The following is a 57,671-nucleotide window of genomic DNA, read 5'->3' on the forward strand; positions in this document are numbered from 1 at the left end:
ACTTTTTGATTTGAGCAAGCTTGAAAAATTGACTATAAACAAAAACTCTCTCTTCAGATGGCTCGACACCTAAATCTTTAATAATGTTTGGATAATATCTTGAAACTAAACAATATCCAGCATAAGAAATTAAATCAACAGGAAAAATGGAATTTTTAATTGAATCAATAACACTTAATTTTATTGCTACTTCAAGATCATCGATCTTAGGCATTAAAATTCCTGGTGTATCCATAAAATAATAATTATCAACTGCAACTCATTTGACAACAGTAGTTACTCCAGGATAATCAGCAACTTTTAAATTATTTTGATTAGACATTAAGTTAATTAATGTGCTTTTACCAGCATTAGGTACACCAACAACCATAACCTTAACCTTAGGATTTAAGAAACCTTTCTCTTTTTTCTTGTCAACCATAGGTTTCATGATTTTATTAATTTTATTTAAGATAACTTTCTTTGAAGAGTGTTTTCTTAAATCGACTCATAATACATTTTCACTTCCAAAACGTTTATTAATTAATTCTTTTTTAGAAGGGTCCATCATATCTTCTTTAGTTATTATAAAAAGTCTAGGTTTTTGTGGTGAAATCGAATCAAAATCTTCATTATAAGTACTTATTGGTGAGCGTGCATCAAGTACAACTATAAATAGATCACAAATATTCGCATTTTCTCTTATATTTCTCATTGCCTTGGCCATATGACCAGGATATCACTGAATTAAGTTCTCTAGGTCTTTAGTTTCCATATTTTGTAGCCTCTTTTAACAATTCACTTAATCTTTTATTTTCAAATCTAAGTTCATCAACTTGTTTTTTTAGTTTTTTGTTTTCATCTAAAATTTTTTGCTTATTATCTTGTTTAGATTCCTCATTAATTGTGAAGTTGTATAAAGTGTTAGAAATAAGATTCAGAAAAACGTCCACCTCAGCAGGTGAATATCCATTTAATTCTAGATTAAAGTTTTTATTTTCAATATTTTTAAGTAACTCAGTTAATTTCATAATTATCCATTTCTTACTTTATTTAGTACTATTGCAGCTGCTGTAGCAACATTTAAGCTTTCAAAAGAGATTGGAATATAAATAAATTTTTCAACGTATTTTTCAATATCTTCACTTATTCCATTACCCTCATTCCCAAAGATAATTAAGTTTCTGTTACCAAAGTTGATATCATTAAGTTGGATTGAATCACTCTTTAATGTTGTAGCCAAAATATTAAATTGTTTAGATTTAACCACTTTTTCAAGAAAGTTATAGTCTTTAACATTAATCATTCTTTGTTTGAAAAATGAACCTTGAGAAGCACGAATTACTTTAGGGTTATAAATATCAAAATTTTGAACCACAAGTAAATCGATATCAAAAGAACGACATAATCTAATAATAGTACCAATATTACCAGGATCTTGGACTTTTTCTAAGTATGCTATGTTTTTGAGTTCATCTAAATTAATGTTTACTTCTCAATCTCTAGGATTGTATTTTACTACACCAAAGATATTTTGTGGTGTTACTACCTCTGTAACTGCTTTTATAATTTCTTTAGAAACTTCAGTACTGCTTTTATAAAGAAATTTCTGATTTGGGCTATATTCGTAAATATCGATTTTCATCTTGGCAGCAACAGCTTCCTTAACTAAATGTTCACCTTCAACAATAAACATATTAAATTTTTCACGATATTTTTTATCTTTTAATTTAATAATGTGTTTAATTTTTGGATTATTAATACTATCTATTTTTTGTCTCATTCTAAAATAAAATTTTTACCTTTCTGTACTTCAAACAAACTTAAATCTTTTCATTTAAGTTGTCTCATAATTTCAAATCCGACAATTGCTACACAATTAGCTAAGTTAATTGAACGCATTTCAGATATCATCGGAATTCTTAAACATTTATCAACATTACTTTTTAGAATTGACATATCAATTCCTGTTGATTCTCTCCCAAACATAACTCAAATTTCTTTATCTTTGTCCAAATTAGCTTGATAATCCACTTCATCATAAGTTTTTAACCCATATCTAGTAATATAAAAAATATTTTTATTTCCATATTTTTTATTAAATTCTTCATATGAGTCGTGAACTTCATGTTGAATATCACTAAGCATTCTTCCCGCTCCATAACGGCGCAAATATTTTGGATGCAAATCAAAGGCAATAGGTTTGATAATATGTAATCTTGCTCCTAAAGAGTAACATGTTCGAATAATATTTCCTGTATTAGGACATATTTCTGGTTGATATAATACTACATTTAACATTCTTTAATTATATTATTAAAAACTTATTTTAAAAATAAAAGTAGTTATAAACTACTTAAATTTAAATATAAATTTATCTAATGACTTAGTTATGCTTTCAAGTTTCTTTTTAGCCTCACTTTCATCATCAGCATATGTGTAAATATAAAACTTAATTTTAGGTTCAGTTCCCGAAGGTCGATATGAAATTGTAGATTTATCAATAAGAGTAATTTTGATCATATCTGAAGGAATGCTTTCATGTTTATAATCTTTAATATCTTGAATTTGTTCACAAAAAGTTAATTTACTAAATTCTTCTCTAATTGAATCGATTTTTTTAACATCACCAAACTCATATGAGATAGTTTGACTTTGAATATAACCGTATTTTTTATAAATTTTATCCAAATAATCAACTAAAGATAAATTTTGATTTTTTAATTCACTAGCAATAAAACTTATTGCAACAACTGATTGAATTGCATCTTTATCCCTTGCTAAAGACGGTTCAATCAATGAACCATAACTCTCTTCGAAAGCAAAAACAGAATTCAATTTTTCTTTATTAATTACATCTCCCATTCATTTAAATCCGGTTGGAACTTCAATAACATTTAGTTTCTTGGAAGATGCTATCTTTGCTAATAAAGGACTAGAAACAAATGAATATACTAATGAAGAATTTTGATTATAAAAATTATTTTCCAAAAGATAATTGAATATTATTAATGCTGTTTCATTACCATTTAATAGTCTAAATTCACCTTTATGACTAACAGCAACACCTATCCTATCTGAATCAGGATCAGTTACTAATAATAAATCAATATCTTTATTTTTAGCAACACTTATTAACTCATAAAAAACTTCTTCGAGTTCAGGATTTGGCTTTTTAGCATATGTAAAATACGGATCTTTAACCATCTGCTTATCAGCAAAAAGGTAATTATTTTCAATAAAAATCTTCTCTAGGATTGTTGGTACAAAGTAAATTCCGGTTCCGTGAAGTGGACTGTAAACAACTTTTAAATTAGATATTTTTTTATTATTTTTATTTAAATTTGCAACGTTAATTACCTTATTAATATAATCATTCTTATCATTTATACTAACTAAATGTAAAAATTTATTTTTGTTTAATTGGATTTTATCAACATTTTTTATTTCAACATATTCATCAAAGTATTTTTTAATTTCAAAAACTTCCTCAGGTAGTAATTGATTTGCTTTGCTATTATAAAGTTTTATTCCATTATATTCTGCCGGATTATGGCTAGCAGTGATATTAATACCTAAGCTAGCTTTGTGTTTAAGAATTAAAAAACTTACAAAAGGTGTAGGCGAAATTTCTTCATTAAAAATAACATTTATTCCGTTTTTTGTTAAAAAATTTGCAAAATAGATACTAAATTCTTCAGACATGAGTCTATTATCTCTTCCAATGACAACTAGTTTTGAATTTTTTTTGTCATTATTTAAGTATTGTACAATACCATTAGCAATTTGTTTAACATAACCATAATTAAGTTTACTAGGACCTTCACCAATTATTCCTCTGATACCTGCTGTACCAAAATCTAAAAATTTTTCCATATTAAAATTATATTAAATAAAGTATTTTTAATCAAAAATTAATTTATTAACCATATTATGTAATGCTATATATCAAAAATGGTAAAATATAAATAATTTTGATTAAAGGAGGAAAAATGAACATAAAATCTACTTCAAAATGAAGGAATCTTCTATCTTCCTTATTTAAATTTAGAATTATAGATTTGAATATTTCAGCCTTTCTAGTAGCTCTTTTAATAATATTAACTTTTTTAACTAAATACACGGCATTCAAGATTATAAACTTGAATTTTGAATATCTTTTTTATATATTACTTGGATTTTTTGTCAGTTTATTTCCGGCCTTAATTGTCGCATTGATCGGAGATACTGTCTCATTATTTATTTCAGGTAATATTGGATTTTGACATCCAGTTTATGCCGTTGTACCACTATTAATTACCACTATATCCTTTTTCTACTTTAATGTACTAAGAAAGCTAGATCGGTACAAATTACTTGTTCCTAATATTTTTATAACTATTACTAATTTTAGTTTAATATTAATTTGTTACTGGCAGATTAATAATGCAATAGACAGTGATTATCTAAGAATTGGTAGAGTATTTGGTTTTACTAAAATTAGCATCAGTTTAATCTATGGATTAATTTGACTAATGATTGCCTTTCAAATAATTTGCATGATCACAAGTATTATTTCTATAGTTAAGAAAAATCATAAACTGAGTCAATTTTCAATTGCTTTTGGAATTGTATCGATAATAATTGTTATTTTCAGATGGTTTTATGGACCATATGCTTATTTTATCTTCTTACAATACGTGAATTATTCACCTTCAAGAGAAATTGCTAGTTTCTATCCAATTTGAATGGCTGCGTTTGCATTAAAATCACTAATTAGTATTCCAATTTATACCGCGATTCTATTTCCAACATTATTGCCATTTGAATTTTTAAGAAATCGCTATATTTTGCAGAATAAACAAAATCAATATTAAAAGAGGAATTATGTCAGAAACAACAAAAAATAAAAATCAACAAAAGTCAATGAGACAATCTAGAATTGAAATTATTCAAATTTTATATAAGTTTATAGTTTTAGAACATGAAATTGATCCAGCCATTGCATTTGAAGAATTTGATTTTTTGAATAGATCTCAACTTGAAAAACTAGATAAAATCGCCAATAACTATGAATTTATCAAAAAACTAATTAAAATCAATCTTAGTGCTGATTGATCATTTGAAAGACTCAATCCAATAATTAAAGCAATTTTAATAAATGCAACATATGAACTTTTTGTTTTAGATAAAGCAATTGTTATTAATGAAGCTTTAGAAATTGGAAAAATGTTCTTTGATATTGAAGATTTTCAAACTAAGAAAAACCTTAAATTTATTAACGCTTGTTTACAAAGTGTTTTTAATGCATTAGTTATTTTAGAAAAAAGAAACAGAAAATTAGAAAATCCAAATGAAGATAAATAAATTGAATAAATCAATTATTTTATTAAATGATTATTGCAAAAAACAAAATATACAAATTAAAAATGTATTTGAGTTTGCAGAATTTATTGAAAAAAATATTTATAAAATTTCCTATTCTGAAATTATTAAGCAAATAAAAACACATTTAGATGTAACAAATGTTTGAGAAGATAAATTAATTTTAGACTTTCTTGAGTTTTTGCTTTTGCAAAAATTTTACAATAAAATAAAGTTAAAAAGAAACTTAAACCCTTATGTGGGTCTATCTACCAATGAGATTATTGAATTAAACGAATATAAAAGAAACAAATATATTGATTTTTTACTTTCTTTAGAAAAATTTGATGAGCATAATGTTTTTATCCAAAATTTATTAAAAATAATTAAGTAGGTTTATATGAATGATATTGAAAAATTAAAAAAAGAAATACGTGAAGAATTCCCCATCCTTAACAATATAGTTTATTTTGACAATGCAGCTCAAAGCTTAAAGCCTGTTTCTGCTATCGAAGCTATTAAAACTTATTACACTTATGAATCTGTTTCTGTACGTACAGGTGATACTCCATTAGGTAATAAAATTAATCAAATTTATAAACAAACTAAGAAAAAAATCGCGCAACTAATTAATTCTGATCCTGAACAAATTATTTATACAAGTGGAACTACAGACTCACTAAATACATTTGCATTAATGTTTAGTCAAATTATTAAACCTAACAAAAAAATACTAATTTCAGCTTACAATCACTCTAGTAATATGTTACCTTGAATTGAACTAGCAAAATCAAGAAATATTCAATTTGAAATTACTGAAGAGATTTTAGATAAAATTGATGATAATGTTCAACTTATTTGTCTATCACAAAGTACAAATAATTTTGATGTTAAATACAACATTGAAGAAATTTACACAAAAGCTCAAAAATTTGGAGCGATTGTATTAAATGATGCCGCTCAATCAATAACTCATGAAAAAGTGGATCAAAATTATGCTGATGTAATAGCTTTTAGTACGAATAAACTTCTTGGACCTTCTGGTTTGGGTATTTTAGCTATTAAAAAAGATTTATTAAAAAAGATTAGACCAACTCGTTTTGGGGGTGGTTCGGTTCACGAAATTGCTCCAGACGGTACATGAATTCCAAAGGAAACTATTCAAGCTTTTGAACCAGGTACACCAAATATTGCAGCTATATACATGTTTAATAAATCTTTAGATTTATTTTTAAGAATAGGTTATGACAATATTCAAAAAATCCTTTTGGAATTATCAAACTACTTATATGAAAAGTTAAGTAAGTTAGAAAATGTTGAAATTTATAGTAAAAAAGGTTCGATCATCACTTTATTTAATATTAAAAATATCAATGCTCAAGATGTTGCTACTTATTTAGGTACAAAAAATATTTATGTCAACGCAGGAATATTTTGTGCACCTTTTGTAAGAAATATTAAGAGTGAACGTTCTTATGTTAGAGTTTCACTTGCGATCTATAATAATTTTAGTGATATAGACAAGCTAGTAAATGAAATTGAAAATGGAGGTGATTTTTATGGATTTTAACCAAAATCAAGCTAGAGAAATTATTATGAATAACTACGTAAATAATCCAAAAGATAATTTAAGTACAAATCATAAGAGGGTTTATTCAACTTCATGTGCAGATCTTTTGGAAATTGATCTAGATTTTACTGATAAAATCAATAAAATCAGCACTGCTTCTAATGGATGTGCAATATTTGTAGCCTCAACAAATATACTAAAGAAAAAACTAATAAACAAAGAAATTCAACAAGCAAAAAAACTTATCGAAAGATTTATTAAGTTTGTTCATCAAGAAATAGAACTCAATGATGAAGAAATTCAAGAATTGGGTGACTTATGAGCTTTTTATAATGTTAAAACACATTTAAATAGAATTGATTGCGCGACATTAACTGCTAAATATATTTTAGATGAACTCAAGTAAATTTATTTTTCATATTGATTTTGACTCATACTTTGTAAGTGCTCTTAGAAGTATTTTTCCAGAATTAAAGGATAAACCTGTTGTTATAGCAACAAAATCAAGTAAAGCGATAATCAGCTCAGCTTCATATGAATTAAGAACATTAGGTATTAAAGCAGGTGACTCTGTTGCGACAGCATTAAAGAAAGAACCAAGGACTATAATTGTTGAACCGCGATATGAACTTTTTAGTGCTTTAAGCAATGAAATCTTTAGACACTTATACAATAATTACACTAAAAAAATTGATGTAGGTTCAATAGATGAAGTATATCTAGATATGAGCAAAATAGTAAATAATAAAATTAATGCAATTAATCTTGCAAAAAGCATCCAAAAGGAGATTTTAAATAAATTTAAAATTCCAATTTCAGTTGGCATTAGTCATACAAGATTTTATGCAAAAATGACAACAAATCTTGTTAAGCCTTTTGGTGTTGGTTTTACTGGGAAAAATGATATTGTTAAAAATTTTTATTCATTAGATATATCAAAAATTTTTGGTATTGGTAAAAAATCCGAAACAAAACTTAAACTTTTAAATATAAATAAACTTGAAGATTTAGCTAATTTAGATGAACAAGATCCAATAGTAAAATCGGTAATTGGACAAAATGGTTTTAAGCTTATTTCTTCAATCAAAGGTCATGAACTATCTGAAATCGAAGACTTCAAGAGCGAAATTAAAGGAATAGGACTTGAAAGATACATAGCAGAAACTACTGATGATAAAGCATTTCTTGAAGATAAATTAAATTACTTTGCATGGAAAATTTCTTCGAAAATGCAAAATAGAAACCTTGTTACAAATAACATCGTTGTTGGACTACGCTTTGAAAATAAAACTTGATTTAACAAATCAATTAAATTACCAAACTACACAAACGAATACAAAGAAATACTAAAGCATGGAAAAATTCTTTTAAATGTGGTTTTTGATGAAGATAAAATTGTTTATGGTATAAGACTTAGAGCTAATGATTTATTGCCTAGTTTTAACGTATCGGTGAAGAGAAATTTATTTGAAACAGACGAAGAATCAATGGAAAAATCCGAAGTAGAAAAACTTGTAGAAGATATTAATTTTCAACTTAAAGGAAAGTTTTTACTAACAGGATCAGAACTAATGGAAAACAAAAAGAAGAAAAGACATCAACTAGAATTTATTGGTGAAGATATTGAAGAATAAAATATTACATTTTAGTAATATAATGTAAAATATAAAAGGAGAAATTATGAGAATAGGTATTTATGGGGGAAGTTTTGACCCAATTCATAAAGGACATATAAAAATAGCTGAAATAGCCATAAAAGAACTAAACTTAGATAAGTTATTTTTTGTTCCAGCTTATATCTCACCTTTTAAAACTAATAAAAATATTGTTTCTGCTGAACACAGAATAAATATGATTAATTTAGTTAAACCGGAAAAAACTGAAATTTGTGACTTTGAAATTAAAAGAAATAATCCAAGCTACACAATTGATACAGTTAAATATTTAAAAAATAAATATAAAGAAGATAATTTATTTTTAATAATTGGAAGCGATAATATTAATTTACTACACAAATGAAAAGATATTGATGAAATTGCATCTCTTGTAAAAATTGCTGTTTTTAGAAGAACAAAAAATATTAACAAAACAAATATTAAAAAATACGATTGCTTACTATTACAAAATTCTATATATGAGTATTCATCTACAGAATTTAAAAAAGGATATTTAGATACTGTAGATAATAAAGTTATCAATTACATTGGTGAAAATAAATTGTATTCGAAAGAATTAGTTCACAATATGTTAAGTGCTAAAAGAGCCAAACATTGCGTTGCTACTGCAGAATTTGCAACATCATTAGCTAAAAGCGTTGGATATGATGCTAAAAAAGCTTACTTTGCTGGTTTATTTCATGATATTGCTAAAGAGTGAGAGCCTAATAAGTCATTAGAATTTATAAGAAGCATTTTAGGAGAAGAAGTTAATGTTCCAAAGCATGAACTTCATCAAATCTCTGGTTCACTTTGAGTTAAATATATTTATAAAATAAATGATGAGGATATAACTCATGCAATAAGAGTGCACACAACAATGAACGAAAATGGTGTATCTAAATTAAATACACTAGACAAGATTATATATATTGCTGACAAAATTTGTATGGGCAGAAAGTTTCCTGGAATCCAAAAATTAAGGGAAATCGTTCATGAAGACTTAAATAAAGGTTTTGCATTAGTTGTTAAAAAAACATATATGTTTGAGAAAGAAAAAGGTACAAAATTCTCTGATTGACAAGAAAAAATTTACCTAGACTACATTAAAGAGGTTGAAAATTATGAAGCATAGATTACAAAAAATCCTTTCTGAATCTGGTATAGCATCAAGAAGAAATTCAGAACAATTAATCAAAGATGGCAGAGTAAAATTAAACGGTAAAATAGCAACTTTAGGAGACAAAGCTTCATTTGGTGATGAAATTTTAGTAGATGATAAACCAATTAAGCGAGAAGAAAAAGTCTACTTTGTAATGAATAAACCTCCCAAAACTGTTTGTACATTAAAAGATAATTTTAATAGAACAACTGTTACAAGTTTAGTTGATACAAAAGCTAAAATTTTTCCTGTAGGTAGATTAGATTACGACACAACAGGTGTTCTACTTTTAACAAATGATGGCGATTTGTGTAATAAATTAATTCACCCAAGATATCAAATTTTAAGAAAATATAGAGCTAGATTGGATGAACCACTTACTAGTGAAGAACTTAAAACATTAAATAAACCTGTTTTAATTAAAAACAAACCTTCATTCCAAAAGGTTGAACAATTAGATACTAAAACATATTTAGTTTCTCTTTCAGTAGGAACTTATCACCATGTCAAAGAATTGTTTGAAACCGTATCAAGAAAGGTAATAAACCTTAAAAGGGTTGAATTTGCGGGAATAACATGTGAAAAAATACCTGTGGGAGAATATAGAAAACTTAATTTTAAAGAAGTTAGAATGTTAAAAGTTTTAATAGAGGAGAAAAATGAAAAAATAAAAAAATTTAGTTTATTTTTTGCTTCAATTTCTCCATTTATTTTAATGACTCAAAGTTGCTTCAATTCGAGTTTTGATAGAAAAGCTGAATCAGAAAATAAAGAATTTGAAAGCAAGATTAAAAACTACCTTTCAAGAATTGAACTTAAAAACAATGAATTTAAGAATTTCTTAAACAATAAAAACAATCCAAATATCCCATTAAATAATATTAAAGATTTTTATGAAGAGCCTAACAACATAGCGATTGAATTATCTACTCATCTAAATAATTTTATTAGTGAATTATCTAAATCTAGAAGTGATTTAGTTGAATTTAACAAATTAAATATATTAATTGAACCTTCGTTGGAAGAAAATGAAAATAAATTAGTTGATTTAATTAATAAATTGAATTTTATTAGTAATGATGTAAAGAAACTTGTTGAAGAAAAACAAAATCTAACAAAGAATGATGACGATGCATATTCAACTTTAATACAAGATATTAAAAATCACCTTTCTGGAGGGCTTTTTGTTGGTCAAACACAAAACAATACAATAAAATTCTTCAAGGATTCTATTAATTTATTATTACACTTACCTTTAGGTGAAGATTGTGATTGCAGAAACATTTTTTATAAGTCCAATTATTATGATTCAAGTGTGATTGATGTAAATTATAATCTTATCAAAGCATACTTAGGATTTAACTCCGAAAATGGCAACACTTCAGAAGAAGAATATCAAAAATTACTAAAAATACACACACACGCTCTAGCAAACATCATTAGAGAATGATTATTTATTACAGTTGAAAATGATGATAATCAAAAAAATGCTAGATTTAGACTAAATCAATGAGTTGATTCAATTAAAAATGATAGCAAAACATTAAATTACATAAATTCAAATGAAAAACTAAAAAGCTTATTTGAAATTATATCTTTAAGTTTGGATGCATTAAATAAATCTATTCAAGAAATTAACAGTAATAATTCAGGCAAATATCCTTTTGATAAATTTCTAAGTTTTATTGTAGATGTTGACAAAGACTCAAAAACACTTAATGATGGTATTATGGGTCAATTAAACAATACAATTAATGAATTTTATCAATTTTTGGATAGTAAAGGACAATAGTAATTCTGTCGCAAAAATAAAAGTTGACTAATAATATAACGTCAACTTTTATATTACAATTTTATTCAATTTGAACTATTATTTTTTTATCAATTCATTATTGTATGATAAAAAAGCGCTATTTACTATCCATTCTTTAATTTTTTCTGTTGAAGTATTAGACATAGTCATAGCTATTCTTATTAATGCCTTAATATTAGCAGCTTCATATTTTTTAGTTGTTGGAGTAAGTTTTCCTGCTGTGAATTCATTAATCTTTATTAATACCATTTCATCAAAAATTTTACTTTCTTCATAAATTAATCTCTTTTTAATCATTTGTCAATGAATTTCAGGATTCTCGTTTTCACCAATCAAGGTTTTAATAAAATCAACAATCACATAATATCTCATGTGATTTTTAGGATTTACTCTTGATCTGATTTTTTCATTATCAACTATTCTTTTCAATTCATTCATAGATCCTCAATTTAATTATACTTTTAATTTACTAAAATACAGACAAATATAAAAAAATAGGAATTTTTCCACAAAAATTCCACTTTTAACTATGTTGAACTGAAACTGTTATTTATCATAAAAAATTGTAGTGTTTTTGCATCATTATCTTTTTTACCGTTATATAAGATATGAATGATTCTTTTATTTTCATCAATTAAATTAATAAATTTATTATTATCAGTTATTTTAAGTAATTGTTGATTAAACACTTCAATAAATAATAAAGCTTTTCTACCAAAAAACATGAATAGCAAGCCTTTGAAAAATTTTGATTTTTTAATGATTATTTTGTAATTTAAGCAAATTATAACTATTTTCTTGTTTGTGAAAAAGAATAATAGAAAGAAAAAAACTCAACTAATTAAACATATCAATGAAATAAACAATGATAAATAATTATGCGTTGAAAACGCCATATATGTTCCCCATCAAACAAAAAGAACTATTAATATTAGAATTACTATATTTATATATAATCAAAAATTAAATTTTTGATAGTAATTTTTATTCTTCATCTTTTGTTTCTTCTAAAACTTTAAGTTCTTCGTTTGATATACTACGTGTATATTTACAATTTGGGAAGTTTTTACATCCTACAAATTTTTGCTTTTTCTTGTTTCTTCTAATAACAAGAATTCCTGAATCTTCTGGACATGACTCTTCTAAAGCAATTTGAGTTAGAATTGTTTTTTCCATTGTATCTTTTGCTTTATCAAAAGTATCATTAAATTTTTCTCAAAAACTAGTCATAACAATATTTTTTGAAACTTTTTCTTCAGCAATTAAGTCAAGTTCATCTTCAACTTTAGCAGTATACTCTTCATTAATTATATTGCTAAATGAAGTAGTTAACTTATCAATAACATTTTTCCCAAAAACTGTTGGAATTAAAGATGAAGATTTTGAAACAACATATTCTCTATCTTTGATAATCTTAACAGTTGTTGCAAATGTTGATGGACGTCCTACTTTTATCTTATCCAACATTTCAATTAATGAACCATCAGTGTATCTTGGTGCTGGTTTGGTTTCATGGTCAGTAAATTTAAACTCTTTTACCTTAACTTCTTGATTTAACTCATAGTTAGGATCATTTAATTCAACTTCTTTTTCATCATCTATAATGTAATATCCATCAAATTTAATTGATGAAAAATTATTTTTAAATTTATACTCACCATTCTCATATGTGTATGTCTTAATTGTTCTAATAGGTTGAGAAATCAATGATTGCATTGTAATTTTATAAATTAGTTTATAAATTGCATACTCTTGTTTTGTCATTTCTGGATATAAAGCAACAGCTTTTTCAGGAGTTAGTTCAATATCAGTAGGTCTTATAGCTTCATGGGCATCTTGATCACCAGAAAATCCTTTTACTTCAGAAGCGATATATTCTTTTCCAAATTGTTTCTCAATATAAATCTTAGCAACATCAATAAAGCTTTGACTAAGTCTTGATGAATCAGTACGTGGGTATGATATAAGTCCACCATCTCCAAACCCTTCATAAAGTTTTTGAGCAGCTGATTGTGTAACTTGCGCAGAATAAGGACTCTTTTTATATAAAGCAGCTTGCTTTAATGGTGTTACTGAAGCCATTTTTTTATCAACAACATTAATATCAATAACCTTTATTATTTTCTTTGCTGTTTCAAAATGTTTTTTAATTGCATCAATTTCACTAGGTAAAATTCAATCTCTTTTATCGCTTGGATTGTTTGAATTAATATAGTTGGCCACTACTTTAGATTGACATAAAGCTTCCAATTTAAAATATTGTTCCGGAATAAAAGATTCAATCTCTCTTTCTCTATCAACAACTAATTTTAGTGCAATAGATTGAACACGTCCAGCACTAGCTTTAGTTGGTGAATTAGATATTTTTTGATTTATTAGATAACTAAGCCTAAATCCAATAATTCTATCAAGCATTCTTCTTGCTTTTTGTGCTTCAACAAGATTATAATCTATCAATCCAGGTTTTTCAATGGCCTTCAAAATAGCATTTTTGGTGATTTCATTATATTTGATTCTATTGTATTTATCTTTAACGTCAAGATATTCAACGAGATGCTCACCGATTGCTTCTCCTTCACGGTCAGGGTCAGTTGCAATAAAAATTCGGTCACACTTTTTGGCTAAAGTTTTTAATTTCTTTATTAACTCTTTTTTACCTTTTTCTAAGGTATATGATGGTTCTCAAGTATCAATATTTATTCCTAAACCATATTGACCACTAGTTTTTAGCTTAGCGATATGACCAACGCTAGCTTCAACTATATAATCCTCACCTAATATTTTTTTAATTGTATTTACTTTATTAGGTGACTCCACAATAACTAATGTTTTCATATATTTAATATTTATACCACAATTTACAAAATTCAATAATATATTGATTTTTTCTATTGAACATAAATTAAAAATAGACTTATTTAAGTCTATTCATTTAGCGATAATATTGCAACAGTTTCAAAGTGCATGGTATGAGCAAAAATATCATAAGCTTTATAAAAATCAATTTTATATTCTTTTAGTAGAAATTCTAAGTCCCTTAATTGAGTTTTAAAATCGCAAGAAATATAAATTAATTGACTCGGTTTTCATTCCAAAATTTTTTCTATTAATTCTTTATCAATTCCAGATCTTGGAGGATCTAAAACTAATGTTGTCTTTGAAAAATTAAAGTTTCTCTTTTCGATTTTTTTAGCGTCTCCAACAATATATTTGTTATTTATTAGTGGAATATTATTAATCAATAAATTTTTTGATGAGATTTTTATTGCATTTTGATTAATTTCTATTCCATAAAGACTGATATTGTCTCGATATAATGAAATGCCTAGAGTTCCAACACCACAATATAAGTCAATCAGTTGATTGTTATTCCTATTAAAATACTTACTAATATCATCAATAATTTGAGAAAAACTTAGCGTATCGATTTGAAAAAAAGAGTCAATGTCTACATGAAACTCTTTAGAGTTTAATGTAATTTTAATTTCATTATTTGAAAACTTCTTAGCAAACAATACTCTGTTTCTATTATTTACTATTTGTATCTCGTGAACGTTAATGTTATTAAAAAGTGTTTTTATTTCATTTGCATCAATTTTATTATTATTAACCAAAAGTTTTACAACACACTCGTCATTATCGTAAATTCTTCCGATTATTTCATAAATATCTAGGTATTTTAGTCTATCTAAAGCTTTTAAGATCTGCTTTATATTACTAAACAATTTTTCATTGTCGACAATTGGGCATTCGCTAATTTCTACCAATTCATTAGTATTAAAAACATAACTAAACAAAGTGTTTATATTTTTAACTTTTCTTACAACAAATTTTGATTTATTACGATAATTATTAATATTTTTAGATTTACTAATTTTTATTTCTTCACTTAATAAATTGGGAAATTTTCAATTAAAAAACTTATTAATTAATTCAGACTTCAATCTTACTTGTTCGTCATATTCTAATCCATATAAAGGAGCAGAACCTGAAATTGTATAAAACATATCTGTTTTTTCTCTTTTATTGGATGTTTGCAAATATTTAATAATTGACCCAAAAGAGTAATTTGAAAGAACTTTATTTATCTTAACTATGGCTCTTTCTCCAGTAAATAAACCAAGTACAAAAATTGGTTTTCCATCAAAAAAGCATTTTCCTAAGCCTTCATAAGTTATTTCAGTACATTCTAATTCAATAATAGAATTCACTTCCAATTTATTTTTCATTTAATGTCTTTTCTATTTTTGCTAATAATTCTTCAATATTGGAATCTAACATATCAATCTTTTTATTAACATCTTCAATTATTTCAATGTCACTTTGATTATCTGACTGAAAGCTGATCTCTTCTTTAATTGTCTTTTGAGTTTTTTTAATAACACCATTAGCAAAGTTATCAATCTTTATCTTAGAGAATTTATCATCAGTTTTGGAAAATGAATATTGCTTAATAGAATCAAGATGTGTGAAACCTTCTTTATCTCTTACTAAAATTACATCGCTGTCTCTTGTTGAATAAATTTCATTAATAATATATGGATCGAATTTTCTATTTTTGAATAATAATTTACCTCTATTATTTTTAGAAACGTAGAGAATATCTTTAGCACGTATTTTTTTAATCATTCCATCATCTGTTAAAAGAGTTAAAACATCATTATTTTGAGCCACAGTAAAGGCGACGATATAATCATTATTTGCTAAATTAGATCCTTTAATACCTTTGGCTTTAGTTCCGTAAATATTTATATCATTTTCAGTGTATTTATTACATAAACCAAAGCTGGAAACTAGAATAACATCCTTTGAACCATTACTTAAACAAGCATTAACAACTCGATCATCAGCAGATATATTTATTGCAGTATAAGTTTTTACAGTTCTGGTTACTTCAAATTCCTTTATTGGTGTTCTTTTTACTATACCATTTCTTGTGGCGATAGTCACAAATAAATTGCTATTTCAATCGCTAACTTCTATAACACTAACTACTACTTCACCACTTTGTAAATCTACAAAGTCTGAAAGATGAACTCCATTTTCCTTTCACTTACACTCTTCAATTTTATAAATAGGGATAATAGCATAATTACCAAAGTTAGTAAATATTAAGAGTGTATCCATTGTATTTACTTGATTGTAAAATGTTAAATAATCTTCATCCTTAAGAACATATGTAGAAAAATCATTCGACTCAATAACTTTTTGGCTCAGACGTTTAATATATCCAAATTTAGAAATTGCTACATTGATAATTTCTTCTTTGATTAAGTCTTTTTCATCATAATCAAAACTGTATTCTCTATCTGCAATTTGAGTTCTTCTAGGTGTAGGAAATTCATTTTTTAATTCTTTTAGTAGATTAATTAAATAAAAAATAAATTTATCATTATTTTCTAATAAAGAATTAATATAACTGATTTCATTTTCTAAATAATCTTTTTCATTATTAAACTCATTATAATCGGTCTTTGATAATTTATAGAGTCTTAATTCTGCAATTGCTGTTGCTTGGTTTTTGGTGAAGCCAAAAACATTCATCAAATCATTTATAACACCAATCTTTGAACCTTCACTTTTTCTAATAACTTCAATAATTTGATCAGTTATTTCTGTTACTTTAAGAAAACCCAAAACAATTTCTAATCTTAGTTTATGCTTTTCCAAATCATAAGTAAGAGTTTTAGTCTTAATATCAGTTATATGCTCAATGTATGAATCAATCAAATTATTTAAATTAAGTAATTGAGGTGAATTATTTTTAATAACCATATTGTTATAACTATAATTAATTTGTAATTTAGTCTTTGAGAATAAATATCTCATAATGCTTTTTTCATTAGCATCTTTATCAAGGGTTATTACAATTTTGATCCCTTCACGATCTGATTGGTCCTTAATTTCTAAAACACCATCAATTTCATTTTGTGAAATTAGTACATCAATTGAATAAACCAAATCAGATTTAACTACTCCAAATGGTATTTCAGTGATTTCAATATACTTATTTTTATTATCGTTAGTAATTGTGAATTTTGAAAAAAGTTGAATTTTATTTTTTATAGTTCGACCGGTATCGAATGATTCTTCAATCCCTTTTGTCCCATAAATTACTCCACCAGTTGGAAAATCAGGACCTTTTACAATTGAGAGTAATTGAGAAAATGATAAATTAGGATTTTGTAATTTAGCAATAGTAGCATCAATAATCTCTTCAAAATTATGTGGAGGCATTTCGGTAGCCATACCAATTGCAATCCCTGTTGTTCCATTGATTAATAAATTCGGAAAAATTGAAGGAAGTACAGCAGGTTCAAACTCAGAATCGTCAAAGTTGGGAACAAAATTAACAGGATTTTTCTTTAATTCACCCAAAATTAATTCGGCCACCTTACTCATTCTTGCTTCAGTATAACGCATAGCAGCGGCTCCATCGTTGTCAATTGAGCCAACATTACCGTGCATATCAACAAGAGGCATGGCATTTTTTCATCATTGTGCCATATTAACCATAGCTTCGTAAACTGAACTATCACCATGAGGATGAAATCTACCAATTACATCGCCAACAACACGAGCTGATTTTTTGAATGGTTTATTATGAAAAAGTCCCAATTCATACATTGAGTACAAAATTCTTCTTTGCACAGGTTTTAGACCATCTCTTACATCAGGAAGAGCTCTTTGTTGAATGATATACTTAGAATATCTCCCGAATCTATCGGCCATAATTTTGTCTAATGATTCATTAATTATCTTTTCAATTACATTATTTTTATCCATGTTTTACCTTTTTTATTAACTAATTATATATTATTTTATAGTATCAATTTGAGTTAAATTTTTCACATTTTTTATAATTTGACTCATTTTTTGTCAAATAAGCGTTAAATTTTGTGTATTTTAGCTAAATTTACCTATTTTTTAGTATAAAAAGGAAAAAAATTTTGTAAAATAATATTGAAAAGAGGACTTATGACAAAAAAAGAATTTATTAGTAAAATCGCTGAAAGATGCGACGTTCCAGTAAAAGAAGTAGATAAATTTTTCGATGCGTTCGTTTTTGTTCTTAAAGAAGAATTAATTGCTGAAGAAAGAGTTCAACTTTCTGATTTAGGAACATTTACAACACAAATCAAACGTGGACGTACAACAACAAATCCTTTTAGTCCTACTAAAGAAGTGATTACTGTTCCTGAAAAACGTGTTGTTAAGTATAAACCATCAAAATATTTACGTGAATTAGTTGACTTTTAATAACTAATTAACGGTATAAAATCTAATATTCCTGGGAATGTTAATTCCACTTCCTTGGAATATTTTTTTATATTCAAATAGGTTATTGAAATGTCTTCAATCATAAAATTTTCAACTACCTCAGGTTCAACTATTAAAAACTTATTTTCCACAAAAAAATATAAAACATAAAATGCAATTCCTCCAGATTTTTTAATCTTTAACAAAAATCAAGTTGGTGTATTTTAAAGTTGGATTTTTCTATCCGACTTCCATGCGTGCTTTTAGCTTCAAAAGCAATGAACATTCCTTTTAAACATCCTCAGTAATCAACTGTAGACTTACCTTTCGCAAGCTTTTTATTCTCATTGTTTTTTAATTCAACACTTTTCTTTTCTATATAAGCGATGTTATTTTTTATATAAAAGTTGCAAGTTAAATTCAATATTGTTTCTAAAAACATACCTCTATTTTTATGTAATATCATTTCATTATTAATATGACAAAAAACTTATAGATGAACAAAAAGCGAACATATTTTTATAAAAAAATTTCCTTTTATTTCTATAATTAATTATAAAAAGTAAATAAATAATATATTATTTATATATTGGAGGATTTATGAAAAAAACAATTATTATTGGTAACTGAAAAATGAATAAAACATATACTGAATCAGTAAAATATGTTAAAGATTTTGAAAAATTATATAAACAAAATTTAAATAAAATTATTCCTAATTTAACCTTTGGTGTTGCTGTACCTTTTGCTAATTTAGCAGTATCAAAATTAAATGAAGTTAAAGAATTAAACTTTGCAGCTCAAGATATGTCATTACATGAAAAAGGTGCTTACACAGGTGAAGTATCTTCAGATATGATTGTAGATCTTGGAGCAAAATATGTTATTTTAGGACACTCAGAAGTTAGAAGTTATCACTGCGAAACAGATGAAATCGTTAACAAAAAAGCTAAATTAGCTCTTGCAAAAGGTCTAACTCCTATTATTTGTGTTGGTGAAACTCTTGAAGAATATGAATCAGGTAGAACAAAAGAAGTTGTTGCTCAACAACTAGCAGCATCACTTAAAGATTTAGATTTAAGCAAAATTATTTTAGCTTATGAGCCAGTTTGAGCTATAGGAACTGGTAAAGTTGCAACACCAGAAATTGCTGAAGATGTATGTAAATTTATAAAAGAAAAAACTTCTAAAGATTTAGTTGTACAATACGGTGGAAGTGTATCACCTAAAAATATTAAAGAATTACATGACCAAGCAAGTATTGATGGATTCTTAGTGGGTGGAGCTTCATTAGAACCTGAAAGTTTCTTAGCATTATTAACACTAGGAAAATAATAAATAAATAACTACAAATTGTTAAAGAAAAAGTTGACAAATAAATAATGTCAACTTTTTGTTTAAAATTTAAGTTTGGGCTTATAATCAAGGCATAAATATAATTAAAACAATTAGTATATTAGCAATAATTAATCAAAATAATGACACTTTTTTTCTATATAAAATAAATGAAATTATAACTGAAATAGGAACATAAATATATAGAACTATTAGTCTTCATCCACTAAAGAATATTACTTTTTGACTACTAAAGTTTAATTTAAAATAATCGTTGATTGAATCGTTAAAGATTAAATATGGAAAGATTACGCTAATTATTAATTGCAGCGCTAATGAAATTACAATACCCGCAACTACAGGTTTTAAGATAATAATTAAACGCTTTAGAATTGGAGAGTCATTAAATTTATTTAAATACTTCATTGAGTAAAACATCATTAAAATCGCTGGTGCAACAAAGAAAATATAAGTAACAATTGTTAATAAATGCCCATACCAACTTCCATTACTTATAAAATATCCAGTAAAGAATGCAAACTTTGTTGAGATAATTCCTGGTGTTGAATTGGAAACTGTAAAAACATTATTAATCATCGTCTCATTAATATTGATATCAAAATTCTTTGCGATAAATAGTCACATTCACTTAAAAATTGGCATGAATACTTGACCACCACCAAAAACACTTAGCGATGCAAAAACCAAAAATAAACAGGTGGATAATAAAACAACTATGAACATTATTTATCTCCATTTTGCTTTTTCTTAGCTTTTTTATAAGATAAAAATTGAAATAACCCAAAACAAATAAATACAATTATCATAACAACAATAGGGATATTAAATGGACTTGGAATAAATAAACAAAAAGCGAAAGTAAATAAAAATAATATCAATCATAAAGGCATAGAAATTTCTTTTTTACTTGACTTCATATATTCATAACCAAACGCTAGTAATACACCACTAATAGCAGTTAAAACACCAACTGAAATAACACTAATGAAATTTTGCGGTAATAAGTAAATTAGAAAATAAAATAAATATGCAAGTAAAATATGTGGAAGCATTGCAAAAAAGGTAATTATTGCACCTTTTCAAAATCCAAAAACTTTAATTGCTAAATATGAAATTGCTTCAATTACTGAAGGTCCTGGTAGCATATTTGAAACTATAACAATTTTGTCGAACTCTTCAACTGTAATTCACTTTTTCTTATCTACTGCTTCATTTTTTAAAACTGGCATTAGAGCATTACCTCCACCAAAACCGATGAAGGTCATTTTTATAATCAGAAGGATCATTTCTCAGGCTCTTGGCTTCTTTGACATTGTTTCTCCTTAAATTTCAACTAAAAAAACAACCTTTAGGGTTGCTTTAATGATATGGGGCGAACGACGGGATTCGAACCCGCGAATGACGGGACCACAACCCGCTGTGTTAGCCGCTTCACCACGTTCGCCATGCCTATTAATTATATATTAAAATATAAATTTATAAAATATTTATTTCACTATTTAAAACATATAAATTTTAGCGTTTATAAAAGGAAAATACTCTCTCAATTATTTTGAGAAAACTTTTTTGTTTATTTGGGTGTATTGCATTTTGCACACTAAAATAATTCAATATTCATGGTGAATTTCATTTAAATATTAATTTGATATAATTAATGAAATTTGGAGGGTATATGAAAAATTTCTTCAACGATTTAATAAAAGAACTAAAAGTAAAGAGACCAGCTAATGGATTAATTTTCGGATTATTGACATTATTTTTAGGGTGAACAGGAATAAATTGATGATACATTAAGAAAAATAATTTATTTTATGCTTCAATAGCAATTACAATTATAGCTATTATTATTCCAACAATATTTATTTTTGTACCAATTTTGTCAATGATTCTATCTATTATTCCTACAGTTTGATCTTTAGCAAACTTTATTTATGGAATTATAGTTATTATTAAATCTTTTGAAAATAAAAACAACAATTACGAGGTGCACGTATAATAAAAAAGCTCATTTGAGCTTTTTTATTATACGTATTTTTCTGGGTGTTTAGATTTCATCTCTTTTAGGAAATCTTCTTTACTTAACTTACCGTATTTGTTCATTAAATGAACACATTCTTCATATTCATTTAATGCTCATTCAGTGTCTTCAAAACCTCCAACACTTGTAATTCCAGGACGCTTTCAGTTTTTGTATGTGCTAAAGAATGTTTCAACAGATTTTATGAATTCTTTTGGCAAATCATTGATAGAATTAATTTTATCTAAACGATAATCATCATGGTGAACAGCTACTAATTTTGTATCAGTTTCTCCATCATCAATCATTTTCATAGCTCCAATAATTCTTGCGTTTAATTTAACACCAGGTGCAAACACTTCTGGAGAATAAACTAAAACATCAAGTTCATCACCGTCTCAATCAAGTGCTTCTGGAACAAAACCGTAGTTACATGGATAAACAAAATCTCCTCTTAAAATTCTATCTACTTCAATTTCGTTTGTTTTACGGTTATATTCATATTTAATATTTGAATTTTTTTGTATTTCAATTTTAACTTGTATTACATTTTTCATAATTTAAATATTACCACTTTTTTATTTTTACTGAATATTGCAAATTTAATTAATGGTTAAATTCAGAAAATTTGCTTAAAATTGATTCATACAATTCAATTCTTGGGTTTCTGCTCTTTGTTGTTCTTTCGATAAAGCTACCATAACTTGCGTTACCTGGAATTAGAATATATGACGCTGATCAATCTCTAGTTTCTCATTGCTTAGTTGTTGGATTATAGAATTGTTCTTTATTGTTTAAGTCTAAATTACCATAAAGTTTACCAACTGCTGATGTGTTTATCAAATTATTAACTAATTCATAATCACTAACTGCTTTAGCATCTTTAGTAAAGTTATCATTAAAGTCATTGATATCATCACCCACTTTCATAACTACTCTAAAGGCTACATTTTTACCTTCTTCAATTTCTAATTTATTTGTGCTAACAAAATTCATTCTTTCTTCTTTAGAACTGGTACCTGTTGTAGTAGTTCAAGGTTTGTCACTAGTTCCAGATGCATTAGTACCCTTCATTCATCAAATTCAATTTGGCATATATGCATTATCTAGACCAAGTTTATTTAAATTTAATTTTGATGGATCAATTTGGCTTCTTTGTTGTCTGTTTGAATTAAACATTACAACACCACCATGGTCATAAACATATTTAATGAATTCAATTGCACCTTTTACTTCAGTTGAAACTGCTGAATTAACAAATTTAGCTCATTCTGCACCATTGTAAGTTTGATTATTTAACAATAGTCAATTTTGGTAAGCTATATTATTTAATACTGTCTCATCTAAATCCATGAATACTACCGGAATGTATTCGTTTTCATTTGTTGCTTGAATTTCAACTGTTGTATTTTGTTCACTTTTATGTACTATGACTTTATTTGTCACAATATTTTCTTGCTTACTCATTACATCAAAAGCATGTTTAGCTAAATTATATATTGTAAGGCCCATAGCACTTTTTTCAGGTGCTAAAGTGTTCCATAAATTCGATGATGCGTTTAGTTTTGAATTTAGCGCAACTTTAGCAAGAGCTTTTTGATCTTCAAGTTCTTTAGCATGATCCTTTTCCATTTTTTCAATTTTTGCTTTAAGTTCGTTAACTTCCTTACTATCTGTGCATGAAATTGCTGTTGATAATAATGGAAGAGCAACAACTGTTGAAACTAATCCCAAAGTTAATATTTTTCTTTTATTCATTTTTCTCCTTTACATAAATAATTATGATTATAAATTATCTTTTTGATTTATCATATGGTACCCCAAGAGCTTCAGGAGCTACGGTTTTTCTACTAAATGCAATTAAAGTTATAATCGTTACAACGTATGGTACGGCTTGGAATAAGAACCCATATCTCTTAATTGATGCGATTTCAATAACACCATAGAAAGATCAAGAATATAAGAATGCAAATGCAAGTGAAACAAAGACTGAATAGTGAATTTTTCACTGAGAAGTAATCATAATTGACAGAGCCATAAATCCTAATCCTTGCACATCAATTGATTTAACGAATAATGTTCATTGCATTTGAACAAAAATTGAACCAGCAACTCCAGCAACCAATCCAGAAATGAATATTCCTTGTCATTTCATTCTTGAAACGTTAATACCTGCTACATCTGCAGCTTGAGGGTTTTCACCTATTGCTTTAAATCTTAAACCTCATCTAGTTTTTTGTATCACAAAAATACTAATTACAACTATCACTATAGTAATAAATATTTTTCATGAAACTAAATTTTCTCATGAATTTGGTGATGGATTTAATGTTAGCTCAGTTGTTCCATAGTTTTGTAAAATTCCAGCCCCTTGTTTGGTTTGTAAAATATATATACCAAATGCTGAAATACCTGTAATCAACAGAGAAATTGCAAAACCTGCAACAGTTTGATTTCCTTTAAGTTTTATAGTCATAAATCCAAAAATTAATGCAAACAATCCGGTGATTAAAGATGCTAAAAATGTAATTGGAATTTGGAATCACATATTAATACTTGATTGTTCAAATATAAGATCCGTTAGTATAAAACTTATAAGGCATGTGATAAAGGCTCCAAAAACAACAAAACCATTAATAGCTATGTTTACTATACCTACCCTTTCAGAAAATATCCCTGATATAGATCCGAGTAATAATACACAGAAAATTAAGGTTGCAAAAATAACAACAGTTACTGACATTATTTTTCCTCCTCAACTATTAAATTGGTTTTCTTAAATATTTTTGTATTAATGAATTTTCTAAACGTATCTTTAAATAGTTCATCTTTATAATGTTTAAATTTAAGTTTATTTTCGCGTTTTGTATTCTTATAATATGAAATATAGTCTTGATATACATCAAGTCCAGCTAGTCTAACTTTCTCATTATAATCAAATTTTAATCTAGCTAACTCCGAATATATTAAGTTAATGTCAACATCTTTTTTATTTAAGTCTTTTCGTAATTTACTTGTTTGACTTAAATATTCTTTAGTTTCTGAATTAAATTCTTTTTTTCTTTCAGTAGCAAGTTTTTTAACTTCTTTTACTCTAGAGTTGTGTTTATTTGTCATGTTCTTTTTCTCTGCATAGTATTCTTTTCTGACTTTTCAATACTCTTTGTTTTTAAGAATGATAATTCATTTTAGTAATGATTTTATTGGAGTAATTTTATTAAACACAATAGCTATAGCAATAATAAAAATCATTAAACCTGTAACGATTGGATAAAATTCTTTAACAACTCCTAATTCAGAGAATAAAGGAACTTTTGCAGTATAAATAATACTATAGAATACACTTGAGAATAAAACTCCGATTGGATTATTTAATGCAATTAAAGCGATTGCTATTGATTCAAATCCCATAGCGATCGGTCCTGCTTCTAGCCCTGTAATAGCCTTATCTTTAATTACAAACAAGAAGAATCCAGCAATTCCTCCAAGTGCACCAGAAATTGAAAGAACACTAATGGTTAATACCTTTTGGTTTACTCCAACATAATCAGCATTATGTTTGTTTAAACCGATCATCTTCAATTTATAACCAATTGATGTATTTTTATAAATAAATAAAAATACTAAAGCAAGTACTATTAATAGTATAACTCCGATTATTTTGAATGTTTCAATTTGAGTTGTTGTTATTGATAGTCTTGAAGTTGTGTAAGGAAGAGTTGAAAGAAAAGTGTCAATATTATCGCTTGATAAAGGTATTAAAATCTCATTCTCTTTTGCTAATAATCACTTACCAACACTAACAATAATTCAGTTTAAGAAAATTGTTGAAATAACTTCATGAACATTAAAATATGACTTTAATAACCCTGAAATTAATCCACAAATAAAACCAACAACTATAAATAAGATCATTGAAACAAATAGTGTTATTGTTGATGGTTCAAAATTTCTACTTAAAATTAAGAATGAAAAGAATAACAATGCTGGTAAGGTCATTTGTCCTGATACCCCAACATTAAAATATCCAGTCTTAAAAGCAACAGCTATAGCTAAACCTAAAAAACCAAATATTGTGAAATATAACCAAAAGTTTGAAATATTATATTCATTAAAGGCAGAAGATATTAGACTTGAAATAAATTCAAATGGATTTCCAAAGCTACCATTACTAATGAAGATATAAAATCCATATGCAACTCCAGAAAGAATCATACCTACTACAATCGCCCAAAGCGAACTAAAAACTTTTTTTAATGTGCTTGTACCATTTTCAAAAGTTAAAACTTTTTGAAGTTTATATTTTTTATCACTAAATTGTTCATTAAGAGAATTAATGAATTTATTATCTTTTGTTTTATTCATTTTCACCTCCATTTTTCTTATGTGACATATAAACTCCTATTTCAGCTCTGCTTAAGTTTTTAGATTCTCTGACTACACTAAGTTGTCCTTCATTAATAACTGCGATTGTATCTGCCAGTGCAATAACTTCATCTAGTTCATAAGAGATAAGTAAAATTCCTTTTCCTTTACTTTTTTCTTGCAATATCTTTTCATGAATATTTTTAATTGCACCAACGTCTAATCCACGAGTTGGTTGTAAAATAATTATAAAATCGTGAGGATTTTCCATCTCTTTTCCAACAATGAATTTTTGTTGATTTCCACCAGATAAAGATCTTGAAAGTGAATTACCTTTTCTAGCCCCTCTAACATCGAATTTATCAATAATGATATCTAAATCTTTCTTAATATTTTTTCTTCTAAAAACTCCAAATTTTACATATTTAGAATCTCACAATCTTCTAGACTGCATGTTATCAAAAACTGTATAGTCTAAGATCATCGAGTGTTTATGTCTATCACTGGCAATGTATGAAAATCCAAGTTGAGAAATCTTATAAGTGCTTAATTTGCTTATGTCAATAAAATCACTTTTATCAATATTAAATTCTTGGATAGCTTTAATATTTCTAAATAAATTTACCAAATAGATGATTAAAATTGGAATGATAATAATTAAAAGTAATGAACATAAAGTTATCATAAGATTAATTGGTATTACATTAGACATTACCTTTGATAAACTCATCAAAATAATAATGACTAAAGCAACAATGCTTAAAATACTTGAATAAATAATGTTTGTCTTCTTATCTCTTTTAAGCATTTTATTGTAATTATCTTTAATTAGCTCAGTCTTTTTCAACTTAATTGAACCTGAAGTTGGTTTTTTAAGACCAGAAACAACGTATTCTAAATCAAGTTGTCCATTCCCTTCAACACCCGCAATTGCAACTATTTCTCCAGAATGAACATCTAGAGAAAAGTTTTTTAGAGGTTTATCTCCCTTAGTTGTAACATTCTCTATTTTTAAAATAGCTTCTTTGTTATTGGTGTCAGAATGAGTGTTTAGGATTGTTTCAACTTGCCCACCAACCATTAATTTTGCCATTTCTTCAACTGATGTATCTGCTACCTTAAAGTTTCCTGTTACTTCACCATGTCTTAGAATTGTTGCATAATCTGCAACTTGTTTGATTTCTTTTAGTTTATGAGAGATGAAGATTATTGTTTTCCCTTGCTCCTTAAAGAGTCTAAAGGTTTCCAATAACCCTTGAATTTCTTCGTCAGTTAAAACTGCAGTAGGTTCGTCAAAGATTAGAATTTCAGAGTCACGATAAAGCATTTTCATAATTTCAACTTTTTGTTGAATTGAAACCGGTTCAGTACCGGTTTGCTTGTTTAAATCAAAATGAAGATTAAATTTTTCTTGAATATTTTGAATTTTTTTAATTGATGGTTTTCTATTGATTATCTTAAATTTAGAAAATGTTGTCTCGTCTCCTAAAATTATATTGTCGATATTTTTATAAACATTTACTAATTTAAAATGTTGGTGAACCATTCCGATTCCAAGATCATTTGCCTGATTTGGTGATAAAATTAATGTTTTTTTATCATTAACTTTAATAAACCCTTCATCAGGTTCATATAAACCAAACAAAATTGACATTAAAGTACTTTTTCCAGCACCATTTTCCCCAATAAGTGCATGGATTGTACCTTTTTTAACATTAAAACTAATGTTTTTGTTTGCTTTTATTTTTCCAAAAGATTTTGAAATGTTAACAAATTCAATAGCATTTTCAATTTTATTATTAACCATAATAAACCTTATTAAAAGCAAAAAGGCCTTACGCCTTATTACTTTGATTATTTATTAGCATTTTCTTTTATTGCTAAAATAATTTTTTCAACTCTTTTTAGTTGAGCTTCTTCATTTTGTTGATTCCCATCTTTGTCATAATATTTACTTGAAGAGATGAAATCTTTTTGCTCTTTAGTTAATGCTTCGAATCTACTTTGAGCATCTTTAAGAGCTTTATCGTATAATTTTCTGTCTTCCTCATTTGCCAGTCTTGATGCAGAGAATTTAGTTCAACCATCTGTATATGAACCAACTATGTTGTATATGTGTGTCACAGAGTCATCTTCAAGATATTTATTATTACCTTTAAAAATATAGTCAAAAACTAAATCATAGTATGTTTGTCCATATTCTTTTGTTATTGATGAAGCAAATCTTGTGGCATTTGATGTATATGCGTAACCTTGATCTGAGTCAACACCAATTACCAATTGATCTGTCTTAAGATTGTTGATCAATTCTAGAACTACACCTGTAGCAGGACCAGCAACAGGAAGAACTACGGTAGGTCTTCCACTACGTCCTTCGTTTACACCCTCTGATTCCATAACAGCCTTAATTTTAGGTTGGAATGTTGATTCTGAAGTAGCAAAACCGGTTGTTGCTTCAAAAGGTGTTGAAACTAATGTGTTATGAACGGTCTTTTTATTTCCTTCAATTAAATTATAGTCATAAACACCTCTAACAAAACCTTCGTTAAAATTAAGTACCCCAGGGAAGTTTCCACCACCAAATGAAGCTACAATTCTTTTTTCTGGGTTATTTGGATATTTAAGAGCTAAATATTCAGCAGTAGCATTTCCAACAATATATGAAGATTCAATAAATTTACTGTTAGCATTTATTAATTTTTTATATGGACTATTTGGGATTTCGAATTCTGAACAAATAACTAAAGGTGTGTTTTTAGTTTTTTGATCATATTTTTCAAGGAATGAAGCTAAAGTTGTACCATGAGTGAACCCATTAATAACAACTATGTCAGATTTTGCAAAAGTGTTGTTGTAGAAATCGTTAAAGTCAGAAACAGCTGAAGGAACAACTGGATTAAATTTAACTTTACCTTTAAGTTGTGGATTGGCTTCAAGTTGATCTCTAAGAGTCAATAAACCTTCTCATCCAGATTGGAATAAAGCTTTATCTTTAAGCTGTCCTACGTCAATTAAGTATGTAACTGTAATAGAATCTTTGATTAATTCAAGATTATTTGTATCTCTAGTTACAATGTTTGTAATTCTATCTGATGATTTTATATATTCTTTTTGAGTTTCTTTGCTGCATCCAGCTGATAATGCTGTAAATGGTACAAATGCAGAAACTGTTGCACCAAGAATAATAAATTTTGTCTTTTTCATAATTCTCCTAATATCTTCTATTTTTATCTATATAAATTTTATTTTATTCTAATAAAAACCTTTTAATTTTTATTTAAATGTGAAAATTTCCACATTTAAAAATTTAGGTTTAAAAAGTAAAAGTGGAGAAACTCCACTTAAATTTAAGCAATATATTTCCCTGAAAGTCTTCTCTTTTCATGATCTACATTTATGATTTCTAAATTAATATCATCTCCAATTTTGATTGAATTAATATTGTTAATCTTAGAGCTGTGAATAAAAACTGAATCTTTTATACCAATAAATACAAAAATACCAAAGTCAGTGATATTTTGAACCCTTCCAATAAAATTATCACCTACTTTAATTTGATCAAATTCAACAATATTTTCATTAGTTACAAACCCTTTTTTATTATCTCTAATATCTTTACCTGGATTTAACAATGAATCAATTATTAAATTAATTGTGTAGTGATCACTGCTAAATTTTTCAATAATTTTTTCTGAGTCGATTTCTTGGTTAAATTTATGTAAATTTTGATCGTATTTATACTCTTTCATTATTTTTTTAGCTAAAACATAGCTCTCTGGATGGATGTTAGTTTGATCAAGAAATTCTTCTGAGTTAAAAATTCTTAAAAATCCTACGGCTTGTTCAAATGTTTTTGCTCCTAGTGATTTAACCTTTTTGAGTTCATTTCTATTCTTAAATTCACCATTTTCCTTACGATAATTGATAATATTTTTAGCAACATTTTTACTAATACCTGATATTTTTGTAAGTATAACTTCAGTTGCACTATTTAAGTTTACACCAACACTATTCACGACTTTCTCCACCTTAAAATCAAGTGCTTGTGCTAATTCATTTTGATTTAAGTCATGTTGATATTGTCCAATTCCGATAGATTTAGGATCAATTTTAACTATTTCATTTAATGGATCTTGGAATTTTCTTCCTATGTTAATTGCTGAACGCATTTCAACTTTTAAATCTGGAAATTCTTGTATAGCAATATCACTAGCTGAATAAACTGAAGCCCCAACTTCTGAAACCATTTCAACAGAAATATTTAACTTAAGGTATTTTACTAAGTCGCGCATAAATTGACATGTTTCATTTGAAGCTGTTCCATTACCTACCACAATTACATCTGGTTTAAATTTTAAAATCACTTTAGCACTAATTTCGCTCGCTTCTTTAATTTTCAAAAGTGGTTTATTGGGATAAATTACTGCTGTTTCCAATAAATCTCCAGTTTCACTTAACATCGCTAACTTACAACCGTTTACGTATGCTGGGTCAATAGCTAAAACCTTTTTATTTTTCACAGCTGGCATCATAAGCATTGATTCAAGATTATCAGCAAAAATTTCAATTGAACTTTTTTCAGCTCTAGCAAATAATTCGTTAAACACCTCGCGCTCTATCGAAGGAATAATTAATCTTTTTAGTGAATCTTCAACTGCAGTTCTCACTAGAGCAAAAGTTCTTTTATTTTTAAAAAACATATTCGATATGTTGTAGTGTAAAAATTCAAATTTAATCTTAAATTTTAAGTCAATTATTTTATTTTTGACAGCTCGATTAATAGCTAAAATTTTATAGTTTTGAATTGTTTTAACTGATTGACTAAATTCATAGTAATTTTCATAAGTTTTAAACTCATCAATACTATTTTTCTTCTTAGTAGTTTGAATTAGTCCAAAATTATTAAATTGTTCTTTAACAAAATCATGAACTTTAGGGTCTTGACTAATTCACTGAGAGATAATAAATAAAGCTTGCTCTATAGCAAATTCAACACTAACTACTTTATCGTTTATAAATTTTGTAGCATGTTTATAAGGGTTGTAATTTATATCGGCATTATTAAATATCTCTCTAGCAAGTTCTTCTAGTCCAAGAGCAATAGCTTCACTTGCTTTGGTTTTTTTACCAACCTTAAATGGTTCATAAATAGCTTCAAGATCCGATTTTTTGGTTGTTTCTTTAATTTTGTCTTCGATTTCTTTAGTTAACAAATTACGCTCACTTAAAATTTTAAGGATACTCTCCTTACGCTCTTTTAATTCTTCTTGGTACTTAAAAATTAAATAAACTTGATGAATTTGTTCTTCATCAAGCCCACCTGTAATATTTTTACGATAACGTGCTATAAATGCAACTGTTGCACCTTCTTCGATTAACTCTAAAGTCGCTTTAATTTGTTCTACTTTTAATTTTAATTCTTTAGATACTATTTCTAATGTATTCATTATTTCTTACCTTTTACTAAGTTATTAAATTTATTTTTTTCGTATACTCTTTTGATTTTCATATCTTTAAGCACTTTTAATAAATACTTAGAATCAAATTTATTTAAACTATTATTTGTTTCAATTACAACACTTCTAACTGTTTCATCAATAGCGCTTTCATTAATAATAATTGTATGTGATGGAATATTTGAGATATTAAATGTTGCCCCATCTTGCAATACTATTAACGAATAAGCACTAAATTTTAAATTGGCCAATTTATATAAGTGTTTAATATGTTTGGTGTTTTGCAATATTGGGTTACTGATAGCAAATTTTTTACCTTTACGGTCTGTTATTTGCAATTCGCTTGACTCAGCAAGTCCTGAGATATTATCTTTGTATGCTTTAGTTTCTACAACAATAGCAATATTGTCATTAAATAAGATACCATCTATTTCAAACATATTACCATCATAAGAAAATACTCCACCTTCAATGAAATACATATTATTTCTTCTAGCAGCATCTTTAAGTTTACTTGTTACATTATGTTCAAAAATAAAACCTTGTTTTTCTTTTCTATACTTAAATATAAATAAATAAGTTAAAAAAGTAACTAAAGCTATCAATAGTAATCCAACTATTATTCCACCAGCTATTGTATAACCAATATTTTTAGTGTAAATATTAAAATTTGAAACAATTTCTTCTTTATTTATTATTAAATTTTGAGTCATGTTTATATTATAGTTTAATAATAAAATATTTTATTTTTTATTGTTAAAAAGTGATTTTGTTTGATTACTTTAGCAATTTCTATAATTTAACCGTCATTTATACCGACACTATGTCTATTTAAAAAGACGGTTTAAAATTAATTATTGGAATTTTTATATTAAAAATCAATTAATTTGGTGTTTTTTGCAAATAAGTACGTATTTAACCCGACAGGAATAAAAATATACCGTCATTTATACCGACATTTAAACCGTCAAAAAATTATAAATATTGTCATAATATTAATATGACTAATAATCCCTATATAGAATTAGAAATTTTGAAGTTAAAAGAGAAATTAAATGATAGTTTAACTAAAGAAATTGTCTCATTTTTAAATACACTTGGGGAGAAATAATAATAGGTGTAAAAAATAACGGTGAAGAAGTATGAATAGAAAATCATGATAAGACCTTAAAAAAAATATCAGATATTGTAGTGTCAAAAATAGAACCTATACCCACAAATTTAGAATTTCCGAGATGGCATAAGCTCAAAAATGGCAAATTAGGTGTACTTATTGTAATTAAAAAGGGTACTGAAGAAATATACTACGATAAACAATTTGGATTATCTTCAAAAGGTTGTTATAAAAGAGTCGGTTCAACTTGTGTTCCATTAACAGTTTAGGAAATAAATCAAAGAATACATAAAAGTTTTGCTGATAATGATTTTATTATTAGAATGGGAAATGAAAATTCTGATTTAACATTCTCCAGTCTTAAAATATATTATGAAGAGAAAAATAAACATTTGAATAATAATACTTTTGAAAAGAATCTTTCATTAAGAAATTCACTTAATCAATACAATCTTCTTGCTGAATTACTAGCAGATAAAAACAATTTATCATTAGTTTTTGTTAAATTTAATGGAATTGATAAAACCTCCATTTCACAAAGAGTTGACGTAGGTAATTTTTGTATAATTACAGCGTACAAAAATCTTATAAATAGACTTAAATCGCTAAATACAAATTTTTTAGATACAACTGTTAGACCTAGAATAGAGACTCCTTTTTGATATGGATTCAGTAAATGAAGCAATTTTAAATGCAATTATCCATAATGATTGAACAATTGGAACTCCACAAATTTCATTTTACAGTAATAGAATTGAAATTGTTTCTCACGGTGGATTGATATCTGGATTAAGTGAGGATGAATTCTTTGATGGGATTAGTAGACCAAGAAATCAAAGTTTAATGAGAATTTTTATCGATTTAGGATTAGCTGGACATACAGTGCATGGTGTTCCTAAAATAGTTAGTGTTTATGGAAAAGAATCAATTAAAATTGGTGAAAGTTCAATAAAGTGTATTATTCCTTTTAATATGAATGGTAATGTTCAAATTAATAAAAATATTGATGAAAACTTAATTAACAATAATGAAGAAAGTAATGAAACAAATTATTTTGATGAATCACTATTAAACTTAAAGGATAATGAAAGATTAATTTTAAATTACATTACTAACAACTCGCAAATTACAGTACTAAAACTTTCAGAATTAACAAATCTTTCAACTAGAACAGTTGAAAGAATAATATCTTCACTACAAACTAAATCAATTTTAATTAGAGAAGGTTAAAAGAAAAAAGGAAAGTGAGTAATAAAAAGATTAAATTACGATAAAAAATAGCACAAACCAACATTTTTAGTTTTTGTGTTATTTTTATTATTAAAATAAACCTAAGGTTATTAAATTATTTAATAAGGTTTTAGATGAAGTTATTGATGACACAATTTTTAAAAAAAAGAAAAGTGACACCATTGATGTCACTTAGTAACATTAAGCAGCTACTTTAGCTTCTTTTTTGTTTTTTGATGTAAATTTTGCAATAATACCATCAATAATTAATGCAACATAAATTACTAATGGAGCGGCAAATCCTACATATTTATTGATTAATCCGAACAATCCAGGGATAGCACCTATAATGTAGTCAGTATCACCTCAGTTTAATGATGTAATACCTTTAAGATCATCATTTTTTACAAGAGCTTTAAGTGTGTCTGAAGCGTTTGGAACTCAGTGTCCTCAAATGAAGATAGCAGGTACTAATGTAATGATAAGTCCATGAACAAATGGTCCAACAATAGCACCAAGAATTCCACCTCTAACATTTCCAAATACTCCCGAAGTTGCACCTAAGAAGAAGTGAGGTACTAAACCAGGTAAAATAACAACAGTAAGTAGTCCGCCAACTTTAAGACCAATTGTAATAGCCATTCCAACAATTCCGGCAATGAAACTTGAAATAAATCCAATTAACACTGCATTAGGAGCATATGGGAACACAACTGGACAGTCAACAGCTGCTTTAGAGTTTTTGATTAATTTATCTGAGATAGCCTTAAATGTTGGGATTAATTCACCGATGAATAATCTAACTCCTGAAAGCATAATTTCAACACCAGCAGTAAATGTAAAGGCCTGAACAATCATTGTGATAATTCAGCTATCTTTATTTAATACTTCATATGCTTTACTTGTTTTTGAAATTTTACCCATTTCATAAAGAATTCCACCAGGAATGAATGCAACCATGTAGAATACTAAAATTGTAATTGTAAGTGATACAAGTGTGTTTCTGAAGAAGTATAATGATTTAGGGAATTTAATACTTTCTGTTGAAGTAACTTTACCTTTCATTAATTTTCCAATACCTTCACCAATGTATCCGCTAATTGCGTATCCAAATCCACCTGTGTGTCCAAGACCAATTTCGTCTGAACCAATTAATCATTCTCATGTGTCTTTGTTGAACAGCAGGTGAAATAACCATGTAAGCACCCATTAATGCTGAACCAGAGAATAAAATCATGAAGAAATCTCCAGTTTTAGCTGGATCAAATCCAAGTGTAATATAAACTGCAGCAATCATTAATGATGTATAGAATAATACGTGTCCTGATAAGTAAACGTATTTATATCTTGAAAAGATTGCAAGAACAAGGTTAAAGATCATACCAACAATCATAATCAACGAACCAACTGTTGTGATTGCTGAAACTTTTGTAAGAACTCCGGCAAATCCATCGTTATTTGGAATAATTCCTTCTAATCCATAAGTTTCTTGGAATACAGGTTGGAATTTTTCTAGAGAACCAACTAGTACTCCAGCTCCACCGCTAAGAATAAGGAATCCAACAATAACTTTGAATACAGATACTATTGTTTCTGAGACTTTTTTACGTAAAACTAAACAACCAATTAACGTAAAAATTCCAACAAGAAACGCAGGAGTACTTGCAAAAGCTTTAATAAAACTTAATACAAAGTTCATTTTTCTCCTCTTATTTATTTGTCTAACTGGTTTAAATTTTAACAAGCAGCCTAAACCATACTCTTATCAACCAGAAAATAAGTTTCGATTGTTAAAATAATATTTTTTTATAATCCAAGTACTTTTTTAAGTTTTTCTTCAAGTTCTTGTTTTGAAAGAATATTTAATAAAATAATTTTTTTCTCTTCAGGAAAGTTTAATACAGGGGCAACATCAGCTCCAACTACAACGTAGTCAACCCCAACTCCTGTAAATGAACTAATGTTTGTGTGTTCTACTTTTTCATAAGGAACATTTAGTGCATTTAAAACACTTTTAACATTCATTTCTACTAAAAGACTTGATCCAAGTCCTGATCCACATACTGTTTGAATAACCATAATTTTCTCCTTATTTAAATTTTTGAATTAAAGTTTTAACTTCATTGATATTTTTTGCTTGGTAAAGTTCTTTTTTGAATTCTTCATTAGTAAAATAATGAGCAAATTCTTGAAGAATATCTAAATGTGAATGTGAGTCAACTGCACAAAGGGTAATAATAACTTTAGCATATTTATCTTCTTGATTATTGAATTGAACAAAGTCATCAAGTACCATAACAGAAGCACCATTTTTAAGTGAATAAGGCCCAGGTGCTGCATGTAGTAATGCTAAACCATGTTCAAGAACATAATAAGCTCCAAATTGTTCAGTTGACTTAAAGATTGCGTCAGCTAATTCTTTTGTTGCATACTTTTTATTTACTAAAAGTTCAACACCACGATTTACACATTCTTTTCAATCTTTAATACTATTGAATTCAAGCATTTCTTCATTGAATAATTTTGACATATCTCTCCTAACTGTGATTTTGTAATGCAAGATACATTAATATTATAAATAAAACTACAAACATACTAAAGAATATAATAACAATAATCAAACCATACTTTTTAGATGTGGTTGGTTTATATTCTTTTGGTTCTGGTAGACCTTTATAATACATGAAAAACTTATTGGGGTTCTTTGATTTTTTAATTTGACTTTCTTGGTGCTTAACAACTAATTCATAAAGTTCTTGATCGTTTAATTTTTCAACCTTTTCAATTTCTTCTTCATAAACTGTTGTTAATAAATTAATGTAACGTTCTCTATCATTTTTACTTAAGTTCACTATTTACCTCATTTGTTGAATAAAACTATTAAATCTCTAACCGGTTCCACAACTGAAAAAAGAATCAAATTAATTTCAGTAAAATAATTTCTTCTTAGTAATCTACTAGCAATTTTAAAATCATTTTCAGCAAGAACATATTTAAGTTGTTCCATAACCGAATCATTAATTAAGCGTCTAGTTTTATAAAATATTCCAAAACTTAGCAATGCTATAAGAAGTATACTTATGAATAAAATTGCTGAAATAATTCAAAATTGGAAAAACAATAATACAAAGATACTAATTCAAATTATAGGAAATAATAATTTAATAACATATTGAACTATATTCATTCATTTTTTAGTTAATATAAACTTATAACATTGTAAATATGACATTGTTAATGAATATACAGAATAATCTCCAATAATACTTTCATTAAAGTGAATTATTTTTTTTCTATTATCTAATTCAAAAGTGAAATAATTTTGATTGAATTCAAATTGAATTAATTGATTCTTTTTATCTAATACTTTTTTTGCATATTTAACTGAAGTGTAAGGTAAGTTAGAATTTAATTCTTTACTATTTTGAATTAAAGCATTATATATTAAGAAACAATAAACAAGTGAAATTACAACAATTAAAGCAAATATAAATGTAGCAATTAAAAAATTCATTATTTTTTAGCTTTTATTTTATACAAGTTTTCTTTTTGTAATTTTTCCACTAATTTATATTTATCGTTTAAGCTTAATTCATCATATGCTTCGTAATTTTTTTCAATTTCTTCAATAAAATCAATTGAATTAGATACCATAAATGAAGTGTTATTGCTTATTTTTCGAATATCATTTTTTAATAAAACAATAAATTCAAACTTAAATTTACTATCAGGTAAAAAATCATGCTTAAGCATTTTAATTATTTCATTGTATCAGTGCATTTGCACTTCTTTTAATGTTTTCTTTTTACTATTATGAATCAATCAAATTTCTTTATCATTTATCACTAATTCATCATTAATAGAATTCTTGATCATATTTGAAATTAAAAAAACTCTGTTTTTATAAATTATGATCGCAGGAATTAAAGAATAATTTAATTTAGAAAATTTATTTTTAATTAAAATGTTATAAATTATTTCAAATTCTTTATTTTTAGATAAACCATCAATTAATCTGTCTAACTCTTTATCGATTGCACCAATATTTTTAGAATTAGTTATTAAATTATTTGGATTTTTATCAAAGAAAAGTCTTCAAATAATAACACCAATTAATATAAGGATTAAAACTAAAGATAAAGTTCAAAAAGATATTTTTATAGTATTTACACTAGAGAAATCAAAAACATTATATTCCATATTTCTCGTTTCATCAAGTCATGAATTCAACCTTATCCTTTGCTGAATAAGTATTTATTATAGAACCACCAACAGCTATATCAACATTATTTTCAAAGAACAAATTAGCATTATTTTCTCTTAATCCACCATCACTGATGATTAATAATTTTGGATTAATTTGTTTTAATAATTTAACTCTCTTTAGTAGTTCTGGATTCAATTGAACTCCAGTACCCCCGATTTTATCAATAGTCATCAAAACAACAAAATCAACTTTCTTAATAACTTCGGTATATTTTTCAATATCATCTTGTGATTCGACCATAACTCCAATTTGTCCAGAAAACTTTTCTCTATAAGAATCTATTTTTTCAACACTTGCTTGTCTTATAGGAAACGAAACTCTGTGAATTTTAATTTCATTGAATTTATTTAATAACAAACTTACATCACTAGTCATGCAATGAGCATCAAATTCTACATTAGGATATTTTTTAATCAAATAATCAGCAGTTTCAATATTTAATCCAAAGCTGGATGTGTAATGAAAATCCATAAAATCTAAATGCATGTATTCAAGCCCATTTTTTACTAAATCATCAATTTGTTGTTCACACTTAAGTAAATTAAGTGCACACACGCTCTGTGAATACTTCAAAATTTACCTCCTTAGAAAAATATCGTACCAATTAGATTGGCAAAGGTTACTATCAATGCAAACATTATTATGAATGACATAATTCAGGCACTTTTGGTCACAAATACGACAGTATTATTTGACTCGTCAAGTCCCTTTACAAGATAGTTATTAAATTATACTAAAGTATATACTCAAAATTGAAAGCATTTTGTTATACAATAATCAATGTGTAATCGTTTACATATATTAAATTGTATATATTTATAATATGAAGTCTTTATAGTGTTTAACGCATAAAAAATATAGCCCCAATAAGGACTATACTTTTTATGCGTTTCATATTTTTTCATATTTATTAAACAAGGTCTACTTCAAAAATATTTACATCTTTTTCTTTATACACTTTAATTATTTTAAACTTAGAATTTCTCTTAAGTAAAACTTGTGATTCTTCACTTCCTTCTCCAAAACCAGCAAAGTCAAAGTTAGCTAAATAAGCAGCTCCTTTATAACCTTTTTGGATATTAATTTTGAATGCAACTTTTTCTTTTAAGGGGTTATTTTCAACTATATCTGAATTTCATTGGTCGGCAAAAGTAGGACGTCAACCAAAAAATTCAGTTGCATACTTTTTAATTAAAGTTGTTGAAATAAACCCTTTAGATTGGATTGTTTTACCAACACAATTGTCATAATTATACTTACCGTTATTTTCAATAATAAAGTCTTTAAGTTGTTCGTAAAATTCGACTTCTTGATATTCAACACCATGTCATAAAACATCATTTCTTGGATATGTTGCTTTTTCAAGTGCTGAATCAATATATTTATAATCTTCGCCACGAATTTCTAAACTACGATTTTTATCTAGGTTGTCATTTTTAATCAATAATGAAACATTAGTAGGTTCAATTCCTTTGTGCAACGGTTCATTTCAGAATACACCACCACATCAAGAATATAAACCAATCGCTTGCTGCTCTGAAGTTAAATGATAGTCAATAAATTTACCATTTCTGTCTTTATTTCATGTAGAATTAGTTAGTGATTTGTATCAATCTGTATATGCTTCTTTTAATTCTTTGTCATAAACATTACTTACTTTGTTGCAAGAAGCACTCAAAGCTGTGGCGAATGCAGACACAAGAACTGTAGAAGTTAAAATAAATTTAATTCTTTTAGTCATAATGAAAACATTATACATTTATTAAATAAATTACTTATATATTTTTAATTTTTTTGTAATATTTTATATATTAATTTTGAAGGAGAACCATGAAAAAATCAAAGATTTTAATTTCAGTTTGTAGTTTGACCACTTCTATATCATTAGCTACTACACCATATTTTAACTTAAATAATGGAAGTGAAGATAAAGCTAAATAAATAAAAGAATTTATAAAATATCTAGATCGATTATTTGAATATATAGAAAGTTTGGATCAAGAGAAAGTTAATGATATTTTTAACTCATTAAGTAAGAATAAAGAAGTAAATGAATTTATAAATAGCTTAAATGAAAATGATGATTATTCTAAGCTAGGCACAAAATTATAAAATCTAAATATCTCTTGAGATCAAACTTTAGTTTTAGCAAGCAAAATTGTACAAAAAATAACAAAAAAAGAAAAACAAATATTGACAGAATAGTTAAAACTTATACATATACTCAAAAATAAAACTAGATAATGGAGAAGCTTTATTATTAAATGATATAAATGAAATTAAGTACAATGGAAACAAATTATTGGTTAATAGCTACAATTGAGAGTATACATATGATTGTGTGTGAGATACTGATAAATCATATATTGCTTGATCTAATAAAAATTGTTAAATAATATCATGGAAGTAGTTATACCAAACCTTGAAAAATTGCTGATGGATGATTTGGTTATCCAGATTTATACATAACTCAACAATTGAGTGTCGAAGACATTCCTGCGTGCATTCCAAGCTCAAATTGATAATGATTATCACCAGCTAATGAGTTTAATTTTGCTAATTATATAAAGGATTTATATGTTTAAGAAAAATATTAATTGAAAGAACTTTTTTAAATGAGTTGCAATTCTGTTCTTACCAGTATCAGCTTCATTATATATTCAATATAAAATTTATTTTCCTGATAAATATTCTAAATATGATTCAAAAGATTTTGGTAGATTACCTCAAAAATTTGATTGAAAAACCCCATTTCCTAACAATTATAAGTTAAATAAAGAATTAATCTCTAATTCATTCGCCACTGATGTCACAAAAGAAAACTTTTCTGAATATATTCAACTTTTTGAAAATGAAAAGCTTTATGATATCAAGTATTACGAAGCTCAAGGTACTATTGTCTTCCTATTTCAAATTAAAAGGAGGATTTTATTAACTACAGAAGTAGGGATAGCACCTTTAGTTATAACTGGTTTTAAAATTAAAGAAAATAGTTATAAAACAGAAAAAATTGAAAATTTAGTTGATACTTATGATCCTGAATTAATCGTTCCTGGTGTAAATAAATATGGTAATCGTTCAAAAGTATTGTTCACAATTCAAAATAATAATAAATTAAGTGTTGCTAATGGTAGTTTTATAGATTATCAAATTAATGAAGATGAAGAATATCCACTAACTTGATATATGATTACAAATATTCATACGTTGGATTTATATTGAAATGATCAAAATTATGATAAATATCAAGGTTATTTCACTAAACAAAAATCAAATTCAAAATTCACTTTATATAATGATGTTTTTAAATCTGAAATAGTTGAGACTCCTAAAATTGTATTTATGGGGTTTGACATCTTTAAGTCAAATCTTAACAAATTTAAAACTAAATTAAATTTAAGTGATTATAAACAGGATTTAGAAGAGTATATTGATGTAGCAATATTAGAATTTAAGTTCAAAGATATTGATCAAGCTCAAATGTTTACAAGAAAATATGCTGCTTACCCTTTCGAAAAGTATTCATTTTATGATTTTGGTCAAACTCATTATAAAATTTATCATCCATTTACTCATAGAAATATTGATAACGAGTATTATCAATATTATTCTGACCAAAATTCAATTAGCAAAACACACGTGTACAATCTTAGTCAAGATGGAAATTTAGAACTTATAGTTCCATTTAGAACAAATATTTCTTGACATTTCAAAGAAAATAGAGAACCACTAAATCCATATATATTCAATAGATTTATTAATAATAATCAAAGTATTATAAATGTAAAAAACAAAAAATTTGTGGATATTACAACAACAATTGGTTTTGATAACACTTCATATGGTGTAGGAAGCAGTGGTACACTTATGGAAATATATAATCATCCAGTAATTAAATATGCCGATTATAATAATAGTGTTGGTTTATGGTTTCCATTATGATGGGAAAATATAGATACATTTAAAAAATTTATTAAAGAAGATGACATAGATTACAAATTGTATTCAGATTTTAAAATAGAAAACTATAACTTAATTTATGGTAATTTATCAAATCAAAAAGATTGATACACTAAATCTTTAAAAGAGATTAATCCAAATATTGAAACTAGATTAACATTAAATGCTAAAACATTTTTTGATAGATAGACGTATGTCTATTTTTTTATATTTTCCACTTAGCAGCATAATGTTTATGAGTTAGTTAGGATTTGCTTCATTAAATTGATATTCATTTCACTTCTAGTGTAAATGTTGTATTTATACAACTTTTTTACACCAAGAATAACCTAATAAGTTAAAAATTGTCAAATAAAAAGGATGTTTTGCACATCCTAATTACTATTTGATTTTCATATTATTATTTCTGCTGTTTTTAAATTTAATGCAATATACTACAAATGGATTTACGTATTTTTGTGTAACACCTTGAATGAATAAGTAGAAAATTGGAGCTAAACTTGAACCAAGTGTCATCGCAATTGTTCCACCGATAAATGAATTTGTTACTGAAGCACCCGTATGTGCTGCATTAAATAAGTATGGTAATTGTTGAGCTAATCCACGAGCTGGGTTAATAGCAGCTGAACCACCAAGAATTCCCATTCACACTGAAAGTGAAATGATGAACATAATCATTAAGTCACGATATTTATCATTAATATTTGGTGAGAAAATTGGGAATAATAATATTGCAGTCATAACCAATTCAGTGAAGAAAATTCATGTTGAGCCACTAATTACACTGCTATTTTTTACGTTGTAAAATGCTTTATTTGCAGCTACATCAGCTAAAATAGGTGCGTTTGGCATCCCTTTAGTTGAAGTGTTAATTCCAATTAAATAAATAATACCTGCAGCAGCGAACATTCCTAAAACTTGCATAGCAAATTTCATTAATGCATATCTACCTGTGTTAGTCCCATTAAGATATCTAGTTAATGTTACCGCTGGGTTTAAATCACAGCTTCATCTTAAAAAGATGAATAAGCATAAACCTACAACAATAAATCCAGCAAAAAATCCTACGATTGTGTTGTGTAATAAAAATAAGTGTTCTATTGGTTTATCTCCAACATAAATGCTTAAACCAGCTAGTCCCATACTAATAAAGATAGTTCCAATAAATTCGGAAATTGCATGTTTAATTCATGTTTCTTTATTAGCTGGTTCTTGTGTGTTTTGCCTTCTTTCTTTTGTAAATTTAAAGAAATCAAAAATTCCATATTTTGTTTTATTCATTTTTTATTATCCGTTCTGAACTCTTCCGTTTTCTAATAATTTAAGAGCGTTTGTAAAATCTTGTTTTTCGGCATTATCGGCATTATCTAAGGTTATTCTGGCAATTTGAGTTAATGCTATATTTGTTAAGAATGCTTGGTGAGATGTAATTAAAACATTTTTCATTTTAATTAATTCTGCTCACTCTGGATCCATTTCTTGAAGTTCTTGTGCACGAGTTGAAACATCTTCATAAAATCTTCCTTCTTCACGTTCAAGAACATCAGAAGCAAGTCCAGCGATAGTATTATTTTTAAGTCCTTTAATTGCAGCCTTAATATCAATTAATTCACCTCTTGATGTATTAACAATGATAACACCTTTTTTCATAATTGACACCGCATCATCGTCAATCATATGTTTTGTTGATGGTAATAAAGGAGCGTGAAGAGAAATAAAATCACTTTCTTTTAATAATCTGGTTAATGAAACGTATTCAAATCCCATTTTTGTTGCTAAATCAGGATTATTTGTTTCACTGTAGATGTCAAAAACTAACACTTTAGCACCCATCCCTTTAGCTATATTAATGAAACCTTGTCCAATTTTACCTGCTCCAATAACTCCAATTGTCGAACCATATACACAAATTCCGTCAAGTCCGTTTAAAGAGAAATTGTATTTTTTAACACGTCTAGAAGCAGTAATTAATTTTCTGTTCAATGTCATCATAGTTGCCATTGCAAATTCAGCAACGGATTCTGCTGAATAATTAGGAATTCTAAATACTTGAATACCTAACTCTTGAGCTTTAGTTAAATCAACTTTATTGTAACCCATTGATCTTTGTAGTCAAATTTTAACACCATAACTTGCTAAAATATCTAACACATATTTATCTCCGTATGTGTTTACAAAAGCGCAAATAGCATCAAAACCTTTTGCTAATTTAGCAGTGTTAATATTTAAATTTTCTTTGAAATAAACAATTTCATGTCTTCCATTATTTTCTTGATTAAAGTACTTAATATCATATTCTTTTGCATCAAAAAAAGCTATTTTCACAACCACCTTCTTTCCACATTAAATTTTATCTTAAATACTGTTATTAATATTAATAAGTATTTATTATTATGAAAATAATAACAAATAAAGTTTAATTTTAGTTCACTTTTAATAATTGACACATATATTTATGAGGTTATATGAGAGAATTTTTATTATATTGAACATGAATTTGCAAAGGAAACAATTTAGATATTTTTAAAAAAATTAAAAATGGCGAAAGTGTAAACTTTAATGTTTTAGAACAAATTAAAAATAAACTTAACCAATCAAAAATCGAATACATCACTTTCTTAGACAGTGATTATCCAAGAGATTTATTACAACTAAAATATCCACCTTATGTTTTATTTTATAAAGGTAATATTGAACTACTTAAATCTAAAGAATTACTTAATATCACAGGTGAAATTAACAGTAGCATTAGCAAATTTACTATTAGCTATCTAAACGAAAATGTTTTTAAAAAATCTACGCTAATAACCAATAATCAAACAGATTTAGATAAGGAAATAATCAATCTATTCAAGAAACATAACTCTAATATAATTTATGTTCTTGCTTGTGGTATTGATAGCAGAATAACTGAACTTAAAAATAATGAATTAGTTATAAGTCAATTCCCACCTGATTATCATATTAAACGTGAGCACTATTCTATGAGAAATTTATTGTGTGCAGGTATTTCTAATAGAATGATTTTAATCTCGACTAAAGAAGAAAGTAAATTAATTCATCTAGCTTATGCTTTTGCTGATTATGGAAAAGATGTTTTCTGCTTTCCTGGAATCCAATGAAATGATACTAATAGTGAATTAATTAAAAATGGAGCTCAAATGATTACTAATATTTCAGATGTAGTATATTTTTAAATTAGAAAAACAGCAGTGACTGCTGTTATTTTAATAATTAATCAAATTGATTAATTTTGTTTTTCTGTATATACTGAAGCAAACTTTCTGTTTCTTCTAGTTTCATATTTAACATATCCGTCGATTAATGCAAATAATGTATCATCACCACCACGTTGAACGTTAACACCTGGGAAAATCTTTGTACCTCTTTGACGGTAAATGATTGAACCAGCTGTACAGAATTGTCCGTCACCTAATTTAGCACCAAGTCTTTTACTGTGTGAGTCACGACCGTTACGTGTCGAACCACCGGCTTTCGTATGTGCCATTTCTTAATTATCCTTTAATTTCTGTAATTTTTACACGTGTATATGGTTGACGGTGTCCAAGTTTTCTTTTGTGTGTTGATTTTGCATTGTGACGATATACAACGATTTTTTTAGCTTTACCTTGTTTTTCAATAACACCAGTAACGCTTGCTCCTGTTAAATATGGTTGACCAATTTTAGAGTCAATCAATAATACTTTATCAAAAGTAACATTGTCTCCTTCATTTCCTTCAATTTTCTCAATAAAAATTGTTTGATCAACTTCAACTAAAAGTTGTTTGCCTCCTGTTTCGATGATTGCTTTCATAGCAATACCTCCCTTAAGTGGCTCGCCTTTGAGGTGTTTTTTATTAAAAACTTATATACCTTTTTAGAACGGTTACTAAAGTAACATGCTTATTATACAACATTAAATTTTTAATCAAAAATTTTATTAAAAAATAACAAGACTATCGCTTTGAGAGGTTTTATCTTTAGTGTAATCTCATTTGTATGTGGCCTCTTTAGTTTTCATTTCACCAGAGTTACTAATACTAGATTTAATTAGTCCTACTATTGGAGTAATTGCATAAATTAGTTGTGGTAATAAAGTTATTAACATCGAAGCTACTGCTCCAGGTTCAATTTTTTCATAGTCTTTTTGACTAACTTTCTTTAGTTCTGATAATTTCATTTGTCCTCCATAATAGAATGCATTTTTTAGCACAAGTGAACAAAAAAAGAACAAAAAAGAGCTAAATTAGCTCTCTACATATTGAGTGTTAAAACTTCCTACTACCTTAGTTATTGGATAAACAGTAATTCAGACTGTAGGATCAACATTTTTTAGATCTTCAATGATATTTCTAGTTTCAAATAATAGACAAACTGTATCAATTTTGTAAACTTCAGCACCTGAATAACCTGATTTAATTGAGCTGATTTCATATCCATGTCAATAATTAATCAATTTAAAGTAAGCTAAAACTTTAGTAGGATTTGAACAAGAAATAGATAATTTAACCTTTTTGTATTTTGGATAAAGTAAATTAACAATTAAATTATTTACAACTAAATATACAAAGGTTGATAATTCTCTCATTCCGAAGTAAACTCTATGTGGACTTTTTTCTGTAATTGGATGTGGTTGGAAAATTCCAAAAATTACTAAGAAAACAATAGCTGTTGTAATGGACACAATACTCATAACTAATGCTACATTTTTCTTAAGTTTAGTTGAGAAGTAGTAAACTATAAAATCAGTTCCACCTGTTGATCCACCTGATTTTCAAGATAATGCAATTCCACTTGCGATAAAGGCTGCACCTAATACACCATAAAGTAATTTAATTCAAGTATCATGATCTGACTTGAGTTCCGGTCCAAAATTAATAGAATTTACTAAAAAATCATGGACAACATTTAAACTAAAAACAAAGTCGGTTCCAATTTGGAAAATCATAAATAGTACTGTTAAGACAGTAAAAGTTCTCTTTATTTTTAATCCAACAGTAAAAATAAGTGGTAAATTCACACCAAGGTAAATTAAAGCATAGTAAGGCTTTGTTTCAGGTATTAAAATGTTAATCAAAATTGGGATACCACTTAAGCCAGAAGGAATAGTGTCCCCTCTGACTAAAAACATTTTAGCACCAAAGTTAAAAATTAGCGCAGCAAAGAAAATAAAAACAACTCTTAATCAATATCTTTTTACGTATTCACTAAATGTAAATGAACGTTCTTTACTATTTAATAAGTGACGTCCCATTTTATATTTTAATAAATCTGCTTGTTGTAAAATTTCTTCACTTTTACTTTCAATATAAAAACGACAGTCTGCATTATGTTTTTGAAATTTTGGATTTTTATTGAAAAAAGAAAGTTTTTTTGGTGACTCTTTTTGGTTTTCACAACAATATTTTTTATTTTTTTGTTCCCTTAGTTTCATGTCTAAAATTATACTTATTTAATTATTTATTTAATTAAATTAAATAAAAATTTATCATCAATAATCTCAATATTAAGTTGTTCAGCTTTGGTCTTTTTGGAACCTGCATTTTCACCACAAAGTAGATAATTTGTTTTGTTTGAAACGCTAGAAGAAACAACTCCTCCATTTTGTTCAATAATCTCTTTAAGTTCTTCTCTTTTTAGCTCAAAAGTTCCGGTTATAACAAAAATTAAATTCTCAAGTTTTTTAGTTGAATTAGTTTTTACTGAGGAAGTGAAAATTTTGCTTAAGTGATTTATTGTGTTAACATTATTTTCGTCACTAAGTCATTTTTTTAGCGATTCTACTGATTTAGTTCCAAAATCGCTTTCATTTTCAAGTGAATCAATATCATAGGTTAAAAGTTCAGATATACTATTTATTTTTTTAGCGATTATTTTACTTGCTCTTTCTCCAATGTGTTTTATTCCTAGAGCAAAAATTATTTTATTTAATTTGTTATTTTTGCTATTTTCAATACTTTCAAGAATATTATTAACTTTTTTCTCTTTAAAAGTTCTTAATTGGAGAATTTTATTTTTATGTTCAGCTAAATTATAAATATCATAAACCTCTTTAATCAATCCCAGTTCAAAGAAAATCCTAATGTTAGATTCACCTAAATTAACAATATTTAAACTAGGTCTAGAAGCAAAGTGAATTATCTTTCTAATTTTCTTTTCATCACAGTTTTCATTAACACAAAATTGGTCCACATTATCATCAATATATTCTAATAGAGTATTACATGAAGGACAATTCATTGTTTTTGGATATACATCAGTTGAATTTTTTTTAACTAATTCAATAACCTTAGGTATTATTTCACCTGCTTTAATTAATTTAACTTCATCATTGATATTTAAGTTCAATTCTTTAATAAATTCATAATTATGTAAAGTAGCAAATTGTACATTAGTTTGATTAAGTTCAACTGGTTCAACATTTGCTACATATGTTATTTTACCTGTTCTTCCAACACTAGTAGTAATATTCAATATTTTAGTATTAGCTGATTCAGTTTCTAATTTAAATGCAATTGCATATCTTGGAAACTTAGCGGTATATCCTAGATCTTCTCAGATGTCAATATTATTTAATTTGATAACAAATCCATCGCAATCATAGTCTAATTTATTTTTAACTTCAGCAAATTTATCTATCTCTTCATAAATCTCTTCTAATTCAGTTACTTTTTTAAAATATGTTTGTGTTGGAAAACCTAACTTATTAATAAATTCAATCACTTCAGATTGGAAATGTAAATTGTGTTGAAGAGGTTCAACCACTTCATATAAGAATGCACTTAAATTTCTTTGTTTAACTATCATAGGGTCTAATTGGCGTAGCGTACCACTTGCTGCGTTTCTAGGGTTAGAGAATTCCTGTTTATTTTCTTTTTTAGTGCATTATTTATATCAATTAATGTTTTCTTCGAAATATAAACTTCACCTCTAATTTCAATTTCTTTAAGATAATTAATTTTTTGAGGTATAGAACTAATTTGGATAATATTTTCTGTGACATCTTCCCCTGTTATACCATCTCCACGTGTTACTGCCCTAATTAGTTTACCGTTTTGATAATGAAGTGAAATTGATAACCCATCAATTTTATAATCAAGTGCATAACTTATTTTTGTTTCATCAATTTTTTTAATGATGTTTTCGTGAAATTTCTTTATTTCATCAAAATCGTAAGCTTTTGAAAGTGAGAGCATGGCCTTTTTATGTTCAAATTTAGTAAATTTATTAGCAGCAAAACCTCCGATAATTTGCGTTGGGCTATCTTTTGTTACTAATTCAGGAAATTTGTTTTCTAAATCAATAAGTTCATTATATAACTTATCATATTCAGCATCACTTACAATCGGATTATCAAGATCATAATAATGATGATTGTATTCTTTAATTTTAGTTATTAATTCTTTAATTCTTTCTTTTGCTTGTTTAATATTCATAAAATTATTATACAAGGAATAAAATTTATAAATAAAAAATCAGCAAAATGCTGATTAAAATTTTGCAATTGGTAGATAAACATGTCCATCAATACTTGCAATATCTGAAATTGATATAAATGCTTCTGAGTCAACATCTCTTATAGCTTTAATAATTCTTGGCACTTGTCTAAATAATGCAATTGAAGTTACAACATTAACTTCTTTTCCTGAATATCCACCAATACCTTTAAATACTGTAACTCCAGTAACAATTTTAGTATCATGAGCAAGTCTTTCGCTAATATCCATATAATGTTTAGAGAATATTTCTACTCTAACAAGCTTAAATTTAGGGAATAATTTATTCAATACTAAAATATAAATAAAGTTTGTTAGTACAGTTGCTACAAAATTAGGTGAAAGATATAATTCAAATGTTCAAGCTTTATTTAATACTGCTAAAACTTGTTCATCTTGTATAAGTGTTTTGTCTACACTTTTAAGAAGCATAGAACCAGGGATGTATGAACCGATAGCCACACAAATTAAAATAATAATAATGTTCATGTAACCAGAAATACTTGCGAATGATTTTTGTTTTTCATTGGCATATCACTCTCCTATTACTCCAGTAACTCCAGCTGTACCACCTATGATTTGAATAATAGCAAAAATTCAAGATAATAAAAATCCGTATGTTAATGAGTAGATCATCAATGCAATGATATTCCCACCATCATTTCAAAGTAATGGGATAATTGGGCTTAATGATTTTTGATAATCATTTAAACTGTTCTTTACAATTTTATTTGAAAAATCTCCAATGAAGTATACATCATTAGCACCATCAATAAGACCTATACCAAAAGAAATAAATGAAGAAACAACTAAGAAAATTACTGTTAAATTAGTGAATGTTTTTCCAATTTTTTTATAACCAAAAACAAAAATAGGAATACTTAAAACTATATACGCAATTCAGTATATTAATTGGTCAATCATATTTCTTATATTTGCCCAACTGTTCTAGGCATTGATACTGTAATTAAACGAGCAATTGATTGTCCAAATGCAGCTAGACCAAAATTGTATATACCAACATTTTTAACAAAAAATACACTTATCACACCAAACACAATAGCTGTAATAATAGTTATGGTGATTATTTGTCACATTGGTTTTTGACCATAAAATGATCTTAACGGAAGACTAAAATTGGTCATTTTAGTTCTTTTATAAACTGTATTTTTTTTAGCAACGTCGAAATTTAAGTCTGTATTTATTTCATTATTACAATTAGATTTATCAAATTTACTCAAATTAACCTCCATAAGTTAGTAATTCTAATTATACCTTATTTTTAGGTTTTAGTAAATGTGAAAAAATCAGGGGTGGTGTTTCCCTGATTTTCTATTATTTAATAAATGTGGTGTTTTTTATTAAATTAACGGGTTGTTGTAGAAGATGTAGCTGGTGCAGCATGTGTAGTAACAGGAGTAATTGGACTACCGTTTTCAATTGTGTTTACACTTTCGTGTTCTTTGTTGTATGAGAATCCAAGAGCACTTGAGTATTTTGTTTTTACAATATCTCCAACATTCTTGTATTGATCTTTAGAGTATTCACCTGTTGTTTTTGCACTAGCAATGTGGTAGGTTACTAATACACGTCCAACATGTTTAGTATCTAAAGCAACACTATCAACTACAACTTTTAGATCAGCAGCTTCAACACTTCCGTTAGCTTGTTTTGTGTAAATTAATGCTGATTGTAATAATCCAGCTTTAGCTTCATCTGTAGCAGCTTTATTGTATTCTTCTACAAATTTTTCAGCAGTCATTTCACTAGCTTTAGTTGAAGTAAATGATGCTTCAGCATTAGATAATGCAGCTAACATTTCTTTCTTGTAAGCTAATTCAGATTCTTTTGGTAATTGAGTTAACAATGATCTGTTTTCAACTTCTGCTAATTGAGTTACTTCTTTTGTTTTTTCGTCGTATGATAATAATTGAACAGCATATGTTACAAGAATGTCCCCATTTGCATCAACTCTATCTTTAATTACAACGTTAATGTATTTATCACTATTAAGTTCGTATTGAGTAAAGTGAACATTGTCTTTAGCAACAAATAATTCTGCTTTTTTAAGAGTAAGTGATTCTTTAGTGTATTCTTCTTTTCCTAAAACATTAATATCGAATGCTTTTCCATGATTTGCTGTTACTCAAGCACTATTTTCATCAGAAGTACTTGCATTATTTCCTGGTAAGTAGAATTGCAATTTATCATCTGCATTACCTGATAAGATTTCGTCATAAGTAATTAATTCTTTTTGACCATCTTTGATAATGTCTTTAGTAATGATGTTTCCTGTTTTAGCTATTAATGATGTAAGTAATCAGTTTTCAATTTTTGAAGCTTCTGCCTGTTTTTTCTCTTCGATTTGAGCAGCTTTTGTTTTGAATCCTTCAACTTTAGCGTAAAGTACTGGTGAAACAATTTCTGGGAATTCAATTGATGAAACTCTGAATGCAACTTCAAGTACACCTGTATTATCATTTGAAGACAATACTCTTGTGTCTTTAGCAACTAATTCAAGACCACCATATTTTAGGTAATCAGCTGAGTTTACAAGTTTTAATCCTGATACTTCAGAAGCTAAAACTAATGATTTATTTTTAACTTCTTCACCGTTAGTCAAGAAGGCTAATTTTCCATCATATAATTGATATGATTCAGGAACTATATATAATGAATCAACAAATTGAGATGAATTTACTTTTGAAAATACCTTGTTATATGATTCAATTTCTACTGATTTACCATAGTCATTTCAATCAGAAATTCTTGATGTAGTAAGATATTGTTCAGTTTCAACTCTTCTTAATCCACTTGCACTGTCTTTTTCTTCAGGTGTAATTAAGTTTGTGGTTAATACAGAAGTTTTGATTAATGAAGATTGTGCTCCTGTGTATACTGAATCAAATCCAGCGTATGATTTTGTTTTATCACTTGAAATTAATCTATATGTAACAAATACATCTGTAGATTTAACACCAAATTCAACCGCTTCAATTTCTAATTTAATTTTTTCATTGTCTAAATCAGCTTTAACAACTTCTCTTTGATTTCCGTTAACTAAAACAAATTTTTCTCAGAATAAGTTCTTATCTGATTTAATTCCAACTAAATCATTTGCTGTAGCTTGAACATCTGAAGAATCGAATTTGAATGAGAATTTATTAGTTAATGCATAATTGTTTAATCTCTTAACTTCATCTTGATATTGTTTTTTGTATTCTGATTCTTTTAAGAATCCAGTAATAACAATATCTTTTTCAACTGTTACGTTTTTAAATCCTTCTTTTGCAGAAGCGAATTCTAGTTTAGCTTTTAATGTACCATTCTTATCATCTGCTTCAAATGATTTGAATGCAGAATTAATCTTAGCTTTTGTTTCATCAAGTCCAGGGATATTAAATCCTTCTTTAATATTATTAGGCATATCTATAGATGGTCTTGAAGCTAAAATATTATAGTATTCTAAGAATGAGTATTTACCAAGATTTAATGTGCCTTTTGCATTCAATAAGATTGATGGTAAAAATGCATTTACTTCTGTATTAGGTTTATTGATGAATCTAATTCAAGTAATGTCTTTAACATTTTTAAGTGATTCTTCTAAAACTTTTTGTTCTTTAGCATTTTCAGTTAAGAATCCTGGAATAATAACTTCTTTAGAAACAGTAATTTTTGAATTTTGTTTATCTGTAATTTTTACTGTTACAACAATCTTGTCATTTGCATTTTGATTTACCTTATCGTCAAATTCTTTGTAATCAAAGCTTAATGTACCTGTTTTATCTAATTCTGCACTTAATGTAGGTAAATTAAATAATTCCTTAGCTTTTTCATCATTTAAAACTGAATTTGGCTTAATGTATTTTAAAACATCTTTAGGAGATACTTTGCTAATGTGATTTATATCATTCTTTTTATCTTCACCAACTAATTTGTATGTTGGATTTAATGAAGAAAGTGCTTGTTGATATGAATCTTTTTTAGCTTGTTCTTCTTTTGATAACTCTTCAGTTGATGAAGTGTCAGTTGTTGATCTAGCAAATGTACCAAATGTATATGCTTTATCTTCTGATTTAACATCTGATTGCAATAATGAAACAAAGTTAAAGTTAAACTTAATATTTCCATTAGTTTTTTCAGATAATGTAGTATTAATTACAACTTTAGCATTTTCTAATTTTTCATTTGTTCCATAATTTGCAATAGCAACAAAATCAGTAGCATTTAATGTAACATCATTAATGTTAATTTCACCTAATTTTCTTAGAGCGTTTGCTGAATCAAAATCTTTTGCTTTTTCAAAATCTTTAATTTTTTCATCTCTATTTGCGTCATTGTCTAAGATAACTGAAACAATTCCTTTGTATGCGAATTGGGCTTTTAATTTATTCAATCTTGCTTTTTCAGCTTCTTTAGTTGCTAAGAATCCTTCAACAGTTGTTTTTTCTAAAGTAACTTCACTTACTTGATTTACACCATATTCTGAACCAATAGTTGTTGATAATTTAGCTGTTACATCAACTTTTCCATCTCTACCATTTTCAGTATTAACATTCGCTGTGTTTGATTCAAGAGATGTTGGTGTAAAGTTAAATTTACTTAAGTCAATGTTGTAAAGAATTGAAGTAGGTTTAACAAGTGAATTAATATCTAATCCATCAACAAATTTATATGACACCTTAGATAAATTAGTGAATTTTGCGCCATCTTTTTTAACGGCATCATCAACTGAAGTAGTGGCTTTACCTGCATAATCCACTTCAACAATTGGTTGTTTTTTAGCAGCTTGTTGTTGAATTAATGTTTTAAGTTCTTCTAGCACTTGTTTTCTATAATCTTCGATTGATACAAATCCATTAATTTCAAAGTTTTGTGTTAAATTAATTGTTTCTAATGTTCATTCTGGGAAGTATGGTGAAACAAGAGTATATTTAATTGAAATTGATGATGTATCAGTTTCTGATTTCTTAACACTTAATACTTTAAGTTTAACAGCATAAATTTGATCTGCAGGTTTTTTAGCTGTATGTCTTTTGTTAACATTTGCTTCAGAACTTAAATCGCTACCTTCTAAAGTATTTTCAATAGCTTCTCTAGAATTATCTGCAAATACTTTTTCTTTTGGTAAAAAAGCACCATCATTCATTGATTTGAAAACAATGTTTTCTGGATGATTAATAGCTTCAATTAATGTAGCTTTTGATTTTTCATCACTAAAGTATTTACCATCTCTATCGTAAATAACAATAGCATCATTACTTTGGATGTTTGCACTAATAAATGCTTGCGCAGTTGAGTATCAGTTAGCTTTCAATTCTTCGAATTTAGCATCTGATAAGAAACCACTAACTATGTTTGTTTTTGGTTCATCTGCACTAACTCTATCAACACCAGGTATTTTAATTGAAACAACACCTTCAGCGTTAACTGTTCCATTGTTTCTATCTGTAATTTTAACATCTGTTGTTATTTCTTCTAATTTAATGTTGTCTTTTTCAACAGGGTAAGTTTTGAAATATGGTACTTCTTTAATTTTTGTAAGTACTACTTCAGCAGTCAAATCAACATTACCTTCAGTTCCTGTTAATCCAGTTGTAACAAATCCGTTAATTGCTTCAAAATATTTGTAGTATTCACTAGCTTGTGGACCTTCGAAAATTGAAACAGGGGTAGAAGGAATTCTATTAATTCCATTAATTTCAAATTTAAGACCTGTGTTTGAAGCATCATTTTTAACCGATGCTGAGTTTAACACTTTTCTAAGAGCTTGCTTAAGTTCTTCAACATATTTAGTTCCCATAAATCCATTAATTGTAAGATCGAATGTTTTTGAAGGAACTCCTTTTGTTTTATCCACTCTAGGATCATTTGATTCGATTGTTACTTTTAATGATACTGAACCACTGTCATTTCCATCAACTCCAGGATTCATAACAATATTTTTAATTGTGAATTTTCCGGCTTCTGATTCAATTTCTCTATTATCTTTCTTAAAAGTTAATTTAAGAATTGATTTAGTTAAATCAAAATCTTTTTGTTCTTTTTCAGCGTTAAATTCTGTTGAATATTGTGATGCTAAATATCATTTTTTATCTTTAAGACTTGATAAATCTTTATTGACGTATACTACTCCACTAGGGAATTGAGCTTCAGCTGCAGCAGCAATTTTATCTAATTCTTTTTGAATTTCAGCGTTTGTGTCAGTAGCAGAAGTTTCTGTTCCACTGTTATTTTTGTTTTCTGTATAGTTGTATCCATCTACTAATACTTCTTTAGTAATTGAAACACCATCTTTAGAAATAGAATATGTAACTAATAATGTTTCTGGGTGTTGTGTAGTAGTTCTTGATGATACCACTTCAAATGTAACACCTTCTGGTAAAACATCTGTGTTTACTTTAATAACCGCTTCATAATTAGCTTTATCAGCATTTAACAATTTTTCAGCTTTAGCTGCTGAACCGTTTTTGTCATTTAATTCTGCATGAACTAATTTAAGTTTTGATACTAATTCTTGAAGAGTATTACTTGCTTTTAAAGCTTCTTCTGATAATTCTTTAAATCCAAGAACATCTCTTGTAACTACTAAAGGTTCTGAACCTTCAACATTTGAAGTTAGAGTAACTTCAACAGTAACTTTAGAAGAAGCATTATCTCCAGTTACTTTTGTAATTGTAGCTGTAGCATTAGCATTTTCATCTAATAATAATGCAACAAAGTTTTCAACTTGTGCGTCACTAGCTAATGTTAATGATTTTTTAAATCCTTCAGCTGTAGTAACTTTTAATGAAGTTTCAGCCAACTTTTGTAATCTTGCATTTTCAGCTGCAACAATTTCTGCTTTTTTAGCAGCTAATTCTTCGTTGTGTGTAGCTTCATTTTTGAATCCAGATTGTGTAACTGTTATTGTAGCAAATACATCTGGTTGAGCTAAACTTCTAAGTAATACAGAAATTTCAGCTGTATCGTTTTTAGCAACAACACTAGTAATTGAAGCTTCAATCCCTTCAATTTCCTTGTTTTCTGCTACATTTTTTGGTTTACCTTTTAATTCAAATAATTTTTTAAGTTCACTACTTGACAATGATGGTAAGTATACATCAGCTTTAGCTTCTGCCCCAACATATTCTGTTTCTATAGCAGCTTTTTGTAGTGTTTCTCTTAATTTGTTTTTTTCTTTTACGAACATTTCTGGAACAATTTCATTTACATCAAAATCTGCTGTAAGAACAACAGGAGTTAATTTGTCATTATTTCTAGCTCTAATTTTAGCTTCAACATGAACTTTGAATGTTCCTTCGACTGGGTCAACACTAGTAATTTCGTAAACAAAAATATTATTCTTACCGCTTGTAGATTTAACTTCGAAATCATTTTTTGTTAAAGATGATCAGTGTAGTAAACTTAAACCATTTTTAACAACTATAGAACTCGAGCTTTTTTCAAGATCTAAATCTCCTTGTTTTACTTCGGTTTCGTTATTACAACTTACTGCAAGTGCACCAGCAGCAAGTGTTAAACCACCTAATGAAGAAGATAAAATAACTAATTTTTTATTATTTTTCATTTTTATCCTTTTCTTTTAATATTTGAGGCAAAATATAGCTGTACATTTGCAATCGAT

Annotated in this window: 53 protein-coding genes, 1 tRNA gene and 2 pseudogenes (1 of these 56 only partly in view); 15 read left to right on the top strand and 41 right to left on the bottom strand. The window is 27.0% G+C overall.

Features of this window, described 5'->3' with window-relative positions; all coding sequences use genetic code 4:
- The 5 genes in view from ylqF to EXC66_RS02625 are tightly spaced (at most 51 nt apart) and all read right to left on the bottom strand, a layout consistent with a single transcriptional unit that may run on beyond the window.
- Window positions 1-754 carry the 5' portion of a ribosome biogenesis GTPase YlqF gene (ylqF, locus tag EXC66_RS02605; protein ID WP_006886358.1) on the bottom strand. It extends 92 nt beyond the left edge of the window, so the window shows 754 of its 846 coding nt (coding positions 1-754); the start codon lies at window positions 752-754; the stop codon falls past the left edge of the window.
- Window positions 744-1,010 carry a DivIVA domain-containing protein gene (locus EXC66_RS02610; protein ID WP_006886359.1) on the bottom strand — a complete coding sequence of 89 codons (267 nt, stop codon included), beginning with the start codon at window positions 1,008-1,010 and terminating at the stop codon, window positions 744-746. The genes ylqF and EXC66_RS02610 overlap by 11 nt, the downstream gene beginning before the upstream one ends.
- 2 nt (window positions 1,011-1,012) lie before the next feature.
- On the bottom strand, window positions 1,013-1,762 hold the full coding sequence (locus EXC66_RS02615) for a TrmH family RNA methyltransferase (protein WP_006886360.1): 750 nt from the start codon (window positions 1,760-1,762) through the stop codon (window positions 1,013-1,015).
- Window positions 1,747-2,280, bottom strand: coding sequence for a tRNA (cytidine(34)-2'-O)-methyltransferase (locus EXC66_RS02620; protein ID WP_006886361.1), 534 nt, complete (start codon window positions 2,278-2,280; stop codon window positions 1,747-1,749). The genes EXC66_RS02615 and EXC66_RS02620 overlap by 16 nt, the downstream gene beginning before the upstream one ends.
- A gap of 51 nt (window positions 2,281-2,331) precedes the next feature.
- Window positions 2,332-3,855: a phospho-sugar mutase gene (locus tag EXC66_RS02625; protein WP_006886362.1), complete on the bottom strand. Its 1,524-nt coding sequence runs from the start codon at window positions 3,853-3,855 to the stop codon at window positions 2,332-2,334.
- Window positions 3,856-3,971: 116 nt separating this feature from the next.
- On the opposite strand from EXC66_RS02625, the gene EXC66_RS02630 reads away from it, so the two are divergent.
- The 8 genes from EXC66_RS02630 to EXC66_RS04560 are packed head-to-tail and all read left to right on the top strand — an operon-like array spanning window position 3,972 to window position 11,501.
- The gene (locus EXC66_RS02630) at window positions 3,972-4,835 is read left to right on the top strand and encodes a hypothetical protein (RefSeq protein WP_006886363.1); all 864 of its coding nucleotides are present in this window, start codon (window positions 3,972-3,974) and stop codon (window positions 4,833-4,835) included.
- Between the two features lie 10 nt (window positions 4,836-4,845).
- Complete coding sequence (locus EXC66_RS02635; protein WP_006886364.1) at window positions 4,846-5,325, top strand: transcription antitermination factor NusB; 480 nt, start codon at window positions 4,846-4,848, stop codon at window positions 5,323-5,325.
- Window positions 5,312-5,716, top strand: a complete 405-nt coding sequence (locus EXC66_RS02640) for a hypothetical protein (RefSeq protein ID WP_006886365.1) — start codon at window positions 5,312-5,314, stop codon at window positions 5,714-5,716. The genes EXC66_RS02635 and EXC66_RS02640 overlap by 14 nt, the downstream gene beginning before the upstream one ends.
- A 6-nt stretch (window positions 5,717-5,722) precedes the next feature.
- A complete protein-coding gene (locus tag EXC66_RS02645; protein WP_006886366.1) occupies window positions 5,723-6,892 on the top strand; it encodes an aminotransferase class V-fold PLP-dependent enzyme in 1,170 nt (389 codons plus the stop codon).
- Complete coding sequence (locus EXC66_RS02650) at window positions 6,882-7,298, top strand: iron-sulfur cluster scaffold-like protein (protein ID WP_006886367.1); 417 nt, start codon at window positions 6,882-6,884, stop codon at window positions 7,296-7,298. The genes EXC66_RS02645 and EXC66_RS02650 overlap by 11 nt, the downstream gene beginning before the upstream one ends.
- Window positions 7,285-8,526, top strand: a complete 1,242-nt coding sequence (locus EXC66_RS02655; protein WP_006886368.1) for a Y-family DNA polymerase — start codon at window positions 7,285-7,287, stop codon at window positions 8,524-8,526. The genes EXC66_RS02650 and EXC66_RS02655 overlap by 14 nt, the downstream gene beginning before the upstream one ends.
- A 46-nt stretch (window positions 8,527-8,572) precedes the next feature.
- Complete coding sequence (locus EXC66_RS02660) at window positions 8,573-9,682, top strand: nicotinate-nucleotide adenylyltransferase (RefSeq protein ID WP_006886369.1); 1,110 nt, start codon at window positions 8,573-8,575, stop codon at window positions 9,680-9,682.
- Window positions 9,672-11,501: a pseudouridine synthase gene (locus EXC66_RS04560; protein ID WP_318025117.1), complete on the top strand. Its 1,830-nt coding sequence runs from the start codon at window positions 9,672-9,674 to the stop codon at window positions 11,499-11,501. Before EXC66_RS02660 ends, EXC66_RS04560 begins: the two co-directional genes overlap by 11 nt.
- A gap of 78 nt (window positions 11,502-11,579) precedes the next feature.
- Here EXC66_RS04560 and EXC66_RS02670 read toward each other — a convergent pair whose 3' ends face one another.
- The 5 genes from EXC66_RS02670 to EXC66_RS02690 all read right to left on the bottom strand — a co-directional run bounded on the left by EXC66_RS02670 (window position 11,580) and on the right by EXC66_RS02690 (window position 18,308).
- On the bottom strand, window positions 11,580-11,960 hold the full coding sequence (locus EXC66_RS02670; protein ID WP_006886372.1) for a hypothetical protein: 381 nt from the start codon (window positions 11,958-11,960) through the stop codon (window positions 11,580-11,582).
- A gap of 89 nt (window positions 11,961-12,049) precedes the next feature.
- Window positions 12,050-12,418 carry a hypothetical protein gene (locus EXC66_RS02675; RefSeq protein WP_129622372.1) on the bottom strand — a complete coding sequence of 123 codons (369 nt, stop codon included), beginning with the start codon at window positions 12,416-12,418 and terminating at the stop codon, window positions 12,050-12,052.
- 88 nt (window positions 12,419-12,506) lie between these two features.
- Window positions 12,507-14,357, bottom strand: a complete 1,851-nt coding sequence (gene topA, locus EXC66_RS02680) for a type I DNA topoisomerase (RefSeq protein WP_006886374.1) — start codon at window positions 14,355-14,357, stop codon at window positions 12,507-12,509.
- A gap of 89 nt (window positions 14,358-14,446) precedes the next feature.
- Window positions 14,447-15,751 carry a 23S rRNA (uracil(1939)-C(5))-methyltransferase RlmD gene (gene rlmD, locus EXC66_RS02685; protein ID WP_006886375.1) on the bottom strand — a complete coding sequence of 435 codons (1,305 nt, stop codon included), beginning with the start codon at window positions 15,749-15,751 and terminating at the stop codon, window positions 14,447-14,449.
- A complete protein-coding gene (locus EXC66_RS02690) occupies window positions 15,741-18,308 on the bottom strand; it encodes a DNA topoisomerase IV subunit A (RefSeq protein WP_006886376.1) in 2,568 nt (855 codons plus the stop codon). Before EXC66_RS02690 ends, rlmD begins: the two co-directional genes overlap by 11 nt.
- A gap of 171 nt (window positions 18,309-18,479) precedes the next feature.
- Between EXC66_RS02690 and EXC66_RS02695 the strand changes: the two genes are divergently transcribed.
- A complete protein-coding gene (locus EXC66_RS02695) occupies window positions 18,480-18,782 on the top strand; it encodes an HU family DNA-binding protein (protein ID WP_158004700.1) in 303 nt (100 codons plus the stop codon).
- Here the strand turns inward: EXC66_RS02695 and EXC66_RS04565 are convergent.
- Window positions 18,779-19,248, bottom strand: a pseudogene (locus tag EXC66_RS04565) (Holliday junction resolvase RecU). The gene EXC66_RS02695 and the pseudogene EXC66_RS04565 sit on opposite strands and share 4 nt — an antisense overlap.
- A 134-nt stretch (window positions 19,249-19,382) precedes the next feature.
- Here EXC66_RS04565 and tpiA point away from each other — a divergent pair.
- A complete protein-coding gene (tpiA, locus tag EXC66_RS02705) occupies window positions 19,383-20,117 on the top strand; it encodes a triose-phosphate isomerase (protein WP_006886379.1) in 735 nt (244 codons plus the stop codon).
- Between the two features lie 81 nt (window positions 20,118-20,198).
- Here tpiA and EXC66_RS02710 read toward each other — a convergent pair whose 3' ends face one another.
- The 3 genes from EXC66_RS02710 to EXC66_RS02720 all read right to left on the bottom strand — a co-directional run bounded on the left by EXC66_RS02710 (window position 20,199) and on the right by EXC66_RS02720 (window position 21,582).
- Window positions 20,199-20,861: a chromate transporter gene (locus tag EXC66_RS02710; protein ID WP_006886380.1), complete on the bottom strand. Its 663-nt coding sequence runs from the start codon at window positions 20,859-20,861 to the stop codon at window positions 20,199-20,201.
- Window positions 20,861-21,451, bottom strand: a complete 591-nt coding sequence (locus tag EXC66_RS02715; RefSeq protein ID WP_006886381.1) for a chromate transporter — start codon at window positions 21,449-21,451, stop codon at window positions 20,861-20,863. The genes EXC66_RS02710 and EXC66_RS02715 overlap by 1 nt, the downstream gene beginning before the upstream one ends.
- Window positions 21,452-21,506: 55 nt before the next feature.
- Window positions 21,507-21,582 (bottom strand) — tRNA-His (locus EXC66_RS02720).
- A 228-nt stretch (window positions 21,583-21,810) separates the two neighbouring features.
- On the opposite strand from EXC66_RS02720, the gene EXC66_RS02725 reads away from it, so the two are divergent.
- Window positions 21,811-22,134 carry a hypothetical protein gene (locus EXC66_RS02725; RefSeq protein WP_112579248.1) on the top strand — a complete coding sequence of 108 codons (324 nt, stop codon included), beginning with the start codon at window positions 21,811-21,813 and terminating at the stop codon, window positions 22,132-22,134.
- Between the two features lie 26 nt (window positions 22,135-22,160).
- On the opposite strand, the gene EXC66_RS02730 is transcribed toward EXC66_RS02725, so the two are convergent.
- The 8 genes from EXC66_RS02730 to EXC66_RS02765 form a co-directional block, all read right to left on the bottom strand.
- Window positions 22,161-22,712, bottom strand: a complete 552-nt coding sequence (locus EXC66_RS02730) for an inorganic diphosphatase (RefSeq protein ID WP_006886857.1) — start codon at window positions 22,710-22,712, stop codon at window positions 22,161-22,163.
- A 49-nt stretch (window positions 22,713-22,761) separates the two neighbouring features.
- On the bottom strand, window positions 22,762-23,913 hold the full coding sequence (locus EXC66_RS02735) for an HAD family acid phosphatase (RefSeq protein ID WP_006886856.1): 1,152 nt from the start codon (window positions 23,911-23,913) through the stop codon (window positions 22,762-22,764).
- 34 nt (window positions 23,914-23,947) lie between these two features.
- The gene (locus EXC66_RS02740) at window positions 23,948-24,898 is read right to left on the bottom strand and encodes an ABC transporter permease (RefSeq protein ID WP_006886855.1); all 951 of its coding nucleotides are present in this window, start codon (window positions 24,896-24,898) and stop codon (window positions 23,948-23,950) included.
- Window positions 24,898-26,520: an ABC transporter permease gene (locus EXC66_RS02745; RefSeq protein WP_006886853.1), complete on the bottom strand. Its 1,623-nt coding sequence runs from the start codon at window positions 26,518-26,520 to the stop codon at window positions 24,898-24,900. The genes EXC66_RS02740 and EXC66_RS02745 overlap by 1 nt, the downstream gene beginning before the upstream one ends.
- Window positions 26,513-28,327: an ABC transporter ATP-binding protein gene (locus tag EXC66_RS02750; RefSeq protein ID WP_006886852.1), complete on the bottom strand. Its 1,815-nt coding sequence runs from the start codon at window positions 28,325-28,327 to the stop codon at window positions 26,513-26,515. Before EXC66_RS02750 ends, EXC66_RS02745 begins: the two co-directional genes overlap by 8 nt.
- A 47-nt stretch (window positions 28,328-28,374) precedes the next feature.
- Window positions 28,375-29,724, bottom strand: a complete 1,350-nt coding sequence (locus EXC66_RS02755) for a BMP family ABC transporter substrate-binding protein (RefSeq protein ID WP_006886851.1) — start codon at window positions 29,722-29,724, stop codon at window positions 28,375-28,377.
- Window positions 29,725-29,867: 143 nt separating this feature from the next.
- A complete protein-coding gene (locus EXC66_RS02760; RefSeq protein WP_006886850.1) occupies window positions 29,868-31,967 on the bottom strand; it encodes a helix-hairpin-helix domain-containing protein in 2,100 nt (699 codons plus the stop codon).
- Window positions 31,967-32,689, bottom strand: a complete 723-nt coding sequence (locus EXC66_RS02765; RefSeq protein ID WP_006886849.1) for a nuclease-related domain-containing protein — start codon at window positions 32,687-32,689, stop codon at window positions 31,967-31,969. The genes EXC66_RS02760 and EXC66_RS02765 overlap by 1 nt, the downstream gene beginning before the upstream one ends.
- 724 nt (window positions 32,690-33,413) lie before the next feature.
- Here EXC66_RS02765 and EXC66_RS02775 point away from each other — a divergent pair.
- Both EXC66_RS02775 and EXC66_RS02780 read left to right on the top strand, forming a co-directional pair.
- Window positions 33,414-33,797, top strand: a complete 384-nt coding sequence (locus EXC66_RS02775) for a hypothetical protein (RefSeq protein WP_083815545.1) — start codon at window positions 33,414-33,416, stop codon at window positions 33,795-33,797.
- On the top strand, window positions 33,754-34,320 hold the full coding sequence (locus EXC66_RS02780) for an ATP-binding protein (protein ID WP_083815544.1): 567 nt from the start codon (window positions 33,754-33,756) through the stop codon (window positions 34,318-34,320). Before EXC66_RS02775 ends, EXC66_RS02780 begins: the two co-directional genes overlap by 44 nt.
- Window positions 34,321-34,521: 201 nt before the next feature.
- Here EXC66_RS02780 and EXC66_RS02785 read toward each other — a convergent pair whose 3' ends face one another.
- The 9 genes from EXC66_RS02785 to EXC66_RS02820 all read right to left on the bottom strand — a co-directional run bounded on the left by EXC66_RS02785 (window position 34,522) and on the right by EXC66_RS02820 (window position 40,328).
- Window positions 34,522-35,526 carry a PTS transporter subunit IIC gene (locus tag EXC66_RS02785; RefSeq protein WP_318023610.1) on the bottom strand — a complete coding sequence of 335 codons (1,005 nt, stop codon included), beginning with the start codon at window positions 35,524-35,526 and terminating at the stop codon, window positions 34,522-34,524.
- The gene (locus EXC66_RS04500) at window positions 35,417-36,019 is read right to left on the bottom strand and encodes a PTS transporter subunit IIC (protein WP_318023609.1); all 603 of its coding nucleotides are present in this window, start codon (window positions 36,017-36,019) and stop codon (window positions 35,417-35,419) included. The genes EXC66_RS02785 and EXC66_RS04500 overlap by 110 nt, the downstream gene beginning before the upstream one ends.
- Before the next feature lie 107 nt (window positions 36,020-36,126).
- Window positions 36,127-36,399, bottom strand: coding sequence for a PTS sugar transporter subunit IIB (locus EXC66_RS02790; protein ID WP_006886846.1), 273 nt, complete (start codon window positions 36,397-36,399; stop codon window positions 36,127-36,129).
- A 10-nt stretch (window positions 36,400-36,409) separates the two neighbouring features.
- Window positions 36,410-36,850 carry a PTS sugar transporter subunit IIA gene (locus EXC66_RS02795; RefSeq protein WP_006886845.1) on the bottom strand — a complete coding sequence of 147 codons (441 nt, stop codon included), beginning with the start codon at window positions 36,848-36,850 and terminating at the stop codon, window positions 36,410-36,412.
- Window positions 36,851-36,857: 7 nt separating this feature from the next.
- Complete coding sequence (locus tag EXC66_RS02800; RefSeq protein ID WP_006886844.1) at window positions 36,858-37,172, bottom strand: hypothetical protein; 315 nt, start codon at window positions 37,170-37,172, stop codon at window positions 36,858-36,860.
- Window positions 37,172-37,834, bottom strand: coding sequence for a hypothetical protein (locus EXC66_RS02805; RefSeq protein WP_006886843.1), 663 nt, complete (start codon window positions 37,832-37,834; stop codon window positions 37,172-37,174). The genes EXC66_RS02800 and EXC66_RS02805 overlap by 1 nt, the downstream gene beginning before the upstream one ends.
- Window positions 37,834-38,520: a hypothetical protein gene (locus EXC66_RS02810; protein ID WP_006886842.1), complete on the bottom strand. Its 687-nt coding sequence runs from the start codon at window positions 38,518-38,520 to the stop codon at window positions 37,834-37,836. The genes EXC66_RS02805 and EXC66_RS02810 overlap by 1 nt, the downstream gene beginning before the upstream one ends.
- Window positions 38,510-39,160 carry a beta/alpha barrel domain-containing protein gene (locus EXC66_RS02815; RefSeq protein WP_006886841.1) on the bottom strand — a complete coding sequence of 217 codons (651 nt, stop codon included), beginning with the start codon at window positions 39,158-39,160 and terminating at the stop codon, window positions 38,510-38,512. Before EXC66_RS02815 ends, EXC66_RS02810 begins: the two co-directional genes overlap by 11 nt.
- Before the next feature lie 337 nt (window positions 39,161-39,497).
- Window positions 39,498-40,328: an ADP-ribosyltransferase gene (locus tag EXC66_RS02820; RefSeq protein ID WP_129622374.1), complete on the bottom strand. Its 831-nt coding sequence runs from the start codon at window positions 40,326-40,328 to the stop codon at window positions 39,498-39,500.
- A gap of 836 nt (window positions 40,329-41,164) precedes the next feature.
- Between EXC66_RS02820 and EXC66_RS02825 the strand changes: the two genes are divergently transcribed.
- The gene (locus EXC66_RS02825) at window positions 41,165-42,736 is read left to right on the top strand and encodes a DUF31 family putative serine protease (protein ID WP_112579246.1); all 1,572 of its coding nucleotides are present in this window, start codon (window positions 41,165-41,167) and stop codon (window positions 42,734-42,736) included.
- A gap of 192 nt (window positions 42,737-42,928) precedes the next feature.
- Here the strand turns inward: EXC66_RS02825 and EXC66_RS02830 are convergent, their stop codons facing one another.
- A complete protein-coding gene (locus EXC66_RS02830; RefSeq protein ID WP_006886834.1) occupies window positions 42,929-43,828 on the bottom strand; it encodes an aquaporin in 900 nt (299 codons plus the stop codon).
- Window positions 43,829-43,834: 6 nt separating this feature from the next.
- On the bottom strand, window positions 43,835-44,872 hold the full coding sequence (locus EXC66_RS02835; RefSeq protein ID WP_006886833.1) for a 2-hydroxyacid dehydrogenase: 1,038 nt from the start codon (window positions 44,870-44,872) through the stop codon (window positions 43,835-43,837).
- A gap of 140 nt (window positions 44,873-45,012) precedes the next feature.
- On the opposite strand from EXC66_RS02835, the gene EXC66_RS02840 reads away from it, so the two are divergent.
- The gene (locus EXC66_RS02840; protein WP_006886832.1) at window positions 45,013-45,744 is read left to right on the top strand and encodes a DNA-processing protein DprA; all 732 of its coding nucleotides are present in this window, start codon (window positions 45,013-45,015) and stop codon (window positions 45,742-45,744) included.
- 50 nt (window positions 45,745-45,794) lie between these two features.
- On the opposite strand, the gene rpmA is transcribed toward EXC66_RS02840, so the two are convergent.
- The 8 genes and pseudogenes from rpmA to EXC66_RS02875 form a co-directional block, all read right to left on the bottom strand.
- Window positions 45,795-46,055 carry a 50S ribosomal protein L27 gene (gene rpmA, locus EXC66_RS02845; RefSeq protein ID WP_006886831.1) on the bottom strand — a complete coding sequence of 87 codons (261 nt, stop codon included), beginning with the start codon at window positions 46,053-46,055 and terminating at the stop codon, window positions 45,795-45,797.
- 7 nt (window positions 46,056-46,062) lie between these two features.
- Window positions 46,063-46,362, bottom strand: a complete 300-nt coding sequence (rplU, locus tag EXC66_RS02850; protein WP_006886830.1) for a 50S ribosomal protein L21 — start codon at window positions 46,360-46,362, stop codon at window positions 46,063-46,065.
- A gap of 126 nt (window positions 46,363-46,488) precedes the next feature.
- Entirely contained in the window at window positions 46,489-46,728 is a 240-nt protein-coding gene (locus EXC66_RS02855; RefSeq protein WP_006886829.1) for a hypothetical protein, read from the bottom strand.
- Between the two features lie 66 nt (window positions 46,729-46,794).
- The gene (locus tag EXC66_RS02860; RefSeq protein ID WP_112579244.1) at window positions 46,795-47,982 is read right to left on the bottom strand and encodes a YitT family protein; all 1,188 of its coding nucleotides are present in this window, start codon (window positions 47,980-47,982) and stop codon (window positions 46,795-46,797) included.
- Between the two features lie 26 nt (window positions 47,983-48,008).
- Window positions 48,009-49,984, bottom strand: a pseudogene (gene ligA, locus EXC66_RS02865) (NAD-dependent DNA ligase LigA).
- 54 nt (window positions 49,985-50,038) lie between these two features.
- Window positions 50,039-50,968, bottom strand: coding sequence for a DUF2179 domain-containing protein (locus tag EXC66_RS02870; RefSeq protein ID WP_050790567.1), 930 nt, complete (start codon window positions 50,966-50,968; stop codon window positions 50,039-50,041).
- Between the two features lie 5 nt (window positions 50,969-50,973).
- Entirely contained in the window at window positions 50,974-51,285 is a 312-nt protein-coding gene (locus EXC66_RS04425; RefSeq protein WP_050790566.1) for a hypothetical protein, read from the bottom strand.
- A gap of 125 nt (window positions 51,286-51,410) precedes the next feature.
- On the bottom strand, window positions 51,411-57,614 hold the full coding sequence (locus EXC66_RS02875; RefSeq protein ID WP_112579242.1) for a hypothetical protein: 6,204 nt from the start codon (window positions 57,612-57,614) through the stop codon (window positions 51,411-51,413).
- Between the last annotated feature and the right edge of the window lie 57 nt (window positions 57,615-57,671).

Source organism: Mycoplasmopsis anatis (assembly GCF_900660655.1).
Lineage (GTDB): Bacteria > Bacillota_I > Bacilli_A > Mycoplasmatales > Metamycoplasmataceae > Mycoplasmopsis > Mycoplasmopsis anatis.